At 51.8% G+C, this 55,927-nt stretch carries 50 protein-coding genes and 1 rRNA gene; 24 read left to right on the top strand and 27 right to left on the bottom strand.

Going from position 1 to position 55,927, the window contains the following annotated elements:
• Positions 1–76 precede the first annotated feature (76 nt).
• Together DNH61_RS21325 and DNH61_RS21330 are read right to left on the bottom strand one after the other, a co-directional pair.
• Complete coding sequence (locus tag DNH61_RS21325; protein ID WP_281272414.1) at positions 77–985, bottom strand: IS3 family transposase; 909 nt, start codon at positions 983–985, stop codon at positions 77–79.
• Between the two features lie 23 nt (positions 986–1,008).
• The gene (locus DNH61_RS21330) at positions 1,009–1,329 is read right to left on the bottom strand and encodes a transposase (protein WP_111147616.1); all 321 of its coding nucleotides are present in this window, start codon (positions 1,327–1,329) and stop codon (positions 1,009–1,011) included.
• A gap of 433 nt (positions 1,330–1,762) precedes the next feature.
• Here DNH61_RS21330 and DNH61_RS21335 point away from each other — a divergent pair, with 433 nt between their 5' ends.
• Complete coding sequence (locus tag DNH61_RS21335) at positions 1,763–2,044, top strand: hypothetical protein (protein ID WP_111148866.1); 282 nt, start codon at positions 1,763–1,765, stop codon at positions 2,042–2,044.
• Between the two features lie 119 nt (positions 2,045–2,163).
• Here DNH61_RS21335 and pdxR read toward each other — a convergent pair whose 3' ends face one another.
• The 4 genes from pdxR to DNH61_RS21355 form a co-directional block, all read right to left on the bottom strand.
• Positions 2,164–3,669 carry a MocR-like pyridoxine biosynthesis transcription factor PdxR gene (gene pdxR / locus DNH61_RS21340; protein WP_181438815.1) on the bottom strand — a complete coding sequence of 502 codons (1,506 nt, stop codon included), beginning with the start codon at positions 3,667–3,669 and terminating at the stop codon, positions 2,164–2,166.
• A gap of 154 nt (positions 3,670–3,823) precedes the next feature.
• On the bottom strand, positions 3,824–4,138 hold the full coding sequence (locus DNH61_RS21345) for an AzlD domain-containing protein (RefSeq protein WP_111148868.1): 315 nt from the start codon (positions 4,136–4,138) through the stop codon (positions 3,824–3,826).
• Positions 4,135–4,893 carry an AzlC family ABC transporter permease gene (locus DNH61_RS21350; protein ID WP_181438816.1) on the bottom strand — a complete coding sequence of 253 codons (759 nt, stop codon included), beginning with the start codon at positions 4,891–4,893 and terminating at the stop codon, positions 4,135–4,137. The genes DNH61_RS21345 and DNH61_RS21350 overlap by 4 nt, the downstream gene beginning before the upstream one ends.
• Positions 4,844–5,671, bottom strand: a complete 828-nt coding sequence (locus tag DNH61_RS21355) for a B3/B4 domain-containing protein (protein WP_220036957.1) — start codon at positions 5,669–5,671, stop codon at positions 4,844–4,846. The genes DNH61_RS21350 and DNH61_RS21355 overlap by 50 nt, the downstream gene beginning before the upstream one ends.
• 275 nt (positions 5,672–5,946) lie before the next feature.
• On the opposite strand from DNH61_RS21355, the gene DNH61_RS21360 reads away from it, so the two are divergent.
• Positions 5,947–6,792, top strand: a complete 846-nt coding sequence (locus tag DNH61_RS21360) for a DUF6612 family protein (protein WP_111148870.1) — start codon at positions 5,947–5,949, stop codon at positions 6,790–6,792.
• 358 nt (positions 6,793–7,150) lie between these two features.
• On the opposite strand, the gene DNH61_RS21365 is transcribed toward DNH61_RS21360, so the two are convergent.
• The 3 genes from DNH61_RS21365 to DNH61_RS21375 are packed head-to-tail and all read right to left on the bottom strand — an operon-like array spanning position 7,151 to position 8,714.
• Positions 7,151–7,351: a hypothetical protein gene (locus DNH61_RS21365; RefSeq protein ID WP_111148871.1), complete on the bottom strand. Its 201-nt coding sequence runs from the start codon at positions 7,349–7,351 to the stop codon at positions 7,151–7,153.
• Positions 7,348–8,073 carry a hypothetical protein gene (locus DNH61_RS21370; protein ID WP_111148872.1) on the bottom strand — a complete coding sequence of 242 codons (726 nt, stop codon included), beginning with the start codon at positions 8,071–8,073 and terminating at the stop codon, positions 7,348–7,350. The genes DNH61_RS21365 and DNH61_RS21370 overlap by 4 nt, the downstream gene beginning before the upstream one ends.
• A gap of 20 nt (positions 8,074–8,093) precedes the next feature.
• Complete coding sequence (locus DNH61_RS21375) at positions 8,094–8,714, bottom strand: hypothetical protein (RefSeq protein ID WP_111148873.1); 621 nt, start codon at positions 8,712–8,714, stop codon at positions 8,094–8,096.
• A gap of 236 nt (positions 8,715–8,950) precedes the next feature.
• Between DNH61_RS21375 and DNH61_RS21380 the strand changes: the two genes are divergently transcribed.
• From DNH61_RS21380 to DNH61_RS21410, 7 genes are all read left to right on the top strand, one after another.
• Positions 8,951–9,553 (top strand): glycoside hydrolase family 25 protein, encoded by a 603-nt coding sequence (locus DNH61_RS21380; RefSeq protein WP_111148874.1) that lies wholly within the window; start codon positions 8,951–8,953, stop codon positions 9,551–9,553.
• Between the two features lie 4 nt (positions 9,554–9,557).
• A complete protein-coding gene (locus tag DNH61_RS21385; RefSeq protein WP_111148875.1) occupies positions 9,558–9,935 on the top strand; it encodes a hypothetical protein in 378 nt (125 codons plus the stop codon).
• Positions 9,936–10,117: 182 nt separating this feature from the next.
• Positions 10,118–10,933 (top strand): DUF6612 family protein, encoded by an 816-nt coding sequence (locus DNH61_RS21390; RefSeq protein WP_111148876.1) that lies wholly within the window; start codon positions 10,118–10,120, stop codon positions 10,931–10,933.
• Positions 10,934–11,276: 343 nt separating this feature from the next.
• Positions 11,277–12,047 carry a MerR family transcriptional regulator gene (locus tag DNH61_RS21395; protein ID WP_181438817.1) on the top strand — a complete coding sequence of 257 codons (771 nt, stop codon included), beginning with the start codon at positions 11,277–11,279 and terminating at the stop codon, positions 12,045–12,047.
• A gap of 321 nt (positions 12,048–12,368) precedes the next feature.
• The gene (locus tag DNH61_RS21400; protein ID WP_111148878.1) at positions 12,369–13,751 is read left to right on the top strand and encodes a serine hydrolase domain-containing protein; all 1,383 of its coding nucleotides are present in this window, start codon (positions 12,369–12,371) and stop codon (positions 13,749–13,751) included.
• Positions 13,752–13,974: 223 nt separating this feature from the next.
• Entirely contained in the window at positions 13,975–14,538 is a 564-nt protein-coding gene (locus DNH61_RS21405; RefSeq protein WP_111148879.1) for a hypothetical protein, read from the top strand.
• Positions 14,539–14,570: 32 nt separating this feature from the next.
• Complete coding sequence (locus tag DNH61_RS21410; RefSeq protein WP_111148880.1) at positions 14,571–15,326, top strand: hypothetical protein; 756 nt, start codon at positions 14,571–14,573, stop codon at positions 15,324–15,326.
• A gap of 27 nt (positions 15,327–15,353) precedes the next feature.
• On the opposite strand, the gene DNH61_RS21415 is transcribed toward DNH61_RS21410, so the two are convergent.
• Positions 15,354–16,040: a class I SAM-dependent methyltransferase gene (locus DNH61_RS21415; RefSeq protein ID WP_111148881.1), complete on the bottom strand. Its 687-nt coding sequence runs from the start codon at positions 16,038–16,040 to the stop codon at positions 15,354–15,356.
• A gap of 79 nt (positions 16,041–16,119) precedes the next feature.
• Complete coding sequence (locus DNH61_RS21420; RefSeq protein WP_111148882.1) at positions 16,120–17,166, bottom strand: MerR family transcriptional regulator; 1,047 nt, start codon at positions 17,164–17,166, stop codon at positions 16,120–16,122.
• 442 nt (positions 17,167–17,608) lie between these two features.
• Between DNH61_RS21420 and DNH61_RS21425 the strand changes: the two genes are divergently transcribed.
• A complete protein-coding gene (locus DNH61_RS21425; protein WP_111148883.1) occupies positions 17,609–18,133 on the top strand; it encodes a tubby C-terminal domain-like protein in 525 nt (174 codons plus the stop codon).
• 62 nt (positions 18,134–18,195) lie between these two features.
• Here DNH61_RS21425 and DNH61_RS21430 read toward each other — a convergent pair whose 3' ends face one another.
• Positions 18,196–19,008: an EcsC family protein gene (locus DNH61_RS21430; protein ID WP_111148884.1), complete on the bottom strand. Its 813-nt coding sequence runs from the start codon at positions 19,006–19,008 to the stop codon at positions 18,196–18,198.
• 318 nt (positions 19,009–19,326) lie between these two features.
• Here DNH61_RS21430 and DNH61_RS21435 point away from each other — a divergent pair, with 318 nt between their 5' ends.
• Positions 19,327–19,986, top strand: coding sequence for a transcriptional regulator (locus DNH61_RS21435; RefSeq protein WP_111148885.1), 660 nt, complete (start codon positions 19,327–19,329; stop codon positions 19,984–19,986).
• Between the two features lie 725 nt (positions 19,987–20,711).
• On the opposite strand, the gene DNH61_RS21440 is transcribed toward DNH61_RS21435, so the two are convergent.
• From DNH61_RS21440 to DNH61_RS21450, 3 genes are all read right to left on the bottom strand, one after another.
• Complete coding sequence (locus DNH61_RS21440; RefSeq protein WP_111148886.1) at positions 20,712–21,488, bottom strand: sugar phosphate isomerase/epimerase family protein; 777 nt, start codon at positions 21,486–21,488, stop codon at positions 20,712–20,714.
• Between the two features lie 18 nt (positions 21,489–21,506).
• Positions 21,507–22,598 carry a Gfo/Idh/MocA family protein gene (locus tag DNH61_RS21445; protein ID WP_111148887.1) on the bottom strand — a complete coding sequence of 364 codons (1,092 nt, stop codon included), beginning with the start codon at positions 22,596–22,598 and terminating at the stop codon, positions 21,507–21,509.
• A 92-nt stretch (positions 22,599–22,690) separates the two neighbouring features.
• Positions 22,691–23,821, bottom strand: a complete 1,131-nt coding sequence (locus DNH61_RS21450; protein ID WP_111148888.1) for a Gfo/Idh/MocA family protein — start codon at positions 23,819–23,821, stop codon at positions 22,691–22,693.
• Positions 23,822–24,034: 213 nt separating this feature from the next.
• Between DNH61_RS21450 and DNH61_RS21455 the strand changes: the two genes are divergently transcribed.
• Complete coding sequence (locus DNH61_RS21455; protein ID WP_111148889.1) at positions 24,035–24,886, top strand: AraC family transcriptional regulator; 852 nt, start codon at positions 24,035–24,037, stop codon at positions 24,884–24,886.
• Positions 24,887–24,956: 70 nt separating this feature from the next.
• Here the strand turns inward: DNH61_RS21455 and DNH61_RS21460 are convergent, their stop codons facing one another.
• A complete protein-coding gene (locus DNH61_RS21460; RefSeq protein ID WP_111148890.1) occupies positions 24,957–25,433 on the bottom strand; it encodes a DinB family protein in 477 nt (158 codons plus the stop codon).
• A 235-nt stretch (positions 25,434–25,668) separates the two neighbouring features.
• On the opposite strand from DNH61_RS21460, the gene DNH61_RS21465 reads away from it, so the two are divergent.
• Positions 25,669–25,821 (top strand): DUF1540 domain-containing protein, encoded by a 153-nt coding sequence (locus DNH61_RS21465; RefSeq protein WP_111148891.1) that lies wholly within the window; start codon positions 25,669–25,671, stop codon positions 25,819–25,821.
• A 104-nt stretch (positions 25,822–25,925) separates the two neighbouring features.
• Here DNH61_RS21465 and DNH61_RS21470 read toward each other — a convergent pair whose 3' ends face one another.
• Positions 25,926–26,834 carry a helix-turn-helix transcriptional regulator gene (locus DNH61_RS21470; protein WP_111148892.1) on the bottom strand — a complete coding sequence of 303 codons (909 nt, stop codon included), beginning with the start codon at positions 26,832–26,834 and terminating at the stop codon, positions 25,926–25,928.
• 76 nt (positions 26,835–26,910) lie between these two features.
• On the opposite strand from DNH61_RS21470, the gene DNH61_RS21475 reads away from it, so the two are divergent.
• Positions 26,911–27,450 (top strand): dihydrofolate reductase family protein, encoded by a 540-nt coding sequence (locus DNH61_RS21475; RefSeq protein WP_111148893.1) that lies wholly within the window; start codon positions 26,911–26,913, stop codon positions 27,448–27,450.
• Positions 27,451–27,560: 110 nt separating this feature from the next.
• Here DNH61_RS21475 and DNH61_RS21480 read toward each other — a convergent pair whose 3' ends face one another.
• Both DNH61_RS21480 and uxaC read right to left on the bottom strand, forming a co-directional pair.
• Complete coding sequence (locus DNH61_RS21480) at positions 27,561–29,912, bottom strand: bifunctional 2',3'-cyclic-nucleotide 2'-phosphodiesterase/3'-nucleotidase (RefSeq protein ID WP_111148894.1); 2,352 nt, start codon at positions 29,910–29,912, stop codon at positions 27,561–27,563.
• Between the two features lie 373 nt (positions 29,913–30,285).
• Positions 30,286–31,692, bottom strand: a complete 1,407-nt coding sequence (gene uxaC, locus DNH61_RS21485) for a glucuronate isomerase (RefSeq protein WP_111148895.1) — start codon at positions 31,690–31,692, stop codon at positions 30,286–30,288.
• Positions 31,693–31,831: 139 nt separating this feature from the next.
• Between uxaC and DNH61_RS21490 the strand changes: the two genes are divergently transcribed.
• Positions 31,832–32,701 (top strand): helix-turn-helix transcriptional regulator, encoded by an 870-nt coding sequence (locus DNH61_RS21490; RefSeq protein ID WP_111148896.1) that lies wholly within the window; start codon positions 31,832–31,834, stop codon positions 32,699–32,701.
• 13 nt (positions 32,702–32,714) lie between these two features.
• On the opposite strand, the gene DNH61_RS21495 is transcribed toward DNH61_RS21490, so the two are convergent.
• On the bottom strand, positions 32,715–33,554 hold the full coding sequence (locus DNH61_RS21495) for a helix-turn-helix transcriptional regulator (RefSeq protein WP_111148897.1): 840 nt from the start codon (positions 33,552–33,554) through the stop codon (positions 32,715–32,717).
• A 164-nt stretch (positions 33,555–33,718) separates the two neighbouring features.
• On the opposite strand from DNH61_RS21495, the gene fabF reads away from it, so the two are divergent.
• The 3 genes from fabF to DNH61_RS21510 all read left to right on the top strand — a co-directional run bounded on the left by fabF (position 33,719) and on the right by DNH61_RS21510 (position 36,508).
• On the top strand, positions 33,719–34,966 hold the full coding sequence (fabF, locus tag DNH61_RS21500) for a beta-ketoacyl-ACP synthase II (RefSeq protein ID WP_111148898.1): 1,248 nt from the start codon (positions 33,719–33,721) through the stop codon (positions 34,964–34,966).
• A gap of 121 nt (positions 34,967–35,087) precedes the next feature.
• Positions 35,088–35,681: a CBO0543 family protein gene (locus tag DNH61_RS21505; protein ID WP_245948287.1), complete on the top strand. Its 594-nt coding sequence runs from the start codon at positions 35,088–35,090 to the stop codon at positions 35,679–35,681.
• Between the two features lie 152 nt (positions 35,682–35,833).
• Positions 35,834–36,508, top strand: coding sequence for an NAD(P)H-dependent oxidoreductase (locus DNH61_RS21510; protein ID WP_245948288.1), 675 nt, complete (start codon positions 35,834–35,836; stop codon positions 36,506–36,508).
• A gap of 424 nt (positions 36,509–36,932) precedes the next feature.
• Here DNH61_RS21510 and DNH61_RS21515 read toward each other — a convergent pair whose 3' ends face one another.
• The gene (locus DNH61_RS21515) at positions 36,933–41,750 is read right to left on the bottom strand and encodes a glycosyl hydrolase 53 family protein (RefSeq protein ID WP_111148899.1); all 4,818 of its coding nucleotides are present in this window, start codon (positions 41,748–41,750) and stop codon (positions 36,933–36,935) included.
• Positions 41,751–42,047: 297 nt separating this feature from the next.
• On the opposite strand from DNH61_RS21515, the gene DNH61_RS21520 reads away from it, so the two are divergent.
• Genes DNH61_RS21520 through DNH61_RS21530 form a run of 3 tightly spaced genes read left to right on the top strand, consistent with a single transcriptional unit; the run spans position 42,048 to position 44,339 of the window.
• Positions 42,048–42,908: a carbon-nitrogen hydrolase family protein gene (locus DNH61_RS21520; RefSeq protein ID WP_111148900.1), complete on the top strand. Its 861-nt coding sequence runs from the start codon at positions 42,048–42,050 to the stop codon at positions 42,906–42,908.
• Positions 42,909–42,944: 36 nt separating this feature from the next.
• Positions 42,945–43,613, top strand: coding sequence for a GNAT family N-acetyltransferase (locus tag DNH61_RS21525; RefSeq protein ID WP_111148901.1), 669 nt, complete (start codon positions 42,945–42,947; stop codon positions 43,611–43,613).
• Between the two features lie 54 nt (positions 43,614–43,667).
• Positions 43,668–44,339 (top strand): GNAT family N-acetyltransferase, encoded by a 672-nt coding sequence (locus DNH61_RS21530; protein ID WP_111148911.1) that lies wholly within the window; start codon positions 43,668–43,670, stop codon positions 44,337–44,339.
• A gap of 87 nt (positions 44,340–44,426) precedes the next feature.
• Here the strand turns inward: DNH61_RS21530 and DNH61_RS21535 are convergent, their stop codons facing one another.
• Positions 44,427–45,311, bottom strand: coding sequence for a metal-dependent hydrolase (locus DNH61_RS21535; protein WP_111148902.1), 885 nt, complete (start codon positions 45,309–45,311; stop codon positions 44,427–44,429).
• A 192-nt stretch (positions 45,312–45,503) separates the two neighbouring features.
• Here DNH61_RS21535 and DNH61_RS21540 point away from each other — a divergent pair, with 192 nt between their 5' ends.
• Positions 45,504–46,151 carry a metal-dependent hydrolase gene (locus DNH61_RS21540; protein ID WP_111148903.1) on the top strand — a complete coding sequence of 216 codons (648 nt, stop codon included), beginning with the start codon at positions 45,504–45,506 and terminating at the stop codon, positions 46,149–46,151.
• 153 nt (positions 46,152–46,304) lie between these two features.
• Complete coding sequence (locus DNH61_RS21545; RefSeq protein ID WP_111148904.1) at positions 46,305–47,612, top strand: Calx-beta domain-containing protein; 1,308 nt, start codon at positions 46,305–46,307, stop codon at positions 47,610–47,612.
• Positions 47,613–47,661: 49 nt separating this feature from the next.
• Here the strand turns inward: DNH61_RS21545 and DNH61_RS21550 are convergent, their stop codons facing one another.
• Positions 47,662–52,098 (bottom strand): M20/M25/M40 family metallo-hydrolase, encoded by a 4,437-nt coding sequence (locus DNH61_RS21550; RefSeq protein WP_245948289.1) that lies wholly within the window; start codon positions 52,096–52,098, stop codon positions 47,662–47,664.
• An 884-nt stretch (positions 52,099–52,982) separates the two neighbouring features.
• On the opposite strand from DNH61_RS21550, the gene DNH61_RS21555 reads away from it, so the two are divergent.
• Positions 52,983–53,627, top strand: a complete 645-nt coding sequence (locus DNH61_RS21555) for a GntR family transcriptional regulator (RefSeq protein WP_111148905.1) — start codon at positions 52,983–52,985, stop codon at positions 53,625–53,627.
• Positions 53,628–53,673: 46 nt separating this feature from the next.
• Here the strand turns inward: DNH61_RS21555 and DNH61_RS21560 are convergent, their stop codons facing one another.
• The 4 genes from DNH61_RS21560 to DNH61_RS21570 form a co-directional block, all read right to left on the bottom strand.
• Complete coding sequence (locus tag DNH61_RS21560; protein WP_181438818.1) at positions 53,674–54,669, bottom strand: patatin-like phospholipase family protein; 996 nt, start codon at positions 54,667–54,669, stop codon at positions 53,674–53,676.
• 11 nt (positions 54,670–54,680) lie between these two features.
• The gene (locus DNH61_RS21565; protein WP_111148907.1) at positions 54,681–55,454 is read right to left on the bottom strand and encodes an alpha/beta fold hydrolase; all 774 of its coding nucleotides are present in this window, start codon (positions 55,452–55,454) and stop codon (positions 54,681–54,683) included.
• Between the two features lie 31 nt (positions 55,455–55,485).
• A complete protein-coding gene (locus DNH61_RS26505; RefSeq protein ID WP_181438819.1) occupies positions 55,486–55,644 on the bottom strand; it encodes a hypothetical protein in 159 nt (52 codons plus the stop codon).
• Positions 55,645–55,829: 185 nt separating this feature from the next.
• A 23S ribosomal RNA gene (locus DNH61_RS21570) occupies positions 55,830–55,927 on the bottom strand; the annotation flags it as partial.

Consider the following 55,927-nt stretch of genomic DNA (forward strand, 5'->3'; position numbering starts at 1 on the left):
CGGCTAGGCCCCCTAAAACCGGAGTCCTGCCCACCAAAAATAATGCAGGCATAGAATTACTCGTTTTTTCGGGGGATTACATCGCTTTATGAAAAGCTGAAGAATCCTCCAGTGTCTGAACCCAAGCTGAAAACACGGCAGGAGGTTTTCGTTTTAAGCTGCCATGCATTCTACGGTTATTGTAGAAGTCCATGTATCCGTCTAGCTCTTCATATGCATCTTTAAAGGTTCTGAAGTCTCTCTTGCTGAATAGATCGCGTTCCAACAGGCTATGAAAGGATTCGATATAGGCATTCATATTAGGTGTTCTTGGAGGTATACGCTCGTGGATCACGCCGAGACTCTCACACATATCTCCAAACAGCTTGCTCACGAATTGAGGGCCGTTATCGGTACGAATAGTAGGCATCTCATCACCAGGGCGTAGACGGCTTTGTAGCGCATAACAAAGTGTCTGAACGGCATGCTTAGCCTCACAAGATGTTCCCCTGTACTGCTGAACAACGACGCGGTCAAACACATCAATGATGCTGAGCACATAGAAGAATCGCTCGAGCCCACGGACGTAGCCATACTTAATATCCATTTGCCACAACTGGTTGGAGCCTGTAACGACACGGTTTTTCGGCAGCCTGCGCGGATGCGCCTGAACTCGCTGACGTGGTTTTTGAAGAATGCCCAACTCGTTACATAACCGGTATGCTTTCTTTTTGTCTAGCCTCACGTTGTACTTGTCACGTATGCATTGCGCAAGGAGTTTATACCCGTAAACATGCTCTTCGCCTTCGATGAGCTCAAGCAACCAGTCATTGATCTGGCTGTCCACTACGCGTTCGCCATCAAACGTATGAGAGTATCCAGGCACAGGGCGACCACGCCGGTTTTCTGCAGGGCGCTCAGGCGGGCAAGACATCTCTCTTTTCTTTCGATCATAATAGGTGGATTCAGCGATACCTAGAATGCGCAGAACCAATGCTGCTGGCACTCCCCGCTTAATAAATGGTTCTGCTACTTCAAGTTTTTCAGATAAGCGGGGTCTTTCTTTTTTAGCAACTCTCTGAGAATCTCAATTTCGAGTTCCTTCTCACCGAGTACTTTAACGGCTTTTTCATACCGCTGCTCAACCTCCTGCAGCCGCTGCATTTCCTGCACATGTTCGTCAGTAAGCGGAATCTCTTCTGCTGGAATCGTGTCACGGTAATCTCTTATCCACGTACGAATGGTTTCAGGGTGTATGTCATACATGCGGGCAAGAGCCCCCACCTTTATCCCAGCCAGTGCTTCTTTAACTATTTTAAGTTGCGTGTCTTTGCTCAGCCTTTTCCCCATACCGGATCACTCCCTTATCCTAAGTTTAAATTATTGGATGGGAGGACTCCAGTTTAATTAGGGGGCCTAGGAGCTTCTGCAGGCATTTTTCTAATCCAGTCTCCCGGGGCACAAATGGCTGCACATATGCAGGTTTGAGGATGCAGAAGTGAAAGACTAGCTGGTGCAAGAACCTATACCCTCATTCAACACCCTCCACCATGAAGAGAAAAAGCCTTGATGAAGTTTCAACTCCCTCACCAAGGCATTCATGTGGTGTTCGTTCAGTAAGGGGCGCCTGCGAGTTCCTGTAACGATAGAACGGCAGCTGCTCCCACCCTTACAAAACCAGCCGGTAGGCGAACCGCTGGTTAAAGTTATGATAAGCCATGCTGCTGTAAGGTTAATACAGTTATGTAAGGATATATGAAAGTGGGAGGGGCGATATAATCACATGAATACCGCATACCGGATTCAAGCCTTCTTCACCCTGCTGGCTGTTCTGTTTGCTCTTCTGAACACCTATCTTCTGTTTGCGCCGGTGGAGCTGTACAGCTCCGAATGGTTGCCCGGCTTCCTGGCAGGTCTGAGTGGTTCGATTGCAAGCTATGCCGGGCCATTTCAGCAGAGGAAGGATTCGCCTTGGCAACTGATTATTACCTGGGTCAACTTCCTCTTCCTGACCTGGTACCTCCTGCTGCTGACACCGCTCGCTGTCCTGCTATTTGGCCCATGAGTGAAGGAAGAGCAGCTGCAGCACAACAAGACTGGATTCCCCCGCTCCATCCATCTGACAAGTCCGGGCTCGCCCACTCCATCCATCTGACAAGTCCGTGCTTCCCCCTATCCTTCCCGCTAGCATCCCGGCCGGCAGTCACGCTCGGCGCGCGCGAACTGCTTGATTCCCTGCTTGATCTGCAATTCCGACAGGTTGGCGTAGCCGAGCAGGAAGGTAGGCTTGTCCGGCCTGAAGCTTGAGTAATAGTCGCTTGCCGGGTATACCTTCGCCCCGTACTGGAGGCTCTTCTCGGCAATCGAGTTCTCATCCGCGGGCGAATCCAGCTCGATCAGGAGGTGCAGGCCGGCCTCATCACCAAAGTACCGCACCCGGTCTCCAAACTCCTCCACCAGACAAGCGACCAGGCAGGACCGCCTCCCCGCATACAGCTTGCCCATCTGGTGAACATGCTTCGCGTACTGGCCCGATTGGATGAAGTCCGCCAGCGCTTCCTGCTCCAGGGTGGGCGACATCCGGTCCGTGATCCACTTGACCGCAAGGAACGGCTCGATCAAGGCCGGCGGTAAAATCGCATACCCGATGCGCAGCGACGGGAACAGGATTTTGCTGAAGCTCCCGACATAGACGACCTTGCCGCTGGAATCGAGACCTGCCAGTGCGGACACCTTCTTGCCCACATACCGGTACTCGCTGTCATAGTCATCCTCAATGATAACCGCGCCCGTATTCCTCGCCCAGTTCAGCAGCTCAATCCGCCGGTGCAGCGACATCGTGACCCCCATTGGGAATTGGTGCGACGGCGTGATGTAGAGCAGCTTCGTCTTGTCCGGCGAGCCGTTATGCCTCGCAATGCTCTCTTCAATCCTGTTCGTGCACAGGCCCTGCTCATCTACAGGAACCGGGATCACCCTGCCGCCCGAGAAGCTGAAGATCTCCCGCAGCACCGGATGCGTCGGGTCTTCAACAAGCACCTGCTCGCCAGTGCGCAGACACAGCCTTGCCAATATATCCAGCGCCTGGGTTGCACCCGATGTAATGACAATCTGCTCCGGCACAGCAGGGATCGAGCGTGTGGAACGGACCAGCCTCGCGATCTCCTCCCGCAGCGACATCAAGCCCTCTGCAGGACCATAGGTTAAGGTGTCAGGGGTGGCGCGGCGGCAAGCCTTCAATAATGACTTTTGCCAGCGGTCCATCGGAAAGGCATCCCAAGCAGGTACACCGTGCCGAAAATCACAGGCTGCTGTGTCGGCAACATCGACGAGCCCGGACATTGGAGAGCGGACAAAGGACAGGAAATCCGGCACATTCACCACCATTTCGGCATCCAGCTCGTCATCGAGCTCCAGCGGATTGTCCTGTCCCCCGGCTGCATTATCAGCGATAAAGGTGCCTGCGCCCTTGCGCATCTCGAGGTAGCCCTCAGCCTGCAGCTGCTCATAAGCGCCGAGCACCACCGTTCGCGACACCTGCAGCCGCTCCGCCAGCAGCCGGGATGCCGGAACAGAATCGCCCCTGCGCAGGGTGCCATTCTCAATCGCTTGCTGAATTTGTTCATATATTTGCCGGTTGAGCGGCATTTTACTGGTTTTATCAATTCCTAGCCACTGATGCTGAACCAATAAGATAAGCCTCCCTAACTCATTTTTCCATTTACTAATTAAAATAGCATAAGCCCCCAGCATGTGAAACCCTACTAGGGGCTGGAAGCTTATATCCGCTTGAAATTCAAATCAGACAGATTGGCTTAAATGTAACGCTGCCCCCTCCCGCTTTCTATCCAATATAGAGGACCTTCACCACAACAGCTGCCAGTACGGAACCGATTATGACGCCAAACAGTGGAACTTTCCTGGTTAACACCAGCAAGACAGCGGTTATGCCTGCTGCGATTCCCACCCAGGGCGTCTCCTGATCCACCAGGAACACACCAGGGACGGTCAAGGAGCAGAGCACTGCCAGTGGAAGGTGCTCCAGAAAGCGATTATCACCCCTCTCAGCAGCGTTATCGTTTTGTTTGATAGTAAGCAGCGGGGTAAAGCGGATAATGAACGTGATAAGTCCCATTAGTAGAATAAGCATAACCGTCATTCCACGTCACTCCTTACCTGTTCGCTGCCTGGTGAAGAGATGGTCCGGCCAGAGGACGGCGGCATCATCATGCCCACCCAGGCCCCTATGAACATAGCAGCCAGCACCGTAGCGTTGCCTAAGTAGCCCTGAAGCAGCCACGAGGAAGCGGAGGCCGATAAGCAGATTGCCGTGTTGCGCCTGTTCCCCAGCAGCTGAGGAACGATAATTGCGATCAGGAGAGCATAGAGTGAGGTATTCAGCGCCGGCAGGTAAGCCTCCGGGATATAACCGGCCAGAATAATGCCCACCCAGGTGGAGATTAACGTGATGAGATAGGGCGGAAGCTCCAGAGCCAGCAGATACGGCAGGGTGTGAGCTTCCTTCCGTTCCTTGTTCGTCTTCGACAGCATCCCCATCGCATAGACTTCCTCCGTCAGCCCGAAGCTGATGAGACCCCTGGACCAAAGGCTGGACTTCGGGTTCACCTTCTGGCGGAAGGACATGCTGATGAAGAAGTACCGCAAGTTGATAATCAGCGTGAGCAGCAGAATGATAGGGCCGGCAGTGCCGGCCGCTAGAAGCTTGGCCCCTATGAATTGGCTGGCGCCGGCATATACCACCGCTGATAAGAGGAATACCTCCAGATCTCCCAGCGATAAGGTCTTGCCAACCAGGCCGAAGGTGATGCAGGCGGGAATGTAACCCATGACGATTGGAAGGGAATCAACCAGTCCGCTCTTCACCTGCTCCAATCTCCGAGGATAATCTGTCATGGGCTGCCTCTCCTCCCGGCTGATGTAGCACGAACGCCTGTGATGGAGAACCGCTGTGAATGAAAGCCATACTGCAGCTTCCCTCCTCTGTGAATGGCTGCAGCAGCTCATACAGCAGTGAGGTTGTGGCTTCCACCAGCACCTTGGCGTCCTTATGAACAGCCTCAACCGTGAAGAGCAGTCTCTGGGACTGATCGGTTGCCTTGATCGTATCGCTCTGCCTCCAGTTCCAGCGCCTGGAATGTGCCCGGCCATAACCATCCGAGTAGATAATCTCGCCTTCGGCCGGGTAATCCGGCTGATCCGGCTTGCCGATTGGCAGATACGGCTCGGTTCCGGCTGCCCTGCGGACAGTCAGCTGGTCGACATCCGATATATCGCAGCAGGCAATCGGCGTCCGGCACTTGAGCGAAATTGCGTTGCACAGATTTACCATCGTGTTAATACGCGGCAGGCTGCCGTGCTCCACAACTCGCCTGATCAGCGATTCCGCCGCACACGGATACCTGGCAGGCTTGGCCCCAAACTGGCTGTACACCTTCCGCCATGCGGCAATCATCGGGAGCTCGCTGATCGCTTCCGTACGCAGTCCTGTATCCGCAATCTCCTGCTCCATATGGGACAGAAGAGCTTCTACCTCTGAATTCTGATCCAGATTTTTCACCAGAGGCGCTGCAATCAGTCCGACGTACAAGTCGGGCGCAACTGCAAATACATCCTCGGTAAACGACACTTGAAATGCCGTTCTCTCTCTAGTTTCCTGAGCATGCTCACCCATCAAAATCCTCCTTCAAGCTTAAGTGCTTTCACCGCAAGTATATCCATCCATCCCCATTCCAAAAATGACCAATCCTGCACCACAGCGGCATACCAATTTTCTCTACTAAAACAAAGTCTGATTTATACAAGCAAGCAACTTATTATAAAAACTATCTAAATAAAAATCGATTCCCAACATTTCTCAAACCCCATCCTATATAATCTGCTTACACTTTTGAATTACTACATTCACAATTAAAAGTGTTAATCTCAACGTGATAGGAGTCTTAAGGAATGAAATGGTACGTTACAGGAATGATTGCTTTATTATTGGTGATGACAGGCTGCTCATCAAACCAACAAGAAATTGAGACACCGGCAAAACAAGAAGAGAAACAACAAGAGGAAATACAACCAGAAGAGAACCAGCAAGCAGATTCTGCGGTGAACATTGAGGAACTAATCAAATCAACTAAAATAAACTTTGTTGAATCACATAGCCTGAAACTGGATACTTCTATGGAATCCACTGTGAAGGAAGATGGTAATATACAAAAAGGGCTCATGAGAGTGGCTGGTGACCTGACATTTGGTCCGGTTGGATTTCATGCAAGTATGACAGAAGATGAAGTTACGGTAGAAGCATACTATGTGGACGACGCAGCCTATGTGAAACCAGATGGTCAAGACTTATGGTATAAATTGCCGAATACAGATACAGAAGGACTTTCGGAATTTGGAAATATCAAAGAAGAAACAGTCAAATTTCTTAACTTTATTCTTAGTCTTAAAGACGACCTTAAAGTAACAGACGAAGGAGGAGTCTATAAGATTTCTTATGAAACAACCGGAAACTCAAATGAAATTGAGAAAATCATTACCGATTCTTTAGATGGGTTATTAATAGATGCAAATTTTGTAGTAAACTCCTTACGTTATGAGTTAAGTGTCCAAAAAGGCTCGCATGAGATAACTGAAAGCAGAGTCATAATGGACTTATCCCTCAAGAACGAAAGCGGTGTAGTCATGTCAAGAATGATCATAGATACTAAGTCCCTCTTTAGTGACTTCAATAAGTTAGATAAAATTGTAGTGCCTCAAGAAATCATCAATACAGCGTCCGAAATTCCAAGCGAATAGCTGAGCCGCTCAGGTACTAATAATTTTATGCAGGCCTGCTGTATGAGCTTAATAGAATCAACAAATAAAAGCTGACCATTCCCCGACATAGGGATAGCCAGCTTTCATGCAATAGGTAGCAGCTCTTCGTGTAGAGCTGCAGGAAGATAGTTGGTAGTTTGGCTTCTGCCCCTCATGCTTCAAGCATATACTGCATGCAGCAGCCAGTGTTGACCAGGTACGAATTTATCATGTCCATGCAAAACTAAAGGTTCTATGCGCCATGCTTGCCGCGTAATTGTTATATATACCTGAAAACCAATAAACAGTTTTCACGAATGGGATTAGAGAATGGAGTTAAACACTCGCAAATGCCGTACTAAGCATTATCAGCCTTTTGCTCGGCCGGCTTGCCCGAATGCTTGAACATATTTGCTACCATAGGAATGATCGCACTGAGAAGCAGCACCAGTTCGGCAAGGTCGTCGACCAGTTCGGCGGGCATTTCCAATCCGAAGTATTTCTTGACTAGATATGCGGCGAATCCAATTACGCCGAGCAGCCATTTTTTGCTGATCATCGGGAATGGTCAGACTCCTTTGTATCAGATATTTTGCTGAGATCAAGGTCAATAAACCACTGCAGCTGACTGCCTCCGTCAAGATCATAGATACCCAGGTGAGGATTCAGCTTGCATGCCGCAGATGGAATGACAAAAGTATTGGTCCCCGGAGGGTCCGTTATAATGCCATCCGGCAGCTTGGCGATTTCCTCAATGTATTCCTCGCCGAGGAAAGGTTTAACAAGCGGTTTATCCTTACTGACAATAAGCGGCTGCGATGAGGAGAAATAGATAATCGTGATATTGCCCTGATTATCGGCAGTTGCCATATAACACTTGCCGCCCTTGGCGATATATTCAGGCTGAGGCTTGCCGTTAGCCGGAACTTTCGGTGGCCCCTGGGCTTCCACCGTAAGCTTGGTCTTGTGCTGATCCATCACGTTGACTTGAATCAGCTCCTGATACAGCAGTATTTCTATCGCTGTCCGGGGTTGGTCCGAAGCATCCTTGTCCTCGTCATTGGGGCTCTCCGATGATTCTTGAACCGGGGCAGACGGCGTCCAGGCAAGCAGCACTTTTTCCAGCGTGTCATCCTGTACCCGAAAGTGAATCTCACTTCCCGCAGCGATGCTCTTCTGTGTCTGCACCGGCGTATTGTCGGTTTGCTCTTGAATTACCCTGTACAAGGATACGTCCTGGTTCTGCGATAGCCCATGCTGAAAGTAGATCATTTTGTCCAAGACTGTTCAGCCCCTTTACCCTAACTGTTCAGAACAACATTCCATGCTTTCTGGCCGGAGGTTGCGTTCACCAGCTCCAGCGAAATATCTGCACTGAGGATCCGGCCGGTCAGATCGATCTCCGTTATATTGGACTGAACAGAAGAACGGATCTCGTTGCCCACCTGGATGTCATTGGCGTACATAACATAGAGCTTCGGAGTAAGCAGGAAATCCGCAGTATCGCCCTGCTGAACCGCTTTTTTGGTAACCAGCTTTGCACCGTTCTTAAACAGCGAGATATCCACCACTTTGGAGACCGTATTGTTGCAGCTGATGGAAGAATCGATATTTTGGGTACCGAGCAGATTAAGGTCTGTGCTCTCTACGCTGTTGATAAACTCCCACTTCTGACCAAAATCAACGGCACGGCTCGTTTGGCGGACTTCTGACGTATACGGTGTATTAAGCTCTTCAACTACAAGATCAGTCGAGATCGGATACGTTGCCGTCTGCTTCTGGGCCGGACTCAGCGGGAGCACCTGCCAGGCAATGGCTTCAATCTTGTCATACGATTGATCTACATTGGCTAGCTTCTGAAATAATACAAACCTCCAGCCGCGGTTCGTGTTGTTCGTAAAATTGAGTTGAATGTTGTTCATCGTCTCTACTCCCTTTTCGGTTGGTTTTGACTTACGACACTATCCTACGGAGCCGGGAATTTACCTAGAACCTAAAAATTTTTTGGCCGAAACGGAATATTTGTCCACTTTATGGATACAAGAAGTACCACACAGGGCTTGTCCTTCATCGGACAAGCTTATTTTATTGCCAGCCGGTTCTTTCCTGTATACGAGCCGAGTAGGATAGATTTATACATTTTGGGGAGGTGAGAATTATGCAGCCGCGAAGCCTTACGAATAGCAAGGGAGTGGATGTGTCGCATCATCAGGGCGATATTGATTGGAAGGAAGTGAAGAATTCCGGCGTTTCCTTTGCCATGATCAAAGCAACAGAAGGCCATTCGTTCACAGACCCGAAGTTTGAAGACAATGTGAAAGGCGCACGGCAGGCCGGCCTTCTTGTCGGCGTCTATCATTTCTTCCACGGGGAAAGCATAGCGAAGGCGGAACAGGAAGCAGCTCATTTTCTGCAGGCCGTCAAGAATTATGCCCCCTTTGACCTGCCCTATGCCCTCGATGTCGAGAACAACCGGGTCGATCCGGCCGCCGTACCGGTTTGGCTTCAAGCCGTCCGCGTCTCGGATCATGGCAGGAAACCGTTCATTTACTCGAATCCTGACACAATAGCACACTGTCTCAAGGACAGGAATTTGGCGGAGTACCCGCTCTGGTATGCATTCTACCGACAGCATGAAGTTCCGGCGAATGCCGGCGCCTGGTCACAGTGGACCATGCTCCAGTATACCGATCGAGGCAGCGTCCCGGGGATTGCCGGACATGTAGACAGGAATGAATATAACGGACGATTGGAGAGATGAAGAGATGACGATGGAGAACCGAACAGGCAGAGAGCTGGAGTACGAGAAGGGGATTATAGGTCTGCTGCTCAATATCGGTAAATGGCATAATACGGAGAAAGCAGCACAGATTGAGAAGGTAGCACATTCCGACAATAAGAAGAGGAAAATCGAAATTATTGCCGACGTGCACACTCATTTTCCGCAGCTGCCAACAACAAAATGGTTCACAATCAATCTGATTGATGGCGACCTGACACCCGAAACGATTCATATCTATGTCAATCCAATCGACGAGAAATATATCGAGCTGTCGACGGCCAATGCCCAAGCAGCCGGGGGTCCCCAGGGTACGGTAATGTCGATCGAGAATAAACTGAAGCCTGGGCTTATGTGGAATTAGCTGGCGTTACGGATAGAATTGTCTAGATTAACCTACTGCTACTATTTATAAAAATAGTCTAAATAAAAACCTATCTCCCACATTTCTTAATTACGATCCTATATAATCAGCCTATACTTTAGAATTCCCAAACCCAGGAAATACAAAAGTATAAATCACAATCACGATAGGGGTCTCAAGAAATGAAATGGTACGTTACTGGGATGATAGCTTTAATGCTGGTTATAACGGGTTGTTCATCAAACCAACAAGAAATTGGAACACCGGCTAAACAAGAAGAGAAGCAACAAGCAGAAACTGCGGTAAACGCTGAAGAACTAATCCGTTCAGTAAAGAAAACATTTGTCGAGTCACATAGCATGAAGCTGGATACTACTCTTCTATCCACTGTAGAGGAAGGTGGCACTTCACAAAAGGAACAAATCAGAATGGTTGGTGACTTGACTCTTAGTCCGGATGAATTCCATGCAAGTGTGACAGCAGCTGAAGAAAAGATCGAAATGTACCTTGTGAACAATGAAGCTTATGTGAGGCCAGATGGTCAAGAAATATGGTTTAAAATGTCGGATAACGATACAGAAGAATTATCTGGGCTTGGAGACACCAAAGAACAGACAGTCAAATTCCTTGACCTGCTTCTTAGTTTCAAAGATGACCTTAACGTAACTGACGAAGGTGAAGTCTATAACATCTCTTATGAAACAACGGAAAATTCGGATGAAATCGAAGAGCTCATTATCAGTTCCACAGAAGGGGTATTTACAGATGGAAACTTTGCATTGAACTCCTTCCGTTATGACCTAAGTGTCCGCAAAGACTCGCATGAGTTAACGGAGAACCGAGCCGTAATGGACTTAGCCCTTAAGAATGAAAGCGGAGCCGTAATATCGAAACTAATTATCGATACTTATGCCCTCTTTAGTGACTTCAACAAGATAGATAAGATTGTTGTGCCTCAAGAAATCATAGATTCAGCGACTGAGATTCCAAGCGAATAATATAATTTATAAAAAGGAATCGCCGGATGATTAGGCGGTTCCTTTTTTCAAGCTATAAAGCTATAAATTTTAGCCCCGGCACTTGTCCCGTTCAGCGGCTCAGACGCGTTCGCCCTGTTCAACGTTCATTCCCACTGTGAAATTCTACACCGTGGCCGAACTCGTGATGCGCCAGGATGAAGCCAAGTGCGGCGGGACGCTGAACAAGCTGTTGATGAGATCCCTACTGTTCACACTTGCTGCAGGATGTATATTTCTGTAATCAATCACATGCTTAGATAATATGCTTGATCCTACAGTTACTGGAGGTTATACAATAGGGGCAAGAGAGGAGGAGCTGACGATGGACGCTACACATTATTCTATCGGAAAATTTGCCAAGTTAAGCGGCATTCCGATACGCACGCTCCATTATTATGAAGAGGCAGGACTGCTGTGCCCGCGCCGTCAGGACAATGGACATCGCATCTACGGTTCGGCTGATTTGGTCGCCTTGCAAAAAATCATCAGCTTAAAGTCGCTTGGCTTTTCTCTGGATCGTATTCGCCAATTCATTCATCATCGCGAACTGGAGATGAATCTGGCCGAAACTCTGCATATCCAGCAGCAAACCCTGCAGGCCACCCGTGCTGAACTGGACAGGTCGCTGGAGATACTTAGACGGTTACTTACGATCGTCCAACGTGAGGGAGAACTGGATCATAATCTGATGTTTCTATTAATTCGTAACATGCTGCAGGAAGACAAGCAACGCAGTTGGGTAGCAAAACATTTGTCAGAGCAAACGGCAGCTGTTTTGTTCGACATCTCCCAAGATGCCGTAGCTGATTTGGATCGGGAGATGCTTGCCTTTGTCGAAGCCGTCAAGCGTTTAGCAGCAGGAAAGCCGGATGCCTTGGAGGCCGAAGAAATGCTGGGTTGCTATGTACAACGGATACTCGATTTTCTGGATGACCAGGCGCTGGCAAACTTTGCCCACATTTCGGAGGATCAGCATGATCATTTAAACCAGCTGGTGGATATACCATTAGACGAGCGGGAGGTCACGTGGCTGAATGAGGCGCTGGCACACTATGCGAGTAAATTTGGCCTTCCTGGAATCGATGGGCCGTAACAAATCCTGGTTCTTCACTTGATAATAGAACCCTCGCGTTGGATTATGTTGCCTGTATACGGAATCACAACCCTCGCAATGATCGACGGCTCGATGAACGGACTGGAGAAAGAACGTGCTGTACGTAACCGCCTGCTGGGCCAAAAATGGGATCGAAATGACTCTTCCGCAAGCCGGACATTTGAGCTTTACTGATCTGCCCCTCTATTCGCCACTGCTATCAAATCGCTTGCTCCTGATAATAAGGGTCAGCACCGCCTGATCAATGAGCGCACTCTGCATTTTTGCAGCAGCATTTATAGAGCCAAAGGAGGAACAGAGATGTCAAGAGGAGAAAAGGAAGCGAAATTATCAGCACTAATGGGAAGTATTAGAGAACACGAAAGCTTTAATGGCGTGATTCTGGTTGCCGAACAGGGGAAACCCCTGCTTTGTGAAACGATGGGCATAGCAGAACTGAGCCAAGATAACGTACGTCCACTTACTACAGATTCGATGTTCGAGTTAGCTTCGGTCTCCAAGCCAATTACAGCATTGGGCATCGTACGTCTGCATCAGTTGGGCAAATTGGAATGGGATGATCCGGTGTCCAGATGGCTGCCCGAATTTCCCTATCCGGGTATTACAATCCGTCATTTATTGACCCATACCTCTGGGCTCTCTGATTACATCGCGCTATTCACCGAGAAGTGGAACCACGCACAGATCGCTGTCAATAACGACGTTCTAGACATGCTCATCGCTCATCGCCCAGCTTCACTGTTTGCGCCTAATGATCGTTGGATGTATAGCAATACGGGCTATATTATGCTCGCTATTCTGATCGAACGGATCAGCGGTCAATCCTATGCGGACTTTCTGTCTGATCAGATTTTTCAACCGCTCGGCATGACGCGAACACGCGTATACAACCGCCGTCTTGATCGCGACCCCATGCCCCCAGACTATGCCTGGGGCTATGTCTATCGACTGGAACACGGTGGATACGTGCTGCCGGACGCCGTGCCGGAAATGAATTATGTCTACTATCTGGACGGTGTGCAGGGAGATGGCACCGTGAATAGTACAGCCACGGACTTGCTTCGTTTGGATCGTGCGTTGTATAACGACAATTTTATTCATCCGCAGTTGCGTGAAGCCATGTTTACACCTGTGACGCTACATAATGAAGAATCGTTCAACTACGGATTCGGTTGGTTGATTGAGCAACATCAACAGCTAGGTAAAGTGGTAAGTCATAGCGGCGGCTGGCCGGGATATGCCACGCTCCTGAAGCGCTATATCGAGCAGGATCTGACACTCATCCTTCTGCAAAATGGCGAACGGGATTACGCCTATACCCAACAGTTGATCCGGAGCGTGGAACAGGTTCTTGCCGGCGAGCAAATTGAAGTACCGCGGGCAACGGCTCAACGCACCATAATCCCGCTTTCAGCAGAGGACTATGAACCCTTTCTTGGTGAATACCTCTTCAAGAATGAACAGGAGCAGCCGCTGCCTGCAGAGGTTTATATGAAACAAAGTCAACTCTGTATGAGACTTGGCAACGGGATGGCGTTCTTATTGCTGCCCATAAGCCCTACACGCTTCTACGAACAGCAAACCGCGACCGAACTGGAGTTTGCCGGGATCGAGGCGGGCAAGAGCTCCCGATTGATCTGGTATGAGCATGAGAGCCAGAGCGTAGCGGAACGTATGCAGTGACAATGCAGCACTCGGTAATATTTTCTCGCCCAATCGCCATCAGATATGGATTAGCATGGACATCAACAAAATGGATACACTAGCGAGTGCTTTTTCTTCGCATTTTTTTCACATTTTTTCAATAGAGGCGAGATTAAAACATAATTTCCTTCTATATCCAACTTTTACAGTTATAATATATAGATAGTAGTGGTTTATAAAACTGATCTAGGAGGTGTATAAAATGAAGAAAGCACCTCTTCTTATTTTAACGTTGGTCCTGCTGGTTACTGGCTGTACAGTGCATAATCGTAACCAAAATGACTATCCGAATCTAGGAGACCGTGCAACTACAGCAAGTCCTATTTCCCCTGAGTCAACAGATACGCTTATGGAAGAATCCTATTCGGAGGATTTCATCTATTTACAACGCAAAGGCGAGATGGATCTGGACCATATCAAGAACAAGGGGGTTACGGGGGATTTACTCGACTCTATCATGCAATACTTAACGGCTCTCAAAGAAGGTGACGAAGAAACCCGAAAGCACTACCTGTATGATCCGAATATCGACATCTTGTATGATATGGAGCCATACATTTTGGCAGTAACGAAGCTTGAGCTGGACAATTCAAGGGTCATGGATGTTATGGATGAATACAACTTGGAGAATATAGCGGAGGAAGCTGCTATTGTGAAGATTTCCACTATAACAACCGGGCGGGACTCCCAGGAAGTTGAAGGAACGGGAGACTTTATCTTCATTCGAGTAAGTGATAGCGTGTGGAAATTCTTCAGGTTCCAATAACTTAACCTATTAGACCCACGGGAGGGAATGAAATGGGGATTCGTTCATACATGCTTGGCGCGGCGTTAATGATTAGTATGCTTCTCTCTACTACAGTAGAAGCTGCCGTTCCCGATGAAGTTCAGGCTTATGCTGAGAACGAAGGAATAGCAAGCTTCAAAGCCAGAATGGGTGAAGATCCGGAAGCCTTTGACCTCAAACAGTCTCAGCTGGACCAGGCGGAGCTTGGGATGGGGTTTGAGACGTATAGAGTTGACCATGAAAGCTTAAAGTCCGCTGACAGGGGCGATACCTTGCAATCAATGCTCGTTAAGAACGAAGAATGGACATTTGTCGTCATGTCAGAAGGTGCCCCCTTATCACTATTCACCGTGCAAAGGGATAATAACGGATTAGAAGTAATATCGGGAGGAGGAGCCGCCAGAGAATTAATGAATGCCTATCACTCCTTTACAACTCAATATCCGAACAGCAATCCCAAGCTGGCGGAGATCAAGGGAATTCAGCTGTTTGTTGGGAATAGCCCCGACGGCTCCGAGGTCTTTCTGTCGTCACTTGAGCACGCAGCGGGGGTATCCAGTACAGAGATTGCCCCAACTTCTCCACTGGTAGCAGCGCTAATCGAGCAGTTGAACGCTCCTAATCAGGATCACGATGGAGGTGCAGACGGCCTGATACGCCTGCCTCGGTTAACCTGGGTATGGGTTACGATTGGTATAATCATCGGATTGCTGCTCTTGGCCGCTGCAATCAGACACAGCAAACACAAGCACAACCCAAACCGTTAACTATGCCTTCAGTACGTTTCTAGAACGCTAAAACTCCCGCCACCACATTCCGGCGCACTCTGGCAGAACGGTCATTCTCTCTTGTTCCACACGGCCGGCCAGCTCCCTGCCAAAGAAGAACTCCGTCAACCGAACCGCTTCTTCCACACTGTCAAATTGGTAATCCGTCCTGAGCCACCTATGGTGAAAACCATACTGCTGCTCCAGCCGCTCATAATACGGCAGCAGAAAATCCGGCGGATGCGGCTGCTCCGCACCTGTACCCATCGTCTCGAAAATCACAGCGGTGCCGCCAGGACGGAGAACCCGCCTGATTTCTTCCATAACCTTCTCCAAATCCTTCTCCCATCCCAGCTGATTCGAGCTGGCCGTGTAGCAGATGCTCCATCCCGACACCAGAAGATCAGCGCTGTTATCTGCCGCCTCTATCCTTCTGTGATCAGACGCCCTGGTCTGACAGTTCGTAAAGCCTGCCTGATTAAGCTTGCCCTCTGCTACCCGAAGCATCTCTGTTGATGCATCCAGCGCCAGGATTGACCGGGCTTTGCGGGCAAGCGGCAGTGTGAGCCGTCCGGTTCCCGCCCCCAGATCCACGACATCCTTCTCCTCTACTGCACATATCTCTTCCACGGCCCTGAGCAGATCAGGCTGCTTGGAAATAAGCACGTCGTATGTCTCCGCCTTCGCCTGATAAATCTCGGTATGATCCGGCATTTGGTTCCCTCCACAACTGTATTTATGAACGGCTCCTATACTACCCTATGCCGCAGCGTGAAGGTCAACAATCGGAATGCTACCTAATCGGGACAGCGCAGATGATGTGAAGAACATCAGATAACTGCTTCTGCTTTGTCATATAACCGTGCTCCTCGAACCAATCAGACAGACGGGACAGTTGAGGAACATATCCGCCCTGAAGCGCCTGCATCAGACCTGCATGCCCGCCGCCAAGCGAATGCTGGACAGCCCGTTCCCTGGCTTCATCATCTTCAACCATATAACCCGCCAGACAAATTCTGCCCTTCGGCTTGAGCACTCTGCGAATTTCCTCCAGCGCAAGCAGCTGCTGCCCCTCATTCAGATGGTGAAACGCGTAGCTGGACACGGCAAAATCAAACTCCCTGTCCATATACGGAATGGCCAGAAAATTACCCAGCTTGGACTCAAGCTCCGGATACTTCACCCGGAACTGCCTCAGCATCTCTCTGGATTGATCAACAGCAGCCATCCCGATTCCTTCCCGGATAAACCGTCCGGCCAGGTTCCCGGTACCCGTACCGATATCCAGCCCTGTCTCGCCCGCCTTGGGGTTAATCCAGCGATACACCGTCTCCAGCACCTCGTCATAATGCCCGAACGGTCCGCTTGCTTCTCTAACGCTGTGGTCATGACCTGCCGCCTTGCTGTCAAAATCCCACTGGTCGCTCCAGTTATTCCGCAGCTCACGCAGCCTTCTCGAGCCTTCAGCCAGCTTGTAGATTTCCTGCAGCGGCAGGGCTTCCTGCTGTCTCAAGATACCGATCATCTGCTCGGCTGCTTCAATCTGCTGCTTGTATTCAAGCCATGCCGAGAACATGACCGAACGCTGCAGCTCCAGATAATTCAACAGCTCATCCTTATTGCCGGCTTCGATCGGACCCAGCACCCTCTTGATATCGTCCAGCCCCATGCCCACCTCCCGCAGTGCAGCAATCGTCTGGAGCCGCCACACATCCTGCTCTGTGAACACCCGATACTGATTATGCCGCTCCTTGCCAGGTGCAATTAGACCCTTTTCCTCGTAAAACCGAATGGACCTGCGGCTGATGTTCAACCGTTTGGCAACCTCGTTGATTGTCACGCTTCCGCCCTCCTCCTCATACCCCCATTCTAAACGTTCACGCAGCGTAAATGTACAGGACGCTTTCTGGAATATTTCAGTTAGTAAGCTATAATTAAACAATCCAGTAGTTGGAATGCCGGCCCGAGTACAGCTGATCTTAGGGAGAGCAGGGTTCCTTAATAATATTTCAGGGGTGATTATATGAAAAAGCCAATACAGGCTGCTGGACGAGTGGTTTTATGGACAACAGTTATTATTCTTTCCCTAGTATGTGTATTAGGAATTTTGTTTTTTGCCGGTCTATGGTACAGAGAGACTTACATGTAGAATCACTAGGATTGGATAAAATGCTAGTGGTCTGGAATATTCCAGTCAACAAGCTATAGCAGACAGCATAATTCTTTATTTTAATAATTACAGGAAGTTGCTATCAATATAAAGGAGGGTAGATGGGGCTGATATGATCTATACCTACAGGTTTCATAATCGTTACTCTACCAAGAGATCGGAGATCAGGAATGAGCATGATCAGGTGACAGGCTATGTTCAGCGGACTTATTCCAATCCTCTAATGAAGGTGCTGGATTTTCTATTGGAAGGAATCGTGTTCGCGGATTACCGAGTGACGGACAGGGCAGGGAATTTGCGGGTTGAGGCCAAGCAGGTGAGGACATTCTTCAAGCGGAGGCAGTATATGCTTCATTACGAGCAGGAAGACGGAACCCGTACGAGCATTCCTATCATAGACAAGAAGCGGTTCGGTCTTGAAGAGAAAACAGGATTTGAGCTGGAAGGCCGCAGCTACGAGCTTCACAAGCCGGTTATCGATTGGGGAACAATAACGCTCCAAGGTACAACGATAGCCGAGTGGAAAACTACCCTTACACTCCCGCCCAAGGCCCAATTCCGGCTGGCCGATCCTTCACATGAAGCACATGTCCTCCTGCTGCTGGGGATATTTCACACCTATCTTCACTCCAAATAACAGACAAAAAAGATGTCCCAGGCCGCCAGCTCCAGCGCCGAGAAACATCTTTTACATGACGTCTATTGCGGTTGAGCCTCTGCCAGCTTCTCCATAATCCGGCGCTTGCGGTACATCATCATGCCCGTTTCGGTAACATCCTTCAATGTGGAACGGTTCAGATAAGCACCGAACAGCATGCCTGCGATCGGAATCATCTGGAAGAGCTTCTTCCAGCCAAAGTTATCCCGGTAACTCAGGACGACCTCCCGCCAGCCCTGCAGCTGGGAAATCATCTGACTGCTCTTCTCCCCGCTCTGGAAGGCATTCAGGTCATCCAGGATCGCTTGCTTGCCTACGACATCAGATGAGGTGAACTGCAGGCATTTAACGATAAAGATCCGTTCCGCCTTGTCCGTCGGATCATAGCCGTAGCATAAAGCGATCTCCTGAAGCGCTTTGAGGGAAATGCCAAGCAGGAGAGGGATATCAATCGCAAGGGTGAAAATGCCGCCGAATCCGGTAGTCGCCCCTTGAACGGTCGCTGTATTGCTGCTGGACTGCACCACGCCATTGGCCATTTCATCCATCCGGCTAAGCGGCAGCGTCTGAATCCGGGCCATCGAGGTCTCCTCCTGCCACTCCTCGCCGGGATAGAACCGGTGGTACATCTTCTTCTTGCTGATCAGATACCGCCCGCCGCTCTGGATGTAGCTTCCCAGCTCATCGAGCGCTATGCCGAGCTTGTCCTGAATGAACTTCGGCGTAATCTTGTCCAGCAGGGCAAACGGAATTCTCCCGAGCTTCTCCCAGAACCACAGTCCCTTCTGATCCTTCTCCCATGCCTCAATCTGCCTCAATTCCTGCCTCAAGCCATCTATCGTTTCCACACTCATCGTCTCCGCACCTTTCCTGAAAATTCAAGCCCGCTTCGTTACCTGAACTTTACCTAACGCCATTATAATATGGTAAACGAAGTAATTGCCAACCCGCCACGCAAGCCCTCTATATACCGAATACCCTGAATGTCGGTACGATAAGCCAATACTCATATGAACAGGTCACTAACTCGTTGATTCCAACCAGGTTGTACACTATACTCAAGCTAATGGACATGAAGCACATGCCGCTTTGATACTTTTATGTATCGAGGCGGCATTTCTATTTTTAAGGTGAAACTTAACGTGCTTAGAAAGCAGCAAAGGGTGGATGTCATGTTTAAGGAACAATATGAAATGTGGATGCAGAAGCAAATTGATCAAGAAAAGAACCATCGACGAAGAGAGCTTCTGCAAAAAGGACTGAGCCATGGAACTGTAGAACTGCTGAGATTAATCTGGTTTCCGCTCGTCGGAAACTTCGATTACTTGTATCCGGAATGGGAAGTTCGGGATTATTCAAATGGATACCGGTATCTGGACTTGGCGTTTCTGACGGAGGGTGTTAAGGGCGATATAGAGATTCATGATTACAGATCGCATGCCAGAGATTTGGATACACGGCGCTTCAAGGACTTATGCCGAAGACAAAGCCTGCTGTCGCTTGATGACTGGGTGTACCTGCCGATCGCATATTTGTCCATTCGGGAAGAGCCTGAATTTTGCAAGCAGCTGATTCTTTCGTTTCTTGGGAAGTTTATCTCATTTGAAACGGATGCAAAGCTCAGCTGCCTTGAGGCGGAGACCATTCGATATGCACGCCGATTGCTCAGGCCGTTTACGCCAATGGAGCTGGCGAGCCATCTTCACGTAACCGACCGCTACGCTCGTCAATTGCTGCACGGTTTGGTGGAGGGGACGCATGTGGTGGTGGCGGGAGGAAATAAGAGATATCGTACCTATCAGCTTAATATAGGCAGGTCTTTACGGAACTGAGGAGCGTTATTCAGTGGAATATAGTCATTTTTGAATTGTAACGGAAATCAGAGGCTTTAATGTCCCTCTATTAATAAAGATCCACTTGAATTTGATCGAATAGCAGCGCTGAGTTCCGTTACCCGATGAGGCGACCCGTATTCACTGAAATAAGGGCGCTGAGTTCTGTTAGGTTTGACTTGAGCCAGTCCGGAGGAAGCCTATGCGAGGATTGCTCTAGCGAGTCGCTCTTGCGGCTGCTCTTGCAGCTGCTCTTGTGGCTACTCTAGCGAATTGCTCTAGCGGATTGCTATATTCGTAAATCCCGATCCCCCATTGCAGGGGGAGGAGCCATAGCTTGCTTCTTCCGATTCCTCGCCTCATCAGAAATACGTTGTGTAAAATTGACCTTTACACCGAAATGGCACAGGTTTCAGCACATGCTTCAGCACACACTGCATCTCAGGCATCCTTCGCACCCCATCAGCTTAAATCCATTCGTGGAAACGTACCCGATGACTCCAAAGAATTAACCATCCTAAATGTAAAATATGTAAAAATAAGGAGCATCCCGCCGGCTGCCCCTCACAAAAAGCTCTTGCTAATCTCCAGGCAAACGGCCACCTGCTGCTACCTGTCTACGCCTTCCAGCTAATCTCCAGACGTCCACCTGCTGCACCTGTCCACGCCTTCCTGTCCACGACCAGCCTGCCCATCCTCGGGCAAGCTGCCGCCTGTCCCGCACCCTACCCTTTCGCCCGTTCAGCCAAATATTCGTAGCTCATCGCCAGGCTTTCGAACGGATCACGGCGGCACTCATCCTGCTCGACGATATACCACTCCATTCCCGTCTCCCGGCAGGCTGCGAGTATAGCGTCCCAGTTCATATTCCCATGCCCAACCTCTGCGTACACCGCCTGATCATCCACGACCTCCATGTCCTTCAGATGCACGACCTTCATCCGGCCGTCCAGCTTGCGGATCCACGCCGCAGGGTCAGCCCCGCCAGCCTGTGCCCAGTACGTATCCAGTTCAAAATGAAAGGCGTCCGCAGCTGTCTGTTCCATGAGCCGTTCCATCCCGGTGACACGAGCACCCTCGCCCGTCCGCTCAAATTCGAACCGGTGGTTGTGATAAACGAACTGCAGTCCGGCATCGCGGATCCGCTCCGCAATAGCCGAGCATTCCGCCGCAAACAAGTCATATCCTCCCGGCGTTTCCCGAAATTCTCCCGGCATCATGCCGAGGCCGACATACCGGCAGTCCCACAGCTTATGCTCGTCAATCACCCGCTCCAGGTCCTCCTTCAGCCGGTTGTAGCCGACATGCGTTGCGCAGATCCGCAGCCCGTGCCGGTCCGCCGATGCCTTCACCTGCTTAGGTTCTATCGGACCAATAGCCGATACCTGAACCGCCTTGTAGCCCATTGCCGCAACCTTCGCCAGCGTTTCGTCCAGTGATTCCGCCGTTTGCGTAAACTTCCGCAGCGTGTACAGCTGCACAGCAAGCTGCTCCCTCTTCATTTGAATCCCCCGTCCCGGTTAAGTAGGTTCATTGCCCGTCTCAATCCTAACCGCAGCCTTCTGTGCCTTAAGGCACAGCTCCGCAGCCTTGAACGCATGCGCCTGGGTCATCGCGTAATCCGTACGGTTCAAGCAGTCGAGGATAAGCTCGCCGAAGAATGGATAGCCCACCTTGCCCGACAGCTCCATATGGAATTCGCCTTCCCCGTTCACCAGGTACAAGTGGTTGCCTGAGTCCGAGCGGCCGATGTCTATGTATTTGCGCAGCTCGATATAGCCATCTGTCCCCAGGATGACCGTGCGGCCGTCTCCCCAGGTGCCCAGCCCGTCAGGGGTCAGCCAGTCCACGCGAAAATAATTCGTCGCCCCATTGCTGCCAACCAGCGTCGCGTCCCCAAAGTCCTCCAGCTCGGGATAAGCCGCATTCCGGTAATTGCCGACCTTGCTGCCTACAATGGTCGCATCCTTGCAGCCCGCGTAGAACAGGAACTGCTCGATCTGATGGCTCCCGATGTCGCACAGAATGCCGCCATACTGATCCTTGCGGAAGAACCAGTCCGGCCGCGACGAGGCGTTCAGCCGATGCGGTCCTAATCCCAGCACCTGCACGACCCGCCCGATTGCACCAGCATGCACCAGCTCCCCGGCATGCACCGCACTCTCGACATGCAGCCGCTCGCTGTAATACACCGCATACTTCCGTCCGGTCTCGCGGACCGCTATCTGCGCATCCTCCAGCTGGTCCAGCCGGGTGAAGGGCGTTTTATCGGTAAAATAATCCTTGCCATGACGCATGACCTTCACGCCCAGCGGCCCCCTGTCGCATGGAATCGCAGCGGCTGCCACCAGCATAACCTCGCTGTCCTCCAGAACCTGTTCGGCCGATTCTGCCACCTTCACGTCCGGGTAAGCCGCACAGAACTTCGCTACCTTCTCCGGGTCCGGATCATAGACCAGCTTCAAGGTCCCGCCAGCTTCGATCAAGCCGTTGCACATTCCGTAGATATGCCCGTGATCCAGCGCCATCGCAGCGAATATAAAATCCCCCCGTCCGACCACAGGCTTCGCCTTCCCCTGCGGGGCGTAATTCATGCCATCTCCTGCACCCATACCAGCGCCTCCCCTATTCATATCGGCCATATCGGAACACCTGTTATCCGCATGCAGCCATTCCCCGGCGGATAACCTGCCCTCCCCGTCTATTACCCCTCTGCCTGCCCGCTTGATTGCGTCATCCGCTGCTTCAGCAGTGAAACATACTGTTCCTCGTCAAGCGGCAGGACCGCCCAGTCATCCGTCCAGGCCGACAGCAGCATCGCATTCACCAGCGTGACTGCATGCAGGCCGTCCTCACCCGGCGCGAGCAGCGGAGAACCCGTCAGCACCGCATCGACCCAATTTTGGATCAAGCCGCCATGCTGCTTCCGCGTGCATGGGCCGACCGGAATGTCGATCCGCCAGCTTTTCGGTGCTCCGAAGCCGCCTGTGAAGGTCCGGTTAAATTCGGGCTCCTCCTGCCGCAGCTGCCACAGCGTCAGCCGGTCTTCCTCCACCACAGCCTTGCCCCTTGTGCCGCTCAGCTCCAGCCGGTTCGTCCCCGGCGCTTCTGTCGTTGAAGCGATGAACACGCCAGTCGCCCCGCCGTTATACTCCACATAAGCCGTCACATCATGCTCCACCTGGATATCCCGCCGCTGGCCAAACTGGGCAAAAGCGCGAACCCGCTGCGGCTTAAGACCCGTTACCCACTGCCACAAGTCCAGCTGATGCAGCGCCTGGTTCAACAGCACGCCGCCGCCCTCCCCTTCCCATGTGCCTCTCCAGGGGGCAGAGTCGTAATAACGCTGTGCCCGGTACCAGTGCGTCACCGCCCAGTTCGTCCGCCGGAGCTCACCGAGTTCACCCGCCTGCACCAGCTCACGAAGCTTGCTGTAGGCCGGATGCAGACGCTGATTCAGCATAATGCCGAATACCGCTCCGGCTGCCGCTGCCGCCTCATTCATCTCCCGCACCTGTTTCGTATAGACACCGGCCGGCTTCTCGATCAGAACATGCAGCCCTCTGCTGAAGGCGCGGACCGCTGCAGCCGGATGGTCCAGATGGGGTGTCGCTACTATCACCCCGTCGACCGCTCCAGAATCCAGAAGCGAATCCAAGTCCGTAAATCGAAGAACCTCTTCCCCATACCGGTCTCTATGACGGGCTAGCACGCCGGGGAAGCTGTCGCAGATCGCAGTGAGCTTCGCGCCCTTCACCTTACCCTGTGCGAGCGTGTCCGCATGTGAGGTGCCCATGTTGCCCATGCCGACTATCCCGACCCTGATCTGGTCCATCCCCATCCCTCCTGACATCAAGAGCATCGGTCATACGCATCCGCTTGTTATGCAGGTTTAGCTTAGCATGTGCCAAGAACAGCGGCTTACCTGTCGTTAGCGGGTTCGCCCAGCGATTTGACTGTCATTGCGGTCGGGTACATCATCTATGTAAGGGCTTTTATGATACAATACGAGAATATGAACCCACGAAACGGGGAGGTGTATAGCGGCATGAGTCTGAGGGATAAATTCCAACTGCCCCTTGAGGTGATATACAGCGAAAAGCCTTTTCCCGAGCCGGTGTTCCACTCTCACCCGGAATATGAAATTTATTATCTGCATGAAGGGGCCTGCAGCTATCTGATTGGAGACCGTATCTACACGCTGGAGCCCGGTGACCTGATCCTGATGCACGGCATGACGCTGCACTCTCCGAAGGTGGACTGCCGGAAACCTTACCGCCGGTCGATTATCCATTTTGACGCTTCCTTCGCCCATGAGCTGCTGCGTCCTCCGTTCGCCCTCAACGTGCTGAGTCCGTTTCAGAACATTCACAATATAAGACTTCACCTGTCGGGAGAGCTTAAGCAGGAGGTAGAGCGACAGCTGGACGCCCTGCACAGGCTGTATGCGGAGGAAAGCCCGCTTGCCTATAACCGCTTTCTAATCCGCTTCCTCGAACTCCTCCATGCGGTCTATGACTGCTGCGAAGCGGGCGGGCTGGACAGTACCGGCTCCGCAGCCCACGGGAGCGGGCCCAAGGAGCAGCATGTCCAGCGTATTATGGACTACCTGGAGGCCCATTACATGGAGGATATTCACCTGGAGCTGCTCGAGCAGGAGCTGCATCTGAACCGGTATTACATGACGAAGATCTTTAAGGAGCTAACCGGATTTACCATCTTCAACTATCTGTACCAGCGCCGGATCAACCAGGCCAAAATCCTGTTCCTGCTGGAGCCGGAGCGGCCCGTCACGGAAACCGGTTATGACACGGGCTTCAAGCATCCCTCCCACTTCACCCGGGCATTCAAGAAAATTACCGGCATGACGCCCGAGTCTTACCGGCGGGGACTGACTTGACCCTATCTGGAAACAGCAGAACACCCCTTCATTCTGAGTTCAAATGAAGGGGTGTCGCTTGTTTTATATGTTATTTTCGGGATAATAACGTTAAGTATGCCTTCATTGTGGCCAAATGCATGCCTTCATGAAACAGGCTGAAGCTTACGAATTGTTCGGGGGTTGCCAGCGTTACGCCTAATGATGTGGTGTACGGAGGTACTAATTGCTCCTGCATCCTATTGGAGAGTAGCTGTCTCATCCGCTCCTCCTGACTGCTGAGCAGCTCAGTCAGCTCTGCCAGAGTCGGTACAGAAGAGGGTGATTGATTCAGTGGTGATGTGCCTTTGTCGAACTGCTCCCGGAAGCCTTCCGGCATTCTCATCGGCAGCCCAAGATATTGAAAATAGATCCGCTCTGCAACGACATAGATGTGACCAAGATTCCAGCGAATCGAGTTGCGGAAACCATCCGGAATCTGATCCGCGGCCTCCTCCGTTACCGCCCCGGCTGCCCGAAGGGTCTGCGATCTGACGAAGGCCATCTGATCGAACAAATAATGCTCCATTTCATTCCATCCCCCGTTCACGACTAGTTTGGCTGTTCCCTCACTTGAAGCTGGAAGGGAAGTCCCCTTGAACCATTATATACCAGGCTGGCTAACCGGATTTATTCCCATTTGCGATTAATTTTTAAACACCGGAAGCCCGCTTAAATGCGCCACAGGCGATTCAAAGCGGGCTGAATTGCGGTATATAGAAGTACGAACCGCTACTCTTGAACGACGCAAGGAGGTGAGTCACATGGCCAAGGACGTTACGTGCGAAGTGAACTCCTGCAAGTTTTGGGGACCGCAGAACCGGTGCAACGCTTCTTCGATTCATGTCGCCGGTCATCAGAACCAGCCGCGTCAGAATCGCGAAGTTGACTGCAAGACTTTTCAGCCGAAAATTTAACAAGTCTTATTGAACAAACCGTATTAACAAGCAGTATGGGACAGCTGAGGCTGTCCTTCTTTTTATGTCTCTGACTTCTATTACCCAGAAGTTGATAATGATTATCAGTATTGCTTGAGATTTTTTTCTAGCTCCTCAATAACCATGCGCTGAAGCTCTGGTGGCTCAGCTACTTTCACCTCCGCGCCATAAGCAAGCAGCCTTCTGGCAGTGTAAGGAAGCTCCTCGTCCGGCACTCTGCCGTTCCACACCAATTCTTCACCGAGCGGAAACAGTTCATCGGTCTCAGCCAGTCTGGCTCCCCGTGCCGTAAAATGCAGCTCCACCTCCACGCCTTCCCGTTGATCTGCCATGCTCATCCACTGTACAAGATCCGGCAGCGTCTCGTCCCTGCAGCTGCCCAGCACCAGCTGTTCCATCCGGTCTACCCGGTACAGCTGCACCCTGTCTTTGTCGGCCCGCCTGGCCGGCATGTACCAGCAGTCTCTCTCATAATAGATTCCTAGAGGAAAAGCATGCACCTCCTTCAATCCGTCAGCCGCATGGTAGTGAAACAGGATCTCTTGTCTGGCGGCAGCCGCCGCGAGTGCCAGCTCTGCAAGCGGAGCTGGTGTACGCTGCTGTGGATTATGTCTGAACAGAATATGCCGTCGCAGCCGGTCAATCGTATCCCGCACATCGTCCGGCAAAGCTCCATAATACTGCTCTGCCAAGTGGGCCCGTACGGTTCCGTACGGGAAATCCGGGACCTTCTCCAGATATTGAAGCATCAGAAACAAGCCGAGCGCTTCCTGCTCGGTCAGCTGCAGCGGTGGCAGAATCCGGTTGGGCAGCACGCGATAGCCGCCGTGCGGGCCCATCTCTGTATAGAGCGGAACGCCCATACTCTGCAAAGCATCCAGATCGCGCTGGATGGTACGGACAGATACACCGAACCGCTCCGCCAGTTCCCGGGCTGTGAATTTCTTCCGGGCATCGATCATACGCAGGATTGCCAGTCTACGATCCTTCACAGTACACCCCCGCTATCTACGTCATCTTTTGTCATAGATATACTTTATCATATAAGCCAGAAGGGAGCGATGAGTCATGAATCATCCGAAGAACAAGATTGTGCTCTACATTGCCATGAGCCTGGACGGGTATATTGCTAGACCAGATGGTTCGGTCGATTGGCTGTTCGATGTGGAGGGAGACGGCGGTGATAACGGCTACGGGCGGTTTTACAGCTCAGTCGGAACCGTGGTGATGGGCAGGCTAACTTATGAAGCTGTTCTGGGATTGGAGGAAGTCTTCCCTTACGCAGACAAGCCTTGTTACGTGTTAACGAGAACGAATACACCAAGGCTGGCCAACCCGCACGCGCAGTACACGGACAGACCATTGAAGGAGCTGCTGTCCGAGCTGCAGAGCAAGTCAGACGGTGATGTGTGGGTCGTTGGCGGCGGACAGGTGGTGAAAGCATGCTTGAAGGAGAACTTGCTTGACGAAATGCAGATAGCTGTTATTCCCAAGGTGCTGGGCAGCGGGATTCCACTGTTCCCCGAAGGCAGCCCTGCATCCACATACCGGCTGACTAATACGGAACCGATAGGCCAAATCGTCATGCTCACCTACGAGCGGCTATAGAACAAAGCCTTTACTCGTAAAAAAACTTGTGTGAAATTACACAGAGGGTGCCCCATAAGTCATCAAAGATGACTGTGGGGCACCCCTTCTTATTACTTCCTATATACAGGTTAAGCCTTCACGGGAATAAGCAGCTTCTGGCCCGGATACAAGCGGTCCGGATTCTTCAGCTTGTTGTACTCCGCAAGCTCCTGCCAGGTCGTGCCGTATTTCCGCGCAATCTTGGAGAGCCAGTCGCCCTCTTGAACAATATACGTGACGTGCTTCACAGCAGCTGCATTGCCCTTGTTGCTTTCAGCTTTATCTGCTTTGCCTGGTGCTGTATCTGCCTTGCCCGATACATCCTTGCTGCCGGTGCTAGCAGGGCTTGTCTTGCCGCTGTCCGCCTTACCTGCGGGCTTGCTTGCAGCTCCCGGTTTCTTCTCAATCGGCGCAGCGTCTTTGCTATTGCTGCCGCCACCCTCTGAAGCAGATGCTGACAGGTCCAGCTTGTACTTGGCAAAGCCGGATTCCTCATTGCCTGCCCAAGCCATTGTGGAAGCCGCTGCCGATGCGAAGTCAGCCGCCTTCGGAGATGTCAGGAACGTCACATTCACATCCCCTTTAATCGGTGCCAGGCTCCAGTTGCCGTCAGCGGACGGATTAAATTTCCCTTGCGACTGGATATAATCAATGATGACCTGTCTGGTTTCATCCGGGGAATCCACGACGATATTGCTGCCGTCAAGACCCGGGAAGCTGCCGCCGCCGCCTGCACGGTAGTTGTTGGTTGCGACGATGAACTTCATGTCCTTCGTCACCGGCTTGCCATTGTACTGCAGGTTAACGATCCGGTGAGCCTTCTCGTCAGCCAGCTTGCCTTCCATGTCATAACGGCTTGGCTGCGTTATATCGATCTGATAGCTGACACCGTCAATAATGTCAAAGTTATACGTCCGGAACTTCGTATTAACAAGTGGCTGCTCCGTCTTCACCGAAGGATCGATCTGGTTGAACTGGCCTGCCGAACGTTCGAGCCATTCACGCACCTGCTCGCCATTCAGCAGAACAGCCTTCAGCGTATTCGGGTATACATACAGATCAGCTACGTTCTTGATGGCGATTGTGCCAGCAGGAATGTTGGTGTAATACTCAGGGTCCATACCGCCTGCCTTGAACGGCGCTCCCGCAGAGAGAATCGGCGTTCCTTCCAGGTCCGTACCCTTGATGGCCTTCTCGACGTACCACTTCTGCGCGCTGGTTACGATCTGTACAGAAGGATCATCCTTCACAAGCGCAAAATAGCTGTTGATCGGCTGCGTAATCGTGCCTACCGGACCGCGAATGTACTTCAGGGTCGCTTCATGCTCGTCCTTCACAGCCGCCACGATCTCAGGATCGGATTCCACAAGCGGCTTGACCTTGCCGTCTACCTTCTCGGCGATTGGACGCGCTTCGCTCTTCGAGTCCACAACCGTCCAGTCTCCATTCTGCTGCTCCAGCGTCAAGTCAATGACCCCAAGGTGGCTGCCCCAGTACCCCGGCTCTACAGCAGCTACACCATTAACCGTTCCCTTCTTCTCATCGACGCCCTTCATGCCCGCGAACGAAGCGGATGGGAACACCACGTGGGAGTGGCCGAACAGAATCGCATCGAAGCCTGGAACCTCCTGGCTCAGCAGCCACGCTGTATTTTCCTCTTCCCCATTGTTCTCGGTGTCGCCCATACCCGAATGCAGCATAGCTACGACAACATCCGCGCCTTCTTTCTTCATCTGCGGCACGAACTTCTTGGCTGTTTCAATAATATCCTTCGCGATTACTTTGCCCGCCAGATGCGTCTGATCCCACATCATAATCTGCGGCGTCACAAAACCAATCACGCCTACCTTAAGCTTGACATCCTGACCGGCTTCGTCCTTGAAGGTGCGGTCCAGCATCAGATACGGGGTAAAATAGTTCTTGTCATTGTCGGGGTTATTATCCTTGTCATCCACATATACGTTAGCCGTTGCGTACGGGAATTTCGCATCCTTCATCGCACGCTGCAGATAGTCCAGCCCGTAGTTGAACTCGTGATTGCCGACTGTTGCGGCGTCATAGTCCAGCAGGTTCATCGCTTTGTATACCGGATGTACGGCATCCTTGTCCGCAAGCTTGTCCACACGGGCCATGTAATCGCCCATCGGGTTGCCCTGAATCAGGTCGCCGTTGTCGAACAGCATCGTATTGGGCTCTTCTTGACGCGCCTGCTTGATAAGGGTAGCAACCTTGACCAGTCCGAACTCATCAGTTGCTTCGTCCTTGTAGTAATCATAGTTCATGATTTCCATATGAATATCCGATGTTTCCAATAGGCGCAGCTTGACCTGCCCGGCCTTGCCAGATGCAGTGTCCTCAGCAGCCCCTGCCGTCAACACGTTGACGAGCGCAAGCTGCATAACAAGCGCCCAGGTTAGAACAAGCTTCCACGTCTTCTTCATCCTTAACCATGTCTCCTCTCTCACTGTAAAGCTCTCCGCCCGGGATAAGATTCTCATCTTCCTCTACCGGTTTAACCCTAATTTTCTTCATTCGGGTGCAAATTCCTTTTTTTGAGTGTCAGCTATACTTACATATTGTAAAATACGCCCGCATATTTACGAATTCTTTGTATATCCTGCACAACACAACCCCCTAACAATCGCCCTTCTCCTGTCCAGGGTCCCCCGATTTTATTGCATTTTCATGAAGGACAGGAAGGCAAGCGGATAAAACTTTACTTTTTCTTGACGAATTCTTGGCGAAAAACACGCAAAACCGCCGAATCAAGTCGATCCGGCGGCTAACCTTTGTCTATCTCTGCTGCACCACTCTCTAAAAGTCGAAATACCGCTTGGCATTGTGATAAGAGATATTTTGCACCATGCCGCCCAATAGCTCCATGTCATGCGGCACTTCGCCATTTTCCACCCACTGCCCCAACAGATTGCAGACAATCCGGCGGAAGTACTCGTGACGCGGGTAAGACAGGAAGCTCCGGGAGTCGGTCAGCATACCGATGAACCGGCTGAGCAGTCCCATATTGGACAGCGCCCGCAGCTGATCGAGCATGCCATCCTTCGTATCGTTGAACCACCAGGCCGAGCCGAACTGGATTTTACCCGCAACGCCCCCGCCCTGGAAGCTGCCGATCACCGCAGCCAGCACATCATTATCGGTCGGATTGAGTGAGTACAGGATCGTCTTCGGCAGCGCATTGTCCCGGTCCAGCGCATCGAGCAGCTTGGCAAGCGGATATGCGAGGCTTCCATCATGAATGGAATCGTAGCCCGTATCAGGCCCGAGCGTCTCGAACATTCGCGTGTTATTGTTGCGCGACGCATGCATATGATACTGCATCGCCCAACCCCGCTCGGCATACTGCCGCCCAAGGAACAGCAGCGTATAGGTCTTGTACTTCTGCTCCTCCTCGAGGCTGACAGCTCCTCCGTTCAATGCCTTGGTGAAAATCGCCGCTACCTCCGTCTCCGATGCTTCCGCGTATGGAACCGTATCGAGCGCATGATCGGATACGCGGCAGCCGGCTGTATGGAAGAACGCAATCCGGGACTCAAGTGCTCCCAGCAGCTGGGCGTAATTCGTAATCGAGCTTCCGGAAGCCTCCTCCAGCTTGCCAATCCACGGCAGGAATGTTGGGCGGCGCAGCTCCAGCGCCTTGTCCGGGCGGAAGGACGGCAGTATCTTGGTGTGGAAGCCAGGTATGTCCTTGATCTTGATATGGTGCTCCAGCGAGTCCGTCGGATCATCCGTCGTGCAGATGACTTCTACATTGGACTTCGTAATGAGGTCGCGGGCCGCATAGCCGCCTGCCTCCAGCTTACCGTTCACCGCTTCCCAGATGCTGTCCGCATTCTTCTCATTAATCAGCTCGTGAACGCCGAAGAAGCGCTGCAGCTCCAGATGCGACCAGTGATACAGCGGATTCCCTAGCGTCTGCGGCACCGTTTTGGCCCATGCCATATAACGATCGTAGTCGCTTGCATCCTGCCCTCCGGTAACAAGCGTTTCCTCAATGCCATTGGTGCGCATCGCGCGCCACTTATAGTGATCGCCGTACAGCCAGACCTCTGTCAGGTTCTTGAAGCTCTTGTTCTCATATATCTCTTGCGGGCTCAAGTGACAGTGGTAGTCAATGATCGGCATCTGCTTGGCATAATCGTGGAACAAGGTGACAGCCGTGTTGTTCGAAAGCAAGAAGTCTTCATCCAAAAATGGCTTCATACGTGATTCCCCTCCCGTATCCCGATAAATTCACCCTGATAATAACGCAATAATGGTATAATGTCTTCACATTTGTTGCGCTTTCATTGCTTGGGTATGCATATCTTGCGCTGATGATTATTGGAGAGGAGACAGAGGGATGCAGGAAGGCGGGGAACTAATCAAGCTGGATTACGGGGCGGAGGAAGAGGCCTTTCATATGAATCACACGAAACGGCTGCAGCCCTTCGAGCGCGGCAACCATTATCACGGAACTTACGAGATTTATTACCTGCTGAACGGACAGCGGACTTATTTCATTCGGGACCGTTCCTACCATGTGCTGGGCGGTGATCTGGTATTCATTAACCGGCACGAGGTGCACAAGTCATCTGTGATCGGCGACCCGCGGCATGAGCGGATTGTTATTAATTTTCGCGAAGAATTCCTGGCTTCCAGCCTCACCCTGCCTGATGTGGACCTTATGTCGCCCTTTCGCCAGAAGAGCCATGTGATGCGGCTCAATCTCCGAAGCCAGATGCTGGTCAACAGCGTTATGGACAAGTTAACCCGCGAGCTTCAAGAGCGCAGGACAGGCTGGCAGAGTGCCGTCAAGCTGCTGCTTGCGGAGCTTCTGCTGTTTGCCGTTCGCCAGGCAGAGGAGGCTGACGGCCAGCCTGCCCGGGTCGATGAGCATCCCGATCCGGTCCACCGCAAAATTTCCGAGGTGGTCCGTTACCTTCACGCCCACTATTCGGAGCCGCTGAAACTGGAGACGCTGGCAGCCGAATTCTACATCAGCCCCTATTATTTAAGCCGCTGCTTCAAGAAGGTCACCGGATTTACGTTCATCGAGTTCCTCACGCTGACCCGCATCCGGGAAGCCCAGCTGCTGCTGCGCCGTACAGACCGCAAGGTGATCGATATCGCCCAGGCCGCAGGCTTTGACAATATCGCCCACTTCGGCCGCACCTTCAAGAAGGCTACCGGCCTTACACCCGGAGCTTACCGGAGACAGAAGGATTCATAAAATCCAGAATAACTCACGCACGCCCCATCAGCTGCTGCAGCTTGCTCTCGGTGGCCGAGTCGGGGGCAGGCGTATAGATGCTGCACCGCAGATCTGTCTCTCCCTGTACCTGCAGCGAGGTCAGATGAAACAGCATTCTGCCTGCCTTCGCGTGGCGGAACTCCAGCACCATCTCCGGCGCTGTACGGACCCCGCTTCGTTCCCACAGGGGGCCAAATTCAGCATGCGACTCCCGCATCGCCTTCAGGAACTGCTCGTACCATTCATCCTCCACATATTGGCCATAGTACACGCGGAAAATCGCCAGAAATTCGCGCACGAACTGTTCCCAATTCACAGCCAGCCGGCGGAACTCCTTCCGCTCGAACAGCAGGCGGATCATGTTCCTCTGCTCCGCCGGAATCCGCTCGAAATCCAGAAACACATGGGATGCCGCCTCGTTCCATCCAACAATCCGGCATCTCCGGTCAGAGATGATGACCGGACAATTATGCAGCTCGTGCATGATCCGCTGCAGCGGCGGGCTGATCTCCGCAGGGGCTTCGGGTTTGAGACTCGCTGCCGGGCCCGTATCCATGGCCAGCGCATACAGATAATTCCGCTCATCCACCGTTAACTGCAGCGCCACGGCAATACAGTCAAGCACAGAAGCCGAGACCTGAATGTCCCTCCCCTGCTCCAGCCAGGTATACCATGTCGTGCTCACCCCCGCCAGCTGCGCTACTTCTTCCCGCCGCAGTCCCGGTGTTCTTCTGCGCTGCCCGGCCGGCAGCCCGAACGCTTCCGGCTGCAGCTTGGCCCTCTGAGCCTTCAGGAAGGCTGACAGCACCTGCCTTCTGGTGTGATGACTCATCTTCTTCTCCCCTTCCTCTTGCTACTTCTCTTCCCTATAATCTCACTTTCCCCATATTTATTACCTGGTACTAATTATACCCGTATAAAGAGCAACTTGTAATAGGATAACGGACATGACACAATCTGGGCATAATCGAACAGTAGCAGGAAGGAGCAAAGAATATGGAGAGAGTCGTCATTACAGGCATGGGGGCCGTGACGCCCCTGGGCAATGATGTAGAGGAGTTCTGGCGCAGGCTGTCCGCTGGTGAATCCGGTGTTAGGCGCATTGATACCTTCGACCCTTCGAGGCATCGCTCACAGTTCGCTGGGCTTGTCCGGGATTTTGATGCCGAGGAGCGGTTTGGCCGCAGAGAAGCCCGGCGGATGGACCGGTTCTGCCAATTTGCCCTGGAAGCCGCAGAGCAAGCCTGGAAGGATGCCGGGCTGGATGCTTACGAACCCGAGCTGGACAAGGAGCGGGTTGGCGTCTACGTCGGGTCAGGCACCGGCGGCATCAATACACTGCTCGAACAGAGCCGGCTCCTGCAGGAACGGGGCCCGGAACGGGTCAGTCCCGTGCTGGTGCCGATGATGATTACCAATATGGCGGCAGCCATGATCAGCATCCGGTTTGGGACGCTCGGCTCCACCCTGTCGCCGGTCACCGCCTGCTCGATTGGCAACACCTCAATCGGCGAAGCGTTCCGGTCCATTCGCTATGGCGGAGCAGATGTGATCCTTTCAGGAGGCTCGGAAGCAGCCGTCACTGACATCTCACTGGCCAGTTTTGGCAATGCCACGGCACTGTCGACTCGCAATGATGAGCCTGCAAGAGCGAGCCGCCCTTTTGACGCAGAGCGTGACGGGTTCGTCATTGGCGAAGGCGCGGGTGTGCTGGTGGTAGAATCACTGTCCCATGCGCTGTGCCGGAGTGCCCGGATTTACGCCGAAGTTATCGGATACGGCGCCAGCTCGGATGCTTACCACATCGTAGCTACCCACCCGGAAGGACGGGGCGCATATCAGGCTATGAAATCTGCGCTGCAGGAAGCGGGCATACAGCCGGCGGATGTCGATGTCATCAGTGCGCATGCCACCAGCACCGAGGTCGGCGACCTGTCCGAAACTGCGGCCATCAAGAAGCTCTTCAGCGAGCATGCTTCCCGTATCCCGGTAACGGCCAATAAGTCGATGACCGGCCATCTGCTGGGGGCGGCCAGCGCAGTGGAGGCTATTGCTCTGGTCAAGAGCCTTCAGGATGGCCTGATTCCTCCTACGATCAATCTGGACAACCCTGACCCGCAATGTGATCTGGATTATGTGCCGCACAGCGCCCGTACGGCTTCGCTTAACATCGGCATGTCCAATTCGTTCGGCTTCGGCGGCCACAATGCCGTGATTGTACTCAAGAAATTCGTTAATTCTTAAGCCCTTAATGGCTCAGTATTACCTGTCTCTTAAGTTGAAGTCCTTGCCTGCGCAGTGTATGCAGTCCTTACCAGCGTGGAATAATAAGGAGTAACTCTGTGGACAGGAAGGTAACCATTCATTGATTGAATTCAGCTGGAGCAAGGAACATGTTTTACTCTCCGTCATCAGTCTAATTACCCTGACCGCCAGCGTCCTGTTAATTCGTAAAAATTGGCGGCAATACGGCCTCCTCTACCTGTTAAGTGCTTTTGCAGGAGCAGCGATATGCCAACTGTTCGTTGAATTAAAGTTCTATTCCTATCCCGTGCGGCTGTTTCCCGGATTATCGGTCATGCCGATAACGGCCATCACGACCTTCTTCCCTTTCTATGTGCTAATCGGTGTCCGCTTCAGTCCCCGCAGGTGGCCCTGGAAGATTCCCTTCTACTGGGGGCTTATCCATCTTGGTATGCTGGCTGAAACCTATGCGGTGAATAAGACTAATCTGATCCGTTACGACTTCAAATGGGATACCTGGGATTCGTATACGTGGTGGTGGATATTCTTCTTGATCTTTGAGTGGATCGGCGGCCGGATTGTGTCACCGGAGAACCGCAATCCGATTGCGGCCAAGTCCTTCTATTACGGCAGATGGGCCTGGGCTGTTTTCCACTTCATTGTGATCGTCACGATCTTCCTCGCAGGCTATTACCTGGGGCTTACCTCCAAATAACTGCTTGTCCCACTGGTCAACGGCGGTAGTATCATAATGATACTAGGAAACAAAACTGATACTACCCCACAAAAATGTGCGTACTTGTAAGATTCGCCTATAAGCATTATCATAGCAACTGTCATAAACAGGCAGTGAAAGGGTGATTTCTGGTGAGCAGCAAGGAAATGAAGAAACAGGAGATACTCGATGCGTTTGCGTTCCGCCATGCAACCAAGGTGTTTGACCCTGCGAAGAAAATATCGGATGAGGACTTTCAGTTCATCCTGGAAACAGGCAGACTGTCACCAAGCTCTGTCGGATTTGAGCCGTGGAAATTCCTCGTCATTCAAAACCGGGATATCCGGGAGAAGATCCGGGAGGTATCGTTTGGAGCCCAGGGGCAGCTTCCGACAGCCAGCCATTTTGTCATTATACTCGCCCGTAAAGATGTGAGATATGACTCTCCTTATGTCAAGCAGCTCTATAAGGAAGTTAAGGGCGTGCCGGAAGAGATCTTCGCGAATATCGTTCCAAGATACAGAGCGTTCCAGGAAGAGGATCTGCATCTGCTTGATAATGAACGGACCCTGGTTGACTGGGCTTCCAAGCAGACCTACCTCGCGCTCGCCAATATGATGACTGCCGCTGCACAGATCGGCATTGACTCCTGCCCAATCGAAGGATTCAACAAGGAGAAGGTCCATGCCATCCTCAAGGAAGCAGGACTGTTGGACGAAGAGGTTTATGATGTTTCTGTTATGGCCGCTTTCGGCTATCGCGCAGAGGATCCTAAGAACCCGAAAGTCCGGCGTAAGCTGGAGGACATCGTAGAGTGGGTTAACTAAGCTAAGCTGTCTTGTGCAGAAAAAAAGAAAGACGCTGTCTCAAAAGCAAGTCCGCTTGCCAGGCGGGAGAGCTCGACACTACACGGCTAACGAATTTCACACACGTTAAACCAGCAAATTCCAAGCTTGCTGGGCTGTAACGAATCTGAGAAACGCTATTAGGCTATTTTCGTCTTATTATATGGATTATTCGTGCATTAACGACGCTCATGTTCGTTACAGATCAGAAACTGCCTATTGGAGGCTAATAGCGTGTGTGAGGTTCGTTAGCATTTTTTCGGTCGATCGTCCATTTCCACAGGTAATGGTCGTAGTTGACAGAACAGAGAATGGCGCCACTGGGATCAGACCCTGCGGCGCCATTCTTACTGTTAAACAGATGATGAGGATCAAAACTCTAATTTATTCGTTTTCCCCTGTTGTCTTACTGCTGGAGATACAATGCGTTCAGTGCATTAGCGATAATAACCGCCGCCTGCGCACGGTTTGCTGTCGCCTTCGGAGCGAACGTTCCGCTGCCCATGCCGCTGATGATGCCCGCGCGCTGGATCGCCGTTACTGCATCCGCAGCGTATGCGGAGATTTGTCCGGCATCCTTGAATGAAGCAGCCGCAGCTTCACCACCTGCAAGCGGTAGTTCGGTCAACAGAATGGCCTTGTACAGCATAACCGCCATGTCCTGGCGCGTTATCTGCTCATGTACACCAAAGCTGCCGTCCGGCTTGCCTTGAACAATGCCGAGAGCCTGCGCGCTGGCAACTGCCTCATAGTACCAGCCGTTCGCCTCAACATCTGTAAAGCTGCTTGCCGCATCCTTCTGGATAAGGCCCAAAGCTTGCATAAGCATCTGGATGAACTGCGCACGGGTTACCGCTCCCTGCGGAGCAAATTCGCTCTCGCTCATTCCTTGTACAATGCCTCTCGCCGCGAGTCCTTCAATATGGTCCACAGCCCATGAGTAGCCGGCGATATCCGTGAAGCCTGTAGTAACATGAACCGCAGTATAAATGCTGAAATGTTTCGCTTTGAACGAAATCGTTCCCGCTGCCGCATCATAGCGTACATGGTTAACGGCTTCCAGCTGTCCCTCTTCGGTCACATGGTATACGACAATCCCGGTTGCCTTCCGCCCTGGTTGCAGGGTATACGGCATTGTTACCTCTACCTTATTGCCCTTCCATTCCACCTTCTGCCCGTCCAGCGTCATGTGAAAATCATATGCTGCGTTGCCGCCAAGCTGTGCCTGCACAGCTGCCGGAAGGGCATCGCCGCTTACGCCTGCAATGACGATTTGCAGCTGAGAATTTGCCGTTACGTTCTGGCCGCCGATCAGGTCAGCCGACACACGAACGCTCGCGCCCGGCGTCTCAACTACTACTCCCTTCACTTCGCTTGTCTTCAGCTCTTGCAGCCATGCTGCTGGAAGATTAACGGCTACTTCCTTCGCTTCAGCAGCAGAAGGCACTTGAATCGTAACCTGCTTGCCGGCTGCAGCAGCTGCAGCCGTGCGGAGTGCCGCAAGATCAGCTGTCGCTGTGTATCTTCCGTCAACCATGGCACCCGTAAGCGTTACGGTCGAAGCCGATCCGCCTTGGGAAGGGTTCGTTTGAACCGACGGTGCTACCGGCGGTAGGTACCCTTGCTGTGGTGTAGTGGACGTTGGCTGTTCTTTACCTGTCTCTGTGTCTTTGTCTTGGTCTTTGTCTTGGTCGTTGTCTTTGTCTTGGTCTTTGTCTTTGTCTTGATCTTGTTCTGTATCTGTATCTGTATCTGTGTCTGTGTCTGTGTCTGTGTCTGTGTCTGTGCCCGGCTGGTCTGTGCCCGGCTGGTCTGTGCCTGGGGCAGTACCTGGTTCTGTCTCACGGGCCGTCACATGAACGGTCAGCGTTTTTTCAAAACCACCCGGTGCTGTAGCTGTAACTGTCGCCGTGCCCGGCTGCAGAGCCCTCATAATGACCCACACTACACCGCTCTCTTGATGATACGAAGGTTTATAAAAAGATATGATGTCAGGGTTATTGTTAGTAACCTTAATGGTTTCGACAGTTGCAGCGGCAGGAGATGCTTGTATTAGAACTGAAAAATCATCACCAACCACTACATTTCTCTCTGACCCATTATAATTAATGTCTGTAAACGGTATAAACGGCTGCAAACCGTTCACTGCTGCATCAATCGCTGTAATCGCCGTATCTATATCCGCCTGGAACACTTCGCCGTCTGTCATCAGCGCTTGAGCATCGGCCAATACGTTTTGAAGCGTGCGCCAGCTCGATGGCGTATGCTCTGCCTCTACCAGATTCTTGCCTTCCACTTCAGCGATCTTGGCCGCAAGTGCTGTTTTGTCGATAGCAAATGCGCCGTATGCCCAGAAGTCCATCATACCTACCCAATTGGTAGATGCACTTGTAATTGTAACCTTGATATAACGGGCTGTCACAGGGGTTGCCAGCACAATCTTGGGATCTACAGCAACAATAACATCGCTTGTCGTATTGGCGACTTCAACATAGTTCTGATCGTCGTTGGACACTTCAACCTTAAATTTGATGTCACCCGCCCACATCTTCATCTCAATCTTGCGGATGAAGGCTTCTTGACCGAGGTCGACTCTCCACCAGCTGCCTGCGCCTTTATCCGTTCCCCATGATGTGTTGGAGTTATTATCAAGTGCGCCTGCCGGCGTGTTGTTCTGTCCGGTTGCGCCGGTTCCGGCACTCGCGGATGCAGCTGCTGTCTTGCCGACTGCCAGTTCCTGCAGTCTGACCAGCTCGCTGAGAGCAGACTCCAGCTTAGCCAGCACATCTTCAACCTGCTGCTGATAAACATCCTGCCGGTCGTTAATTTCAACTGCTGCTGCCAGTGCTGTCTGTACAGCCGCCCAGCTTCTTCGTGTATAAGAAGAGCTATCCATGACCCGGACACCTGCGATTTTGTTAGCGAGGGCTGTCTTGTCAACGTCAGACAATGAATCAATGGCCGCTTTCAATTCTGCCGCAGCCTTATCCACTTCCGCCTGCGGAGCCTGTGCGTCACTCAACACCGCCGAAGCAGCGATAAGTGCAGTCTGCAGATTGTTCCATGTGAAAGCAGACCAGTCTGCCTCATTCTTGCTCTGTGCTCCCGTTATAACCGCCTGTAATCCCTGCTTGTTCACTCCTGTTACCTGCAGGCCAGCTATAGTGTTAATCAAATTGTCCTTCGCCGCGTCAATGACGGTCTGGCTTACGCCCTGCTGCGTGTACACGCTGCTGTATGCCTGCTGAGCTGCTGCAACGCTGTCCTGCAGTGTCTGCCAGCTCTGACCATCAACATCAGTCTGTGTATACAGCTTGGCCTTTTTCAGCCACTTCTCCAGTTCCATACGGTTAGCTGGCGCTTGTGCCATCCCAACCTTGTATACATCGAGTGACGGAAGAGCGTAACCTTTGTAGGAGTAGCCTCCATTAGCCGGAAATTCATCATAATCGAACATCGACTGATTCTCCCAGGCATCGCCTTCAGAATCAATCCAGCCAACATTGGCCGCGATCCAGGCCGGCTCCCAGTAGAAGAAACCAAGTCCTCTGCCGTCAGGCACTTTAGCCAAAGCGTCCATTACCGCTTTAGTTGCATCGAATTGTCCCTGAACAGTCGCAGGGAATGTCGCCCCTCCGACCAGCTGTGAAGGATTGCCAATTACATTGGCATGCGCATCGCCGTTCTTATAGCTGAACGGATAAGAAGTTTCTGCGATTACAACTTCCTTGTCATATTGAGCTGAAATAAGGTCCATTGTATTCTGAACATCTGCAAATGTCCCGTGCCAAAATGGGTAGTACGACAATCCAATAATGTCATATTCAACATTCCGGCTCTTCAACTCGCTGAAGAACCAGTTAAAAGTTCCGTATTTGCCGCCTTCAGCCAAATGGACCATGATTTTAACATTCTCGCCGCCCTCAACTGCACGGACACCTTCTACACCACTTGTGATGTAATCGGCTGTCTTGTTAAAATCGGGGTTGCTGTTCTTGTCGTTTAACAGACCGCTGTTAATCTCGTTACCGATCTGCACCATGTCCGGCATAGCGCCTACATTCTTCAGATCCGTCAACACTTCCGTCGTGTATGACTTAACAGCCGCTTTCAGCTGCTCATGCGTATAATTTTTCCATGCAACAGGCTTCAGCTGCTGCCCCGGATGAGCCCAATCGTCCGAATAATGGAAGTCTACCAGCAGCTTCAGGCCCTTATCCTTTACGCGCTTACCCAAACGAACAACGTCTTCCTTATTGTTGTAATAGGCGTCGCCGTGGAAATTGGTCATCTGCGGATTATTCCAGACCCGAAGGCGTACATAGTTAACGCCACGGTCCTTCAGAATATCCAGAAGGTCACGCTCTACCCCGTTGCTGTCATAATACTTACCCCCATTATCTTCAATCGCTGTCAGGGTTGAGATATCCACGCCGCGTATGAAGTCTTCGCGATAGCCGCCGACATGAACAGTTGCTTCAGGTTGTACGGAAGCCCCTTCAACCGTTCCCTGCACCGTAAAAGTGCCAGTGCCCGCGAACTGGGATGGATGTACAGCATTCCAGGATACGTTCACCATTCCAGTAGAGCTGTCCAGGTAGTTGGCCGTCACTTGCCCTGGCAGAACGGGCGCAACCCCTGAAGATGTCGGCACTACGACCGGAGCATAGGATGTGATATCCGCTGGAGATTTAACGACGATGTTCCCCCATACTCTAAGCTCTCTAATACCAGGCCAATAGTTAGGGCCAATATAAGATTGAATCGATATGCGGACATAACGGACGTTGCTCTCGGAGAAAACATCAACGGCTGTCTGCTCCAATCCCGTGTTGGCACTCTTATCAGATGCAACACGCCAATCCTTACTGTCTGAGGATACTTCAACCAGATACTTAACTGGCCCGAACCCCCATTCACCCGGCTGATCCTTCCAATGAATCTCGGCGCCCGAAATATTGTGTGCTGAGCCCAGATCGACCATCACCCATTCAGCGGAACCGCTGATTGAACCAGAAGCTGTCCAGTGCGTATTCGTCGTGCCGTCCACGGCTTTTTCCGCAAAATTGTTGTAAGCATCCACGGAACTAGCTGTAACCGCTTTCCCTAATGCCAAGTTAACAGCCGCCGCTTCTGCTTTATACGCCGGATACACGGCAAGCTGGGCCATCACTAACGCTACTGCAAGCAGAAGACTCAGTCTTCCCTTCCTGCTCTTCATCATGACAATCCTCCCTTTAGTCTATGTGCATGCTGTCTTACTACATCTAATTATCGTAAGCCCTGCATGAATAAGACATGGTACAAACCAAATATTTCAGCAGTTTTAACAATGCTTGCCACCGCCTGCCACCAGCCTTAGTTAAGGATGGAAAAAAGCCCCTTAAACTGCGGCCTTCAGGGGATGCGCATATAGACACAGCACCGCATCGGCAATCCGCCTACTTGCATCAGCCCGTCGTTCCTTTCATAATATAAGCAGCACACCTTCCTGCAGGAAGGTGACCGACAAGGAGGGCATATGACCAAGATCCGAGTTTCTGCCGTTCAGTATCATCTGCATACCATCTCGTCCTTCGACGAGTTTGCCGCTCAATCCGAGCATTATATGAAGACCGCTGAGGAGTTCGGTGCGGAGTTCATTCTGTTTCCCGAATTCTTCACAACCCAGCTGCTGTCGATCGGAGACGGCAAGGGCAACGCCCTGACGATCAACGATCTGCCTGACTTTACAGATGCATACCGCGATCTGTTCACCCGTCTTGCCCGTGAGTCAGGCACCCATATCATCGCCGGCACCCATGTCACGCGCAAGGAAGGCAAGCTGTACAATACAGCCCACCTCTTCTACCCGGACGGCCGGATCGGCGAGCAGCCGAAGCTGCACATTACACCTACGGAAGTCACCGAATGGAACATGAAGCAGGGTGACGGGCTTGAAGTATTTGAGACGGACAAAGGAACCATCGCCATGCTCACCTGCTATGACATTGAGTTTCCCGAGATTGTCCGGATGGCCAAGGCCAAAGGCGCCGACGTTATTTTCTGCCCATCCTGTACCGATGACCGCCATGGCTTCTACCGGGTCCGCTATACCAGCCATGCCCGCGCCGTGGAAAATCAGGTCTATGTTGTCGGGACAGGCACGGTAGGCTCCCTGCCGACAGTCGATTTCATGCGGGCTAACTACGGCCAGGCGGCTGTCATAACCCCTAACGATATTCCATTCCCGCCGCGCGGCATCATGGTTGAGGGCGAGATCAATGACGATATGATCGTCACGGCCGATCTGGACCTGCAGCTGCTGTACGAGGTGCGTGAACGCGGCTCGGTCACAACCTGGCGCGACCGCCGGACCGATTTGTACACCGACTGGAAGTAAGAATGCATCCGTTCCGAACACGAGAGGAGGCTGCCTTTGTACCGGAAAGAATTATTCGTTTATGAAGGGGACCGGCCTGTCCGGGCTGTCATCCGCAATTACCGTGAGGAAGACTTTGAGGGCCTGATTGAAGTGCAGCAGGAATGTTTCCCTCCGCCCTTCCCGTCCGAGCTGTGGTGGAACAGGGAGCAGCTCAGCAACCACGTTAACCTGTTTCCTGAAGGGGCGCTGTGTGTGGAGATTGATGGCCGGATTGCCGGATCCATGACAGGACTGCTTACCGAATATCACGTGAACGACCCTGACCATACCTGGGAGGATGTGACCGATAACGGCTATATCCGGAATCATAATCCGCAGGGCAATACCCTGTACGTGGTCGACATTGCTGTCCGCCCTGCCTACCGCAAGCTTGGCCTTGGCAAATGGCTGATGTTCGCCATGTACGATGTTGTCGTGCACCTGGGTCTTGAACGGCTGCTGGGCGGCGGCCGAATGCCTGGCTACGGCAGCAAGGCGGAGGAGATGTCAGCCGAGCAGTATGTGGAGGCTGTGCTTAACGGGTCGCTCAAGGATCCGGTATTGTCGTTCCTGCTCCGCTGCGGGCGCATGCCAGTCAAGGTAGTTCCCGGTTATCTCGAGGACGAGCAGTCCCGGAACTACGGCACCTTGATGGAATGGCGGAATCCTTGTCTCACCGTATAAACACTAAGCCTGCCCAGCAGGCTCTAACTTGAAGGAGGCCTTCGAATGGCTAAGATGGACTATCACCGCATAACGAGTATAGAAGACACGCTCTTTCGCAGCATGCACGAACTGATGCAAAAGGTTTTTCCGCCTGAAGAGGTGCTGGAATATGATCTGTGGAAGGAGCCGCTGGAGGATCCAGGCATCCGGGTATTTGTCGCCGTTCTGGATGGGCAGGTCGTCGGTGCGACGGAGTACCGCTACTACGAGGATTTCAATGTTGCGATGACGGACTTTACAATCATTGGACAACCGGGTCTAGGCATTGGGCGCTTCCTGTGGAAAAAGCGGGAAGCTGACCTGCAGGCGCTGGCTGCCGCGAACGGCCAAGAGCTGCTCGGTATGTTCGCCGAAATCTACGACCCGTACCGGGTAGAGCATTATGAATTCGGCGGCGTTAAGCCGATGGACCCGTATGTCCGCCGCGAGGTATTGTCCCATATCGGCTACAAGCGTCTGGACTTCCCGTATGTTCACCCATCCTGGAACAATGACGGTGAAGCTGTTGAGGGTCTTGACCTTGGCTTCCTGCCGATGGACGACGAGATGGAATCGGTATCCGCTGAGCTGGTCGTTAACTTCCTGAAGCGTTACTATACCGTGCTGCCTAACAAGCCGCAGGCATGGCTGGATATGGTGGCGGGGCTGGAGAAGAAGCAGTCCGTGTCCCTGCAGCCAATCTAGATCTGTACAGATTATCGGAATAGACAGAGCCCTTATCCCCCCAGCTCAAGCCGGGAGCCGGATAAGGGCTCTTCTTATGCCTTCGTGCTACTTCCCGTCCTCGACATGATCCATATACTCGAACAAGAAGGATTGGCCATTCCGGTAAAATCGCGGATCGTACAAGCCGAGCCGGCTGCCGTCCTCGACAATGACAACAAATGGCGACCACTCGTACAGGGTTCTCGCCTTGGGGTTGGCCGCAAACAGCTTATCAAGGTCCGCGTCCTCCTTGGAAGTGAGCACAGCCACCTCCTCCATCCCCGACCACAAGGTTCCCTTCCGGATTTCCACGATGTTATCCTGCTTGCCAATAACCGTGAATACGCCCGGAACAAAATCCGCCGAGAGCGCAATCTGCTCGTATTCCTCCTTCAGGCTGTTATGGATGGCATAGCCTTGAGAGGTCTGAATCGCCACATGCAGTGCAATAAGCCCCCAGGCAATGCGGAATACATGATGGGAACGCCATCTGCCCCTGCCGAATTTGGCGAACAGGAAGGCTCCGCCCATAATGATCCAGAATAATACATCGACAATCGGGATCGTGCCGAAGGTTACCCGGACGGCGGAGAAGGGCTCCAGGAAACCAGTCCCCCAGGCATTGAACAGGTCGCTTACGTCATGAATCAGTACAGCTAGCGCAGCCAAGCCAAACCAGAACCATCCTCTGACCTTGAACAGAAGCCGGACAATGAGCGTAATAAGCGCAGCCCACACCGGCACAAGGAATACGGAATGCGTAATGCCTCTATGCCACATCTGATACCGGCCCTGTGTATCCCACCAGGCGGATATCACATCAATATCAGGGATCTGCGAGCCGCCGACGGCTGCCAGCAGCAGTGCGCCCTTTTCCTTGCGGGACATGCGGGTCTTATCCACTGATCCGTACAGCGTAAGACCGAATAACGTGTGGGTAACGGTGTCCATTCTTACCTCCAGTATGTAATGCCATCTCTACAAGTCTAGTATCTCTTGGTCTAGTATACCAAGCCAGAACCAATTAGGGGATATCAAACATCTTCCTTATAATGGTTGCAGGCCGGTAGGCGGACAGGTTATACTTGATAGATCGAACGTATGTTTGCTGTATGATTAATATAGAATAGGATGGAAGCAAGTATGAGAGGAACCACACATCTGGCAATCGGGACGGCAATCGGAGGCGCCGCTGCCGCTTATTATCCCTTCAATCCGGCGAATGCCGCTGTCTATATGGCCGTTGCCGTCATATCGGCATTAAGCGCAGACCTGGACGGTCCCAGCCTTCTGAGCCGCAGGATCGGCAAGCTGTCGAAGGTGCTGCGGTCGTTAACCTTCTGGACGGGTCTGCTATCTGCGGCCGCAGCCATTTATTTTTATTTTATCCATGACTACTATACCCCCGCTACGACTGCCGTCGCGCTGGCACTGTTTCTCCTTGGTCTTGTGATGAGGGAGGGTATAATTCGGAATACACTTGTCAGTCTGGTGGGCGCAGCCCTCCTGTATACGAGCCTGCAGTTCGATATTCAGTGGCTGCTTGGATTCGGCCTGTTCGTCGTCTGGGTCCCCTGGCTGAAGCATAGAGGCTTAAGCCATACGGCGTGGGCTCTGCTGCTCTGGATTCTCATCGGCCGCGAGCTGGAATCCGAGCTGCAGATTGCGGGGCTGACAAGGGTCGCGGCAGCTGGCTATCTGTCTCACCTGCTTGCGGATACACTCACACCGAGCGGTGTGAAATGGTTCTATCCCCTGTACAAGAAGGCAATTAAGCTGAAGGTCTGGTAACGTGTACGTTCAGCTGCCGAACATAAGTATAAGTTTTGATAAAATTCTCATTTTTCATAAGATTCAACCAAAATTAGGGATTGATAGACATTTAGTCTTCCCTTATAATGAAGGTGATACAGATTGTAACATATTGTTGATGGAGGGTATCAGATGAAGAGAAGAACCGTATGGACCAGCCTGCTCACCCTACTGCTTACCGCAACGATTTTGCCAGCCGGTATCAGTGCCAATCCAGCCAGTACGAAGCCAGCAATTGAACTGTCGGGCTTCGATTACTGGAAGACAAGGATCGACTGGGAAGAAGAAGAGAAGGGATACTATGGACAGTATGAGCAGGACGGCGACCGGAGCATCCCTGTGCAGATGACCGGCGATCTCCCTGGAAACGACGAGCAAGCTATAGTCACCTACGAGGTCAAGCAGGTCCAATATACGGGAGCCATTAAGGATGCATGCGCCATTCCCACCGTCCCTCCACAGTCCGGGAAGCTTGTCTTCACCAATCAGTCACGAACAGCCAGCTTCACCATACCGATAACCGATGACAGCCGCTCTGAATGTACAGAATATTATGTCATTACTCTAAAATCCGAAAGTGGTAACGCTTACATAAATATGCCTTATCATGAAGCGCTGCTGTATGTATTTGACGACGATCAGGCGACCCTCTCGTTTACATCAGGCAGCTCGAAGTCAAAGCCTCTGTTTAAGGTTGCCGAGGATGGAGCCAGCCAGCGTCCGCTTATGGTATTCACAAGCAGTATACCGGAAGGAATTATGCTGCTCGGCGACCTGCGGCAGGATGTATCGGCAGACTTGTCCTTTATCGACTGCTGTGCCACGAAGGGTGTAGACTACAAGCCGCTCCGTGACAAAATCACCTTTCGCAAGATCGTCTTTGAACGCGGCAAAGAATACACCTATTACGACAACCCTTTCATCTTCCATGAGCCTCACCGCTTTCCTGTCATTCAGCGAAGAGATTTATTTACCGTTATCGATGACCAGGAAGTAGAGAAGAAGGACGAAGTGTTCAAGATCACGCTTGCTAACCCGGTCAATGCCAAGCTTGGTTCCCACAAGACAGGCTACGTGGCCATCGTGGACAACGACAAGCCCTGCTTCAAGTTCGACATGCAGGTTATAAATGCCAATCAATGGACTCAGCAAGCAGCATTCACCATCTCCCGCAACAGCGCAGAGGGCAGTGCCAAAGCATTGGTTCGTACGCGGTTGGATGATACCACCAATGTGAGTAATGATCTGGTTGCCCTGCCTGGGGTTGATTTTGTAGCCTTGGAGCAGTGGGTGGAATTTGCTCCGGGAGAAACGACGAAGACGGTGTACGTCCAGACGATCGGCCACAATTCCACCAAGTGGGGTAAGCTCTTCTACCTGGAGCTCCTCCAGCCTTCGAAAGGCTACTCCGTTCTGAATGAAGCTTTGGTTCGTATGTAAAAAAGTCCCCGGCGGCTGTACGCTGCCGGGGACTTCTTTGTTAAACTGATTACTGATCCTGAAGGTCCAGCATTCTCTTGATAATGACAGCTGCCTGGGCACGGTTGGCCTTGCCCTTCGGCTGGAAGGTCGTTGCCGTCATACCGTTGACTACACCTGACTCTGTAAGAATGGCAACGGACTCCTTGGAGTAGGAAGCCAGTTTGTCCTTGTCCTTAAATTTCGCCAAGGCGCCGTCCACGTCAGGTATCTGGACTTCCTTCATCTTCTTCAACGCATTCGCGCCCATGATCGCCATCTCTTCACGCGTAATGGAACGCTTCGGATCGAACTTGCCGCCGCCGATGCCGCTCGCAAGTCCCGCTTCGACTGCTGCAGCGATATAGGAGGAATACCAATCCGTTTTCTTCACATCGCTGAACGCTGCCGTCTTGCCTTCTACCTCAAGATTAAGCGTACGAACGAGCATCGTCAGGAACTCTGCCCGCGTTACTTCCTTCAGTGGCGAGAAGCTGCCTTCGCTTGTGCCGCTGATGATTCCTCTTGCCGCAAGCTCAGCAATAGCTTCTGCTGCCCATGCTTCCACAGGCCCCAGGTCCTTGAACTGCGGAGCAGCAGGTGATGCCGGCTTGGACGGCTCTGCCGGTGTGCCTGGCGCAGGCGCGGCCGGCGTTTCAGTTCCTGGCGCTGTCGTACCTGGTGCCGTTACTGGCGGTACATAGCCCCCGCCGCCTGCACTCGGGCTGCCTGGCAGATCTTCACTCAGAAGCGATGCATAGATCGCATTCGCAAGCAGACGGAACTGGTGCTGCGGATGCGCTCTGTTCGTCAGATCATTACCGAAGATGGTGACATTCACACCATTCTGGCGGTACGTAAAGGCCATGACTTGACCCTGAGCAGCTTCATGCCCCGGCCACCAGCCTGCCACGAAGAAGTCTGAATCTCCGCTCACGGAAGCAATCGTTTTGCCACCAGTTGGTACGGTCTTGATATAAGAGCCGGATACCGTATACATATGGTCCGATTCTGCATATGGAGCCGTAATCACGCTGGACTGGCTCATCTTGGTCTCGAACAAGCCCTCATACGGATTGTTGTAATAAGAGTTTGCTCCTGTCTGGACCAATCCGGTTGATACGAAGTCAAAATTCGGGAGCACTGTCCACGATTTGACCGCATTCATCGCGCTGTAGCCATAGCCGATATACGGTTTGCCGCCGGATACCAGCGCCTTGCTGCCAAGATTGACAAGCACGTCGGCATCATTGGTGCTCGTCGTTACCGTAAAGCCAAGGCCACGAAGCACATAGGCTGGAACACCACTAGCCGCTACTGACGCTTTGCGCAGACTCTGAGCTGACGTGCTTACATTGCCCGTAAACGGTGTAACTTCAAGAAAATATTTGGCGCTGATTGCATTCAGGTCTGCACCAGAAACAACGAAGTCACCCTTCTCATATCCTGTTCCACCCGCATACAGCATGGAGACCGGCTTGCCTGCTGCCAGCAGCTCGTTCACTGCTTTAACAGCATCGTTATTCGTATTCTTGATGACGTAGCTGCCTGCAGCCGCCACCTGGGCAGTCGCAGGAATGGTCACCGAAGTAACGGCATTCGTCTTGCCGCTAAACACATTTGCTTCTCTTACGATATACCGGTCAAACCCTCTCATGTATGAGAAGCTCTGCACGATATCTGCGTACATCTCAGAGAAGTCCGATACATCAATGCCGTCATAAAGCACCAGGTTGGCATAACCGCGTTTGGCCTGCTTCATGTTGACGACATACGTACCGGCGGGATAGCTAATACCTGCTGCTGAAACGGCCGTGGTGGATTGCTCGACCTTGACGCCGTTGCGGATAAGGTACTGCACCATACGATAGGCTTCCAGGGGGTTCTTCTGAAGCGAATCACTTACCGGCAGCACATAATAATCCGGGAAAAAGCTTTCGCCTTCAGCGCGCGGTCTGCCGACCGCTTCATTCTTGGCATTGACCAAATGCTCATCAACCGATGGGCTGTCAACGCCTTCGATTCCGCGCTTGTAAACCTCCAGCTGATTCAGGAAAAGCTTCTCCTTGTTCTGAATCACATAGTTCGTTGCGGCAAGGCTCGTATAATAGAGCGCCTTCGTCGATTCCTCGTTCAGATCCGGAATTTCGAGCGTATGGCCAAGCGCGCCATGGTGCATCGCGTATACGGCCGTGTATGCTGGCGAAGCATCATCCCATCCTGTTGGATAACCCGGTGATTCATAGGAAGGGTCTGCTGCCAGCTTCTGTGCTTCCAAATACGGAATATGATACTTATCATAGGTTGTATTGGCGATGCCCGCCTCACCCATAGCTGTCGCCTGCTCAACCATGCTGTCAATAAGGAGGTCGAATTCCATATTCGGGTCATGCGGCGGTGTACAAGGCTCGATCAGGAAGCTGCTTACGAAGCCGTGCATGTCCAGGAAGGACAGCGGCGACCACTTGGCAACCTCTGCTGCTACAATTTGGGTTTCCGGCTGTGTCTGGTACGAATTATCCCGGTTAAGGTCAAAGCCGTTCGCGTTCGCACGCGTATTCAGATAACGGCCATCCGGGTTCTCCGTGTAGTTGAACAGGAAGATGGCGTCTTCAAGCACCTCGTCCATGTGCAAGGTGATATCTTCTGCAGTCGCGGACGGCTTGTAGGACACATAGTCCTCCGTTGCCATTGTGCGGAAGAAGTTAAGAATGACATCAACGCCAGGCGCTTCATCCGGATGAATGTTGTTCAGCCAGATCGGCACCTTATAGTCGGTGAGCTCACCGCTGCGGATTTTCGCCTGCAGGCCTGCCGGGTCATTGATCATCGCTGGCAGTGTCTGTTCTACATACTGCTTAACGGAGGCCTCATCTTTGGCCATAATGGTAAAATAAATATCGCGGCCCTGAACGGATTGGCCCAGCACGCGGGTTTCAATATAACGGCCTTGCTTGGCCGCAGCCGTAATCTCATCAATAGCCGGTTTAATCTCATCGTAGGTATGATAGCTGTCATAAGGCACCATCTTCACCGATGCAGAACCCACGACCGTTCCGTTCGGGCCGGTTACGGCAAGCTCCTTGGTGCCCATGCGTTCTGGATAGAGCTCGCGGTACGGGGAACCATTGAGTGCCGTCTTATTGTTATAAACTAAATCAAAGGTAATCTTCGCTGTAACCGTGTTCCCGTTTACGACAGGTGTGCCTTCCAGTGTAATGAACGGATCACCCTTGTAGCCTGCAGGAGAGGAATCCGATGCAGGGAGCCATTTTTTCCACTCCGAGAATGCCTTGCCGCCGTAGGTCCAGCTCAACTCCTCCAGCTTGACGCCAGCCGGAAGCGTGAAGGTTACATCCACTGTTCTCTTCTCGGTCATGGAGACCTTACTGGTACTCAGCTGCAGCTTCTGCGGTTCATGAAGCTCAAGCAGCAGCTTGGTCAGCAGCTCTGTAAAGGTCGACAGGCGTTCTTCCACACGCTCAGGATAATTGAGCATAAGGTACATAAGATTGTCCTTCTCGGTATGCCAGATTGCTCCATCCTGCTCGGTCTGCGTGTAGCCATCTTTATCACCCAGCGACCAGTTGGTTGCTTCCATATAGGCGTAAGGGATACCTGCAGCCTTAAATGGCGCATGGTCGCTCCAGTCTCCAGTGGTACCAGCCGGATACTCCGGATTCTCACCAGGGTTGGTCGTCACATTAAGACCTTCCCGCTCGGCAATAGCCAGCCCTTGGTCACGGGCAAAGCCTTCCCTGCCCTCATCGCCATACAGGTACATAAAGTCACCTGCAGCCAGGCTGTCGAGGTTGATCATGACGACCGTGTTGGCCTTCTCTTCATCTGTCATACCGGCTACGTAAGCTTTCGAGCCGCGCAGGCCTTCCTCCTCCGCTCCAAAAGCGATGAATTTCAGCGTGTATGCCGTGTGCTCTTTCGCAAGCCACTCAGCCGCTTCCAGCATGACACCCACGCCTGAAGCATTGTCGTCCGCGCCTTTTGCCGTCGCTACCGAGTCATAGTGGGCTCCTACAATAATGGTCTTGGAGGAGGTGCCAGGCTTAGTAGCTATTACGTTGGTGGAGTTAATCGTATTTCCATTTCTAACATAGCTGAATGCCTGCTGGTCAACGGCATAACCATACTTGGCAAACTCAGCCGCTATGTAATCTCTCGCTTTGATCTCTTCGAACGAACCAGCTGTTCGCGTACCAATCTGTTCAGAGATCGTGATAACATGTGCTAATGCACTTGAGCCATAAACACGTCCTGGAACGGACGCCTCATCCGGAACAACGGGATAGAAAATACCCGTGTTCGGTATGTTTACCTCCTGCTCAGGAGCCGCGGCACCTGGCTGTCCGGTCACTTCTTGAGCGAAGGCCGCAGGTGCTATAGAGGAGATCATCAGCATAATTGCTAGAAGCGTGGATAGATAACGTGTGATTCCCGTCTTACTGTACATATTGTTCCTCCCAAAACCAGAATGGTCTACCTTTACTTGCAGCTGCTAACAGGGCATTGACACCTGCCTGGTCGATTATTCCATCTTCCATCTCTCCCATCCGGTCCGTATGTACTAGACTTAGAAACCCGCTGCTTCCGCATTCTAGAAGTCTAAAAGCCTAGTTGGCGGCAAATTACGTATATTGTATTCAATGCACAATATACCTCAAGAATGTTAACAATTATAACACCGAGGTCTGCCGCCAACAACTAATATTTAATACTATTTCATTATATTTATGAATAATTATTGAATTACATGCCGATAGACGGTTAAATATACGTAAACATGAATCTTTACATCACATCACTCTTAGCTGTACTCTATGAATGCACGCCCCCTCCACCCTCATTCCCACTAACCATTTCAGTCTTCTTATCATAAAAAGATTCGATCAAGCCGCATAGACAGCAGCCCATGAACCCCTACTCATTTCTCGGGAGCCGAAGATTTACTTGATTCATCTATGTATACAATATACAATCAAAGGGTATGTTATATATCATAACATCGAATTCCATGAAGAACTATTAGCATAACATCTACCATCGAGCCCGGCTTGTATATTTATAAAAAAAGTTAAATATGAGCATTCCAACGGTTTTACTCTCTTGAACAGTAGCCACAAGCAATGTTAATATATAAATAACAAACTACAACGGACTTTTTATGCAGTTCTTCTGTATTTTTATTAATTCAATCCAGGTGAGATGATATGCCACAGTCACCCTAATAAATATAAAACGGCATTGATCCTCGAGCTCACAACACACTTGCTGTATATACATACAGTGGTTTGCATCCCGCTTGACCACATAATGCTTTTTAGAAGGGGAATCTGTATGCAGGCGCCAAAATACCAATCGCTTAAAGACCATGTGTACGACTACATCGCTCAAAAAATTCAGGATGGGACTCTTCTTCCCAACCAGAAGATCAATGAGGCGGAAATATGCCGCAAACTCGATATCAGCCGTACACCAACCCGTGAGGCACTGTTTCAGCTCACCTCGGACAACCTGCTCGATTATCTCCCAAGGCGGGGCTTTACCGTTAAGGCGTTCGACCCGAAGAAGAAGCTGGATTACTCACGTATCATCGGCTCGCTCGATGCGCTCGCTGCTACGCTTGCGGCCGAGCATTTGGATGAATCGGATCTCGCCAAGATGGAGAAGCTTATTCTCAAGATGGATCAGGATATCGAAGAGCACAATTTCTCCGACTATCACCGGGACCAGTATCAATTTCACGAAATCTATATTTACAAGTGCCAGAATGAAATTCTGATTGAAACGCTGAATTCGCTGAAGAACAGCTTCATCCGCCAATCTTACTTAAGCGAGGACCGTCAGCGGTTAATGATGGTTTTGAAGGAAGTAAACAAGGAGCACCGGGCCATTCTTGACCTGTTCCGTACGAAGAATGTCGAGAAGCTAGATTGCGCTCTCAAATATCACTGGAGAATTATCGATACGGAGATGCTGTAGGAAAGTCGCGGATTAGAGAAGCCTTGGACTGAATGGTCCAAGGCTGTTAGTGATCGGCCGTCTGCTCAGAATCAGAAGCAGGGATGGCGGCAGCTCCGTCTGGCCGGCTCATCCAGCTAGATGGCTCTACGGAGTCTCCCGGTATAATAGATGAGGAATGCGTTTCGGTTATGGCCTCTGGGACATCGTCTTCAATGCCTACAGTAACCGGTTCTTGAGATAATAATTGCTTGAGCTCTTCCATTCTGGATATCGCTGCCTTATAGCCGGCTTCAATACAGTCTATTCCCTTGCGAAAATCAAACACACCCGCCCTGCCCACCTGCGGAAGGATAACGGCATCAGCGTGCTTCAGCTCATGGGCCATCTGAAGCTTAAGATTCATATGCACAACTTTATGAAGGACATTAAATGATGATATCACGATCTCAGCATCTGCAATTGGGGAGATTGGGTCTATTGCAATGACGTGTTTAGCCCCCATTGCTCTGCAGATCCGTACTGGACAGTTCGCGGATACCCCGCCATCAATCAGCAGCCTGCTGCCATAGTAGACCGGACGGAACAGAACAGGAATCGAGAAGCTGGAGCGAACCGCATCCGCAATACTAACATCCTGCTCCTCCGGATAACCTTCTATCTTCCGGGAGGAGAAAACAATTGTCTCCCCTTTGTACAAATCTGTTGCTACAATTCCACAAGGAAGTCCAAGAGAAGACACTGGCTTGTCATGGGTCAACTCGGCCATCAGCTTCTTCAAGCGGTCGCCCTTCATCCAGCCTTCCAGCCGGGGACGCCAGAACAGGGCCTTAAACAAGATCGATCGCCAATCAAAGTCCAGATATCTGCGGTTTAAACGCGGTACTATACGGACCAGCTCCTCCGGCCTGTACCCGTAGGCATACAAGGCAGCAACCATGGAGCCTGAGCTTGTGCCTGTAACATGTGTCACTTTGATTCCCGCCTCTTCGAGCGCGATCAGCACGCCAACCCCCGCTATTCCCGGTATGCCTCCTCCGGCAAAAGCTACCCCCGTCTCCATCGTCGTCCTCCTCATTCATGCTGGCTGACAAACCGCCGAATCAGTTCATTAAGCTCCTCAGGCTTATTGCAGGGAAGCTCATGCCTAGCCTTCGGTATCCAGGCTGTACGGCAATCCGGGAGCCGCGAAGACGTTATCCCAGCATATTTGCCGAATAGACGGTCTTTCTCCCCGTAAACCAACATAACAGGTTTTTGCAGCTGCTCCAGGCGATCAAGACAGTTGTACTGATAGTACGCTCGATAATAGCAAGCAGCATCAAACCCGTTTGACTGGCGTGAGGCGCGCAGAAGCGGCCAAAAATGCCGCTTCTGTCTTGTATTTATCATGGTACCCAAAACAGATAACATATCCTTACAGCCTGGCCGGGTCATACTTAAAGCTGAGCGGACCAGCCTTCGGAGCGATGCATCCTTCGTATCGATACCCGGAACACATCCCATCTGCACAAGGCCTTTCACCCTGTCAGGGTAGGTAAAAGCCAATTCGTAGGCTACTGACCCTCCGGCCGAATATCCACACAGCCACACTTTCTCCTCGGAAAGCTCATCCAGAATCATTCTTAGGTCTTCTTTAATATGCTTAAAATTCCACTCAGATGAGGATGGCTTTGACTGTCCGTGGCCCCTCAAGTCGGGAATTATGACACGAAATCTGTCCGTCAGCCCTTCCCTCTGCGGATTGAATATGACTCCTGGCAGAAGAGGGGGATGTATGAACAGCAGCGTGGGACCGCTCCCTGTCACCTCTACATGGTGAGCGATGCCATTCGCATGAATATTCACCGCCCCACTCCTTCCAAGAAAAGTCTGAGAACTATTTTGCCGGCTTACTCCGGTTCGTAAAAGCTTCGGCTTCGGTTACACCATCTGCCTTGACGGGTTTATCCACCCATGCGGCTCCCGTATGCCTGGTAATCTGATGCTCAGCATCAGCCGTCTTGCGCGTACCCATCTTGAACTTTGGCTTATCCATTAAGGTCCTCTTCCTTCCTGCAGCGGGTTCATGCTCGTACTGTAGTCTGCCCCAGGCGGGAGACGCCAATGCAAAGAAGAGCGTCCCTCCGTTATATCGGATAGACGCTCTTCATGTATGGGTTACACCCTGAAAACCGGATGCGAATGAAGTTGTCGAACCTTAGCTGGTTTGTTTGTTCTTAATAGGATAAGCCCTCGACCGATTAGTATTCGTCAGCTGCACGCATTGCTGCGCTTCCACCCCGAACCTATCAACCTCGTCGTCTTCAAGGGGTCTTACT

Source organism: Paenibacillus sambharensis, from assembly GCF_003233845.1.
Lineage (GTDB): Bacteria > Bacillota > Bacilli > Paenibacillales > Paenibacillaceae > Paenibacillus_I > Paenibacillus_I sambharensis.

Bases quoted from the DNA above. Each gene is read 5' to 3' on its own strand.
- DNH61_RS21380 (WP_111148874.1), top strand. From the start codon at position 8,951: ATGCAGCCGCGAAGCCTTACGAATAGCAAGGGAGTGGATGTGTCGCAT.
- DNH61_RS21460 (WP_111148890.1), bottom strand. From the start codon at position 25,433: ATGGAGCATTATTTGTTCGATCAGATGGCCTTCGTCAGATCGCAGACC.
- DNH61_RS21450 (WP_111148888.1), bottom strand. From the start codon at position 23,821: ATGGACCAGATCAGGGTCGGGATAGTCGGCATGGGCAACATGGGCACC.
- DNH61_RS21465 (WP_111148891.1), top strand. From the start codon at position 25,669: ATGGCCAAGGACGTTACGTGCGAAGTGAACTCCTGCAAGTTTTGGGGA.
- DNH61_RS21440 (WP_111148886.1), bottom strand. From the start codon at position 21,488: ATGAAGAGGGAGCAGCTTGCTGTGCAGCTGTACACGCTGCGGAAGTTT.
- DNH61_RS21495 (WP_111148897.1), bottom strand. From the start codon at position 33,554: ATGAGTCATCACACCAGAAGGCAGGTGCTGTCAGCCTTCCTGAAGGCT.
- DNH61_RS21430 (WP_111148884.1), bottom strand. From the start codon at position 19,008: ATGAGTGTGGAAACGATAGATGGCTTGAGGCAGGAATTGAGGCAGATT.
- DNH61_RS21555 (WP_111148905.1), top strand. From the start codon at position 52,983: ATGCAGGCGCCAAAATACCAATCGCTTAAAGACCATGTGTACGACTAC.
- DNH61_RS21385 (WP_111148875.1), top strand. From the start codon at position 9,558: ATGACGATGGAGAACCGAACAGGCAGAGAGCTGGAGTACGAGAAGGGG.
- fabF (WP_111148898.1), top strand. From the start codon at position 33,719: ATGGAGAGAGTCGTCATTACAGGCATGGGGGCCGTGACGCCCCTGGGC.
- DNH61_RS21535 (WP_111148902.1), bottom strand. From the start codon at position 45,311: ATGGACACCGTTACCCACACGTTATTCGGTCTTACGCTGTACGGATCA.
- DNH61_RS21425 (WP_111148883.1), top strand. From the start codon at position 17,609: ATGATCTATACCTACAGGTTTCATAATCGTTACTCTACCAAGAGATCG.
- DNH61_RS21455 (WP_111148889.1), top strand. From the start codon at position 24,035: ATGAGTCTGAGGGATAAATTCCAACTGCCCCTTGAGGTGATATACAGC.
- DNH61_RS21350 (WP_181438816.1), bottom strand. From the start codon at position 4,893: ATGACAGATTATCCTCGGAGATTGGAGCAGGTGAAGAGCGGACTGGTT.
- DNH61_RS21490 (WP_111148896.1), top strand. From the start codon at position 31,832: ATGCAGGAAGGCGGGGAACTAATCAAGCTGGATTACGGGGCGGAGGAA.
- DNH61_RS21330 (WP_111147616.1), bottom strand. From the start codon at position 1,329: ATGGGGAAAAGGCTGAGCAAAGACACGCAACTTAAAATAGTTAAAGAA.
- DNH61_RS21375 (WP_111148873.1), bottom strand. From the start codon at position 8,714: ATGAACAACATTCAACTCAATTTTACGAACAACACGAACCGCGGCTGG.
- DNH61_RS26505 (WP_181438819.1), bottom strand. From the start codon at position 55,644: ATGGATAAGCCAAAGTTCAAGATGGGTACGCGCAAGACGGCTGATGCT.
- DNH61_RS21515 (WP_111148899.1), bottom strand. From the start codon at position 41,750: ATGATGAAGAGCAGGAAGGGAAGACTGAGTCTTCTGCTTGCAGTAGCG.
- DNH61_RS21360 (WP_111148870.1), top strand. From the start codon at position 5,947: ATGAAATGGTACGTTACAGGAATGATTGCTTTATTATTGGTGATGACA.
- DNH61_RS21560 (WP_181438818.1), bottom strand. From the start codon at position 54,669: ATGGAGACGGGGGTAGCTTTTGCCGGAGGAGGCATACCGGGAATAGCG.
- DNH61_RS21435 (WP_111148885.1), top strand. From the start codon at position 19,327: ATGTTTAAGGAACAATATGAAATGTGGATGCAGAAGCAAATTGATCAA.
- DNH61_RS21410 (WP_111148880.1), top strand. From the start codon at position 14,571: ATGGGGATTCGTTCATACATGCTTGGCGCGGCGTTAATGATTAGTATG.
- DNH61_RS21345 (WP_111148868.1), bottom strand. From the start codon at position 4,138: ATGACGGTTATGCTTATTCTACTAATGGGACTTATCACGTTCATTATC.
- DNH61_RS21355 (WP_220036957.1), bottom strand. From the start codon at position 5,671: ATGGGTGAGCATGCTCAGGAAACTAGAGAGAGAACGGCATTTCAAGTG.
- DNH61_RS21545 (WP_111148904.1), top strand. From the start codon at position 46,305: ATGAAGAGAAGAACCGTATGGACCAGCCTGCTCACCCTACTGCTTACC.
- DNH61_RS21480 (WP_111148894.1), bottom strand. From the start codon at position 29,912: ATGAAGAAGACGTGGAAGCTTGTTCTAACCTGGGCGCTTGTTATGCAG.
- DNH61_RS21475 (WP_111148893.1), top strand. From the start codon at position 26,911: ATGAATCATCCGAAGAACAAGATTGTGCTCTACATTGCCATGAGCCTG.
- DNH61_RS21335 (WP_111148866.1), top strand. From the start codon at position 1,763: ATGAATACCGCATACCGGATTCAAGCCTTCTTCACCCTGCTGGCTGTT.
- DNH61_RS21530 (WP_111148911.1), top strand. From the start codon at position 43,668: ATGGACTATCACCGCATAACGAGTATAGAAGACACGCTCTTTCGCAGC.
- DNH61_RS21445 (WP_111148887.1), bottom strand. From the start codon at position 22,598: ATGGGTGCAGGAGATGGCATGAATTACGCCCCGCAGGGGAAGGCGAAG.
- DNH61_RS21365 (WP_111148871.1), bottom strand. From the start codon at position 7,351: ATGATCAGCAAAAAATGGCTGCTCGGCGTAATTGGATTCGCCGCATAT.
- DNH61_RS21400 (WP_111148878.1), top strand. From the start codon at position 12,369: ATGTCAAGAGGAGAAAAGGAAGCGAAATTATCAGCACTAATGGGAAGT.
- DNH61_RS21520 (WP_111148900.1), top strand. From the start codon at position 42,048: ATGACCAAGATCCGAGTTTCTGCCGTTCAGTATCATCTGCATACCATC.
- DNH61_RS21415 (WP_111148881.1), bottom strand. From the start codon at position 16,040: ATGCCGGATCATACCGAGATTTATCAGGCGAAGGCGGAGACATACGAC.
- DNH61_RS21390 (WP_111148876.1), top strand. From the start codon at position 10,118: ATGAAATGGTACGTTACTGGGATGATAGCTTTAATGCTGGTTATAACG.
- DNH61_RS21395 (WP_181438817.1), top strand. From the start codon at position 11,277: ATGGACGCTACACATTATTCTATCGGAAAATTTGCCAAGTTAAGCGGC.
- DNH61_RS21405 (WP_111148879.1), top strand. From the start codon at position 13,975: ATGAAGAAAGCACCTCTTCTTATTTTAACGTTGGTCCTGCTGGTTACT.
- DNH61_RS21550 (WP_245948289.1), bottom strand. From the start codon at position 52,098: ATGTACAGTAAGACGGGAATCACACGTTATCTATCCACGCTTCTAGCA.
- DNH61_RS21540 (WP_111148903.1), top strand. From the start codon at position 45,504: ATGAGAGGAACCACACATCTGGCAATCGGGACGGCAATCGGAGGCGCC.
- uxaC (WP_111148895.1), bottom strand. From the start codon at position 31,692: ATGAAGCCATTTTTGGATGAAGACTTCTTGCTTTCGAACAACACGGCT.